The organism is Sphingomonas sp., assembly GCF_964263785.1.
Lineage (GTDB): Bacteria > Pseudomonadota > Alphaproteobacteria > Sphingomonadales > Sphingomonadaceae > Sphingomonas.
Genome location: NZ_CAXVWL010000050.1, coordinates 1 through 57,671 on the forward strand (window position 1 = coordinate 1; position 57,671 = coordinate 57,671).

Consider the following 57,671-nt stretch of genomic DNA (forward strand, 5'->3'; position numbering starts at 1 on the left):
GGGCTCGACCGCCACCAGCGCTTCACCTTCCACTTCACGCCGACGTCCTGCTCCTGGCTCAACGCCGTTGAAGGCTTCTTCGCCAGGCTCGCCCGGCGCCGGCTGAAGCGCGGCGCGTTCCACTCGCTCGTCGACCTCCAGCCCACCATCGACCGCTTCGTCGCCGAGCACAACGCCACCAACCCCCAGCCCTTCCAGTGGACCGCCGACCCCGATCGGATCATCGCCGCCGTCCGGCGTGGGCACCAAGCGTTGGAATCGATCCACTAGCTTGCTGCAAGCCTGGGGGTGCAAATGATCGCATTCGAAGATCTTAGCACGGACGAAATCTCGCTGCTCAGCGAGCACGATGATGATTTCTACGGCCTTTGGGAAGTTGACTGGCATTTTAATAGTCGTCGACCGGAATGGCCACATGAAGATCGCGTCGCGTTTGTTTCCACTATGGTAAAGCGAGGGCTTTTTGACGTGTTCTTCGGGCCATTGCAGACAGCGCGACCACCGCTTGAACTAAATGTGGCGTTTCCAACGGCATGGGCACCGCCTTTGGATGAGCAGGAAGTAGGCCATTACGTGACGATAAGCTCTGTCGGCATTGCCGCGCGACGGCTCGGTTCGTAACGTTCGCTTTCCAAAACGATCGGCGTTGATCAGCCTGTAGATTGAGCGGCATGAGCACAATCCGCAACATCGTTATCCTGACCGGCGCGGGTATCTCCGCAGAGTCCGGCATCGCTACGTTCCGCGGGCCGGGCGGATTGTGGGAGGGGCATCGGGTCGAGGACGTTTGCACCCCCGAGGCCTTGGCGCGCGATCCGGAGTTGGTGCACCGGTTCTACGATGCTCGGCGGGCGGCGCTTGGTAAGGTGACGCCCAATGCTGCGCATCTGGCTTTGGCGCGGCTCGATGCCGAATGGACGGGTGAGTTGCTGGTGGTGACGCAGAATGTCGATGACCTGCACGACCGCGCGGGGGCTCGGCGGTTGTTGCATATGCATGGCGAACTGAAATCGGCGCTGTGCGCGCGGTGTGGCGAGGCGGTTCGCTGGACCGGCGAGCTGCCGCCGGGAGCGGTGTGCGGGGCTTGCGGGGCGCGGGCGTTGCACCCGACATCGTGTTCTTTGGAGAAATGCCGTACCACATGGATGCGATCGAAGCGGCTCTGGCGCGGGCCGATCTGTTCGTTTCGATCGGGACTTCGGGTGCGGTGTATCCCGCGGCGGGGTTCGTTCGGGTGGCAGCGGAGGCTGGGGCGGCGACTTTGGAGATCAACCTGGAACCTTCCGCTGGGAGCGGGTGGTTTGGGGAGAGCCGGTTCGGGTTGGCGGGGGTGTTGGTGCCGGAATGGGTGGAGGAGGTGTTGGGAGGGTAGCGCGACCGGTTCTGGTTCATCCGTCACCCCGGACTTGTTCAGGGGTCCAGCGCGCGGCAGGCATTAAGGTCGAAGGCTTAAAGTTCTCGCCCGCGGAACCCTCGACCCCGGAACAAGTCCGGGGTGACGGAGTATGTGCGGCGACGTCTCGCGCCTGGGCGGGCTGTTCGTTACTCTTGCCCAGTGCCTCCACCCCGCAGCGGTGCCACCGCATCGCGGCCGAATTGCATGATGAGGTCGCCGATCTCCTTGGCCTGCGCCATCGAGCGGTTGCCCTGTTCGCGCAGGTAATCGCCCTGGATGCGCATCACGTCGGAGAGGTCTTTGGCGGCGGCGGCTTCGCGCATCGCGGTAAAGGCTTCGCGGGCGTTCTGTTCGGCCTGGTCGATCATCTTGACGCCGATGTTCGAGCCACCCTCGGCGATCTTCTGGCCCGAGGCCTTCATCGCCTCGCCCGCGCGTTGGGCGGGTTCGACGACCTTGTCCTGAAAGGTCTGGCGCGCGGTTTCGGCGCCGGCGCGCATCTTGTCGGCGGCGTCCTTGGCGACGTTTGCGGCGCGGTCGGTGGCGGACTTGGTCGCGTTGGCGGCCTGGTCGATGCCTTCGTGCGAGTCTTCGGCCATCATGCTGCTCCTTTGCTGCGCGCACGCACCTTAGCGGCGGGCGGGTTGTCGTTTTCCTCAACCGGCGGCGCGGCACTTGGTTTCACCGCCGCGGCCTTCATCTTCTCGAAGCTCGCGCTTAGCGCGGCTGCGTACGCCTCGGGATCGGGCATCATCGCCCGGTCGCAGGTGAAGGAGATCGCGATGGTGTCGCCGTAGCTGTAGACCGGGTTGATCAGCCCCATGCCGTCGAACACCGGGCCGGTGCCGTACATGCCGACCATTCGGGCACCCGCGAAATACATCGGTACGCGGCTGCCGGGGACGTTGGTGACGACGCAGTTGAAGACGGGCGCATGGGCGTTCGCCGCGCCGACGCGGGTGTAGAGCCTAGCTGCGAGCCCGGCGAGACCCGAGGGCATGAGTTGGCTGTAGTCGGCAAGCGTCTTGGCGCCGACCGCATGGGTCATCGCCTTGGAATTGACCGCTTCGTCGTGGACGAAGCGCAGGCGTTCGAGCGGGTCCTCGATCTGGGTGCCTAGCCCGACGACCATCGCCGAGACGAGGTTGCCGAGCGCAGCTTTCTCCCCCTCGGCGCGGACCGAGATCGGGGCCATCGCGGTCATCGTGTCCTTGGGCAGCTCGTCCTTGCCCTGGAGGTAGGCGCGCAAGGCCCCGCCGACGATCGACAGGACGACGTCGTTGACGGTCGCGCCGGGGACCGCATCCTTGATGGCACGAATGTCGGCGAGCTTGAAGGGCAAGGCATCCCAGACGCGGTGGCCCGAGACCTTGCCGTTGAAGCGCGTTTTCGGGGCCGGGCGCGCGTTGCGGATGCTGACGTCGCCCTTGCCGACTTGCGTCCCGAGGCGGGCGATGCCGGGGAGCGAGCGGCCGATCGTCTCCATGACGCGCATCGGCTGCACCAAGCTGTTGAAATAGCTGCGCGCGAGCAGGTCGGCGACCTTGGGCATGTGCTCGGGCGCCCAGTCGTCGTTGGCGGTCGGCGGGGTCATCGACGCGTCGAGATCGTGGACCGCGGCGGACATTTCCACGCCGCTCATGCCATCGATGGCGGCGTGATGGACCTTGCTGACCAGCGCGAAGCAGCCGGGGGGTAGCCCCTCCACGTTGTCGAGCCCCTCGACAATGGTGAACTCCCACAAGGGCTTGGTGAGGTCCATTGGGCGCGCATGGAGGCGCGCGACCTGAATACAAAGCTGACGCCAGTCGCCGGGCTTGGGCAAAGCGATGTGGCGGACGTGGAATTCGATGTCGAACTCGGGGTCCTCGATCCAATAGGGGTGATCGAGGTCGAAGGGGACGCGGACGAGACGCTGGCGGAAGCTGCGCGCGCCGGCCAGGCGGCTTTCGACGAAGCTCAGGATGTCCTTGAAGCGGACGAAGCCGCCAGGCGCGGTCGCGGGGTCGTAGATGCCGACCGAGCCGATGTGCATCGGGGTGTGCGGGGTCTCCAGATAGACGAACGACGCATCCTGTCCGCTCAACTGCTGCATGGGCCTCTCCTGCTGCGCCGTTGCGCTTGGGACCCATGCTGAACCGGTGAAGCCCGTTGCGCAAGCGCTCTTACGGTTGGAAGGTGAGGCTAAGGTGAGGCCAATGCGCGTTTTCGGAGATAGGACTTTCTGTTCTATGTCAACACGTTGGGGGCGAAACACGATATTCGTTCCAACATTGCAAGCCCCTATTTGCCGAAGCCGAATACATCCTGGTGGAAGCGGCCTTCCTCGATCATCGTGTTGAGCCATTCAGAGCTCTGCGCGTGCTCATCGCCCGCCTGCTGCATCCGGATGCGGATGAGCGTGTCGCGGACGGCGGGGGCCATGTGCTTGCCGTCGCCGCAGAGATAGACGTTCGCGCCTGCTTGGAGCGCAGCCCAGACCTTCTCCTGCTCGGCCCAGAGCGCGTCCTGGACGAAGCGCCAGGGGTGGGAGGGGACGGCGGAGAAGGCGAGGTACGGTTCGGCGATGCCTTCGCGCTGCCAGCGTTCCATGTCTTCGCGGCAGATCCAGTCGTGGTCGGGGTGGCGGCAACCGAAGAAGAGGAGCGACGTCGCCACCTCCTGCCCGTCTGCTTTCTGGCGCGCGCGTTCCTGAAGGAACCCGCGCAACGGCGCGAAGCCGGTGCCGGGGCCGATCAGGATCATCGGCGTGGTCGGGTCTTCGGGCGGCGCGAAGGGCGGGTTGGGGCGGCGGACGTAGCCGAACACCTGCGCGCCGGGCTCGACGCCGGCCATGTAGCCGCTGGCGAAGCCGCGGTGCTCGCCGAGGCCCGACCACGCCGGGGCGGCCATCGTGCCCACGATGAGGTCGGCGATCTGACTGTCGACAAGCGGGCTGGACGCGATCGAGTAGAATCGCGGGGCGATCGCGGCGGAGAGCTCGACGAGGCTGTCGAGCGAGAGTTCGGCGGCGGGATGGGCTTCGAGCAGGTCGAGGAGGGTCGTGCGTTTTGCGGTGAGGTCGTCGAACGCGGCGTCGTCGATCGTTTCCAGTCGCCGCTTGGTGTCGGGACAGCGGGTCTGGGCGGCGACCGCGGCGATGGCGCGGCGCGAGACGGGATCGGACAATTCGACGAAATCTCCGAGGAGTTGTGCGACCGTTACGGTGCGCCCGGTGGGCAGGTGGCGGAAGCGACCGCCCTGCCCTTCGACTTGGAGCAGCGCCGCGCCGTCTGCGTCGAGGCGAGCGAGCGCGCGGTCGACCAGTTCGGGGCGGTTGCGCGCGTAGACCGCAATGTGGTCGCCGGTGTGATAGCGTTGGCCCTCGGGGAGCCGCACCCGAATGAGGCGGGTCGAGGGGCGCGGGGGTTCGAGCGCGAAGTCCCACAGACCGTCGGCAGGCTTCACGAGTTCGTCGTTGGCGACGATCTCCAGCCGTTGCGCGTGCGCGGGTAGCGCTGCGGCGCGGGTGTCGGCGGCGTCGACGGGCACGAGGCTGAGCGTCGCCTGCGGTTCGGCGGGGGCGGCTTCGCTGCCGAGCGCGCTCCAGAGCGAGCGGACGAAGCCTGCGACCGCACCGTCGAAGTCGCCCTGCCCGTCGGCTTCGGCGCGGGGCACGAGGCGGGTTCCGCCGGCTTTCTCGATCACCGCGTCGATGCGCTTGGGGAAATGCTGGTAGTTCGGCCACTGGCTGTTGCCGATGCCGAGCACCGCGTAGCGCGCGCCCGACCAGTCCGCATCATCGAATGCGCCCGCGTCCAAAGCGCGTTCGACCTCGATCGCGGTGTCGGGGGCGCGACCGTTGTAGGTCGCGGTGACGATGACGACGACCTTGTCCTGTGGGCGCGCGCCGCCCTTCAAGCTGTCGTCCATCGATCGCGTCACGACGTCGAAGCCGTCGACGCGGGCGCGTTCGGCGATCTCCTCGGCGATGTCGCGGGCGGTGCCGAGCGACGAGCCGTAGAGGACGGCGAACGCCTGTCCCGTTCCCACGACCGATGCGACGGCGGTGTTCTGCGAGACCTCGGCTGGCGCGGCGGCGATCCGCTCGTGGGGCTGGCGCAGGCGGACGCGCATGTAAAAGTCGTCGGGCTTGATCGACAGCGTTTCCTTGATGCGGAGCCGGTAGTTGTGCGGGTCGCTGATCGCGAACGACCGCAGCATCATCGCCATCGCGATCTTGGCCTCGACCAAAGCGAACTGGCGGCCGATGCACGCGCGCTCACCGTTACCGAAGGGCTTGTAGGCATGGGGGTGGCGTGCGGCTTCGCGGTCGGGCAGCCAGCGGTCTATGTCGAACTCTTCGGGGTCGTCCCAGGCGGCATGGCTGCGGTGGAGGCCGGGGGCGAAGACGTTGACGGGGCGATCCTTGCGCATCGTCCATTTGCCGCCGATCACGGTGTCCTCGAACGGCGCGAGGCTGAACGATGGGGCGGTCGGCCACAGGCGGAGCGCTTCCTTGAGGATGCGCTCTATAACCTCCAGTTTGGCGACCTGCGCGTAGTCGGGGCGGCTGTCGCCGGGGAGGACGCGGTCGACCTCGGCATAGGCCTGCGCGAGGACGTGGGGGGTGCGCAGGAGGTGGTGGAAGGCGAAGGTCAGCATCCCCGAGGTGGTCTCGTGCCCGGCGATCAGGAAGGTCAGCACCTGGTAGCGGATGTTGACGTCGTCGAGCTTTTCGCCCGACTCCGGATCGACCGCGTCGATCATCAGGTTGAGCAGGTCGCGGCCATCCGTCGGGTTCACCCGGCGATCGGCGATGATGCCGTCGACCAGCGCGTTCATCTCGGCGATGTCGGCGTCGAACTGCGCCTCCGCGCGCTTGGCGAAGGGCTTCTGGAACGGCATCCGCGTCAGCTTGGCGAGCGACTCCTGCAACGCGCGGCCGAGCGCGAGGAGGAAGCTGTCGAGCTCCTCGCGCTCGAAGCTGTCGAAGCGGTGGCCGAACCCCGCGATCGCGATCGAATCGAGCGTCAGGCGAGTCATGTCGTCGGCGACAAGCACGTCGGTGCCGCTCGCTCGCGTCCATTTGGCGATCAGCTGGTCGCAGACCTCGACGATCATGTCGAAATAGCCGCGCATCGCGCGATTGGAGAAGGCGGGGAGCAGGATGCGGTGCGCCTTGCCCCAGTTCGGCTCCTCGCTGAACGCGGTGAACAGGCCGTCGCCGGCGAACTTGCGGACGACGCGCAAGCCGGGGCCGGGCATCTTGCGGAAGCGGGTCTCGTCCGAGAGTTCGGCGACGAGATCGGGATGGGTGACGAAGAGCGAGACGCGGCTGCCGAAACGGAGCTTGAAGATGCCGTCGGGATATTGGCGGCTGACCGCGAGGAGGTGGCCGACCAGCCCGGCGCGCGCGATCTGGTGGAGGTGGCCGACGACCGGCAGCCCCGGGGGCGCAGGCACGCTGTGCCGTTCGGGTGCCGTGGCCGCCATGCTCGTCCTCTCGCCGTTCCGCGCACCTCACCATAGCGGGCGTGGGGATGCAATGCGGGCACAAGCTCAACCTTTACCTCCCCGGAACGGGGAGGGGGACCAGCCGCAGGCTGGTGGAGGGGCAGCCACAGAGGATGCCGCTTTGGGCTGCCCCTCCACCACTCGCTTCGCGAGCGGTCCCCCTCCCCGTGCCGGGGAGGTATCAGGTTTCGCTTAGAACGAACGTCCCCCTTACCCCTTCGGCCTGGGCGGAGGGTGCGATCCACAGGTCGAAGCGGCCCGGCTCCACGGTGGATTTCAGATCCTGTCCGACGAACAGCAAGTCCGCGCGGCGCAGGGTGAACGTCACCTCCGCGCTCGCGCCGGGAGCGAGGGACACGCGCTTGAAGCCCTTCAGCTCGCGCACCGGCCGGGTGATGCTGGCGGCGACGTCGTGGATGTAGAGCTGGACGACCTCGACTGCGGCGGCGGTCCCCGAGTTGGTGACGGTCGCGCGGATCGTCAACGTGCCGTTCTGCGCCAGCGTTGCGGTGCCGAGGTCGAGGCCCGAATAGGCGATCCGGCCATAAGTGAGCCCATGGCCGAAGGGGAAGAGCGCGGCGTTGGGGGCTTCGCGGTAATGCGCCTTATATTCTGACAACGGTCCCGGCGGGTTGGGGCGCCCGGTGGATTTGTGGTCGTAATGATAGGGCTCCTGCCCGGTCGCGTGCGGGAAGCTGACCGGCAGGCGTGCCGACGGGCTCTCGACACCGAACAGGATGTCGGCGGTGGCGGGACCCGATTGCGAGCCGAGGAACCAAGTCGCCAGGATCGCGGGGGCGTTGAGCACCGCGCCTTCCAGCGCGAGTGCGCGGCCGTGGCGCAGGAGCACCACGACCGGCTTGCCCGTCGCCGCGATGGCTTCGGCGAGCGCCTGCTGAGCAGCGGGCACGACGATGGCGGTTCGCGACTGGGCTTCGCCGGACATGCCCTGGCTCTCGCCGATGGCGAGGACGACGACGTCGGCGGCCTTGGCAGCGGCGACCGCGGCGTCGATGCCGCTGGGGATCGGGGCATCGACTGCGGAGCCCGCCGTCACGCTGACCAGCGACGCGTCGGCGACGGCGGCGCGGACGCCGGTGGCGAGATCGACCGCCTCGGCATCGGTGCCGTAGACGTTCCACGGGCCGATCAGGTCGTGCTGGCCGCTGGCGAAGGGGCCGATCAGCGCGATGCGCTTGCCCGCGCGGGGGAGCGGCAGGAGGTCGCCGTCGTTTTTGAGCAGCACGATCGAGCGGCGCGCGGCTTCGCGCGCGAGTTTCAGGTTGGCGGTGGTGCGGATGCGGGTCTTTTCGCGCGCGGGCGAGATGCGGCGAAAGGGATCGTCGAAGAGCCCGAGCGCGACCTTGACCGCGAGCACCCGGCGCACCGCCTGGTCGAGGCGCTGCATCGGCACTTCGCCCTTCGCCACCAGATCGGGGAGGTGCGTGATGTAGAAGCCCGACTGCATGCTCATGTCGGTGCCTGCCAGGAAGGCGAGCTTGGTCGCCTCGCGTGCGTCAGCGGCGAAGCCGTGCGCGATCATCTCCTCGTCGCCGGTGTAGTCGGAGACGACCACGCCGCCGAAGCCCCATTCGCGGCGAAGGACGGTGTCGAGCAGCCAGCGGTTGCCGGTCGCGGGCACGCCCGACAGCTCGTTGAACGACGCCATCGCCGACAGCGCGCCGGCGTCGAACGCAGCCTGGAACGGCGGGAAATAGATTTCGCGCAGGGTGCGTTCGGAAACGTCGACGGTGTTGTAGTCGAGCCCCGCCTCCGCCGCGCCATAGGCCGCGAAATGCTTGGCGCAGGCCATCACCGCGTCGTCGGCGGCGAGCCCGCGCGTGCCCTGGAACCCCTTGACCCGCGCCGCGGCCATGGCGCGGCCGAGGAAGACGTCCTCCCCCGCCCCCTCGACCACCCGGCCCCAGCGCTGGTCGCGGCCGATGTCGACCATCGGTGCGAAGGTCCAGTCGATCCCCGCCGCTGCCGCCTCGGCGGCGGCGACGCGCGCGGTGCGCTGGGCGAGGTCGGGATCGAAGCTGCCCGCTTCGGCGATCGGCACGGGGAAGACGGTGCGGAAGCCGTGGATGACGTCGGCGGCGAAGATCAGCGGGATTTTCAGCCGTGAGTCGCGCATCGCCGCGGTCTGCATCTGCTTCGCCATCACCGCGCCGTTGCCGTTGAAGACGCCGGTCAGGCGCCCGGCGCGGACCTCGGCGAGTTGCGCGTCGAAGGTCGCCGCGGCGCCGGCCGGGTTGAGAGCGGTCGCGGCGCCGCCTGCCCAGGTGGCGGCGTTGAGGGTGAGCTGACCCGCCTTTTCCTCCGGCGTCATCTGCGCGAGCAGGGACTCGACCCGCGGCGGCAGTGCGGCGGTGCCCACCGTCTGGAGCAGCGCGCGCGCGGGACTGGTCGCCCAAGCCGCGGTCGCCGCCGCGCCGAGGATCGCCGCACGCCGCGTGATCTGCCGATCGTCCATCCGTCACCCTCTTCCGTTGCGCCCGATCTGCCCGCTGTAGCGGATGCCGTGCGGCCTTGAACCGGGTTTGTGGATGATGTAACCGGTTACATCAAGACGTGATCGACCGGGCATCGTGACCCGGGGCGAGGCGCAGGAGGGGACGACGACCGCGATGCCGAATGCCACCATCCGCGACGTGGCGCGCGAAGCGGCGGTGTCCGTCGCGTCGGTGTCCCGCGTGATGAACGGCCACGACAACGTCCGCGCGGCGCTCAGGACCCGAGTCGAGGCGGCGGCGGCGGCGCTCGGCTACGTCCCGCATGCGGGCGCGCGCAATCTCAGCCTGGCGCGTGCCAACGCGATCGGCATCGTCCTGCCCGACATCCACGGCGAGTTCTTTTCCGAATTCCTGCGCGGGATGGACCGGGAGGCTTCGAACCGCGGACTGCAACTTTTACTGTCGAACATGCACGCCGATGCCGCGCGCGCGGTGGAGGCGCTGCACACGATGCGTGGGCGGGTCGACGGGATGGTGGTGATGGCGCCGCACGTCGACCCCGACCTGCTGTTCGCGCAGCTGCCGCCCGGGCTGCCGGTGGTGCTGGTCAATTGCGCACGGCACCACGAGCAGCGGCCGGAAATCCGCATCGACAATGCCGCAGGCGCCGCGGCGATGGTCGACCATCTGGTGGCGGGCGGACGGCGGCGGATCGTCCACCTGTCGGGTCCCGACGGCAATATCGAGGCGCAGGAGCGCGCCGGAGGCTATCGCGCCGCGATCGACCGCCACGGGCTGCCCCCGCGGATCATCCCGGGCGACTTCATGGAGGAATCGGGCGCGGCGGCGGCGGCGGTGCTGCTGCGCGACCTCCCCGCGGTCGATGCGCTGTTCGCGGCCAACGACATGATGGCGATCGGCGCGCTGATGGCGCTGCGTCGCGCGGGCGTCGCGGTGCCCGGGCAGATCGCGGTGGCGGGGTTCGACGACATCCCGCTCGCACGCCTGGTCTCGCCCACGCTGACGACGATGCGTACCGGCATCGCCGGGATCGGCGCGCGCGCCATCGCGCGGCTGGCGGGGGCGATCGCGGGCGACACGGACCATGCCATCGAACAGGCGATGCCCGAATTGGTGCCGCGCGAGACGACGGCACACGCAGGATCAACAACAAGCCCGGATAGCGGGCCAAACAGGGGAATATTGTCATGAGGACGTACCAAACGCTTCGGCTGCTGCTGGCGAGCACCGCACTGGTCGCGGCGGCCACCGTGGCGATCACGCCGGCCGCGGCACAGACCACCACTGCCAGCGTGCGTGGGCAGGTGCGCGATGCGGCGGGAGCCGCGTCGGCGGGCGCCACCGTGGTCGCGGTGAGCGAAGCAACCAACCAGACGTTTCGCGCCACAGCGGATGCGAACGGCAATTACACGCTGAATGGCGTCCGTCCGGGCGGCTACACCGTCACCTTCACAGGGGCAAACGGCGAAACCTACAGCCAGGTCGTGACGGTCGGCGTGGCCCAGTCCGCGACCCTCGATGCAGACCTGGCGGCCCCGGGCGCGGAGGTCTCCGCGGCGACCGGGGCAGCGGGCAGCGGCACAGATATTGTGGTTACCGCCGGCCGCCTTGTCGAAACCCGCACGAGCGAGATCGCCACCAATGTCAGCCAGGCGCAGATCCGCAACCTGCCGCAGACCGATCGCAACTTCCTGAGCTTTGCCGCGCTGGCGCCGGGCGTCGTCTACGTCGACAGCGAGACCAACAAGGGCATCCAGTCGGGCGCTTCGACGCGCGCAGGGGTGAACGTTTTCATCGACGGCGTCAGCCTGAAGAACCAGGTGCTCGAAGGCGGCGTCGCCGGTCAGCAGGACAGCCGCGGCAATCCGTTCGGCCAGCTCGCAGTGGGCGAATTCCGCGTGCTGACCCAGAATTTCAAGGCCGAGTACGAACAGGCGGGTGCAGCGATCGTCACCGCCGTCACGAAATCGGGCACAAACGCATTGCACGGCGAAGCGTTCGGCCAGTATACCGGGCGCAGTCTGTCCGCCAAGTCGATCTTCGACAAGCGCAACGGGAACGCGGAGCCGGAGTTCAAGCGCAAGCAATATGGCGTGTCGCTCGGCGGGCCGATCATCAAGGACAAGCTGTTCTTCTTCGGTGCGTATGAAGGCAATGATCAGGACCGCGCGTTCACCGTCCGACTGGGCAACCGCACGCCCGACAATCTCGCCCGTTTCGGCCGATATGAAGGTTCGTTCGTCAGTCCATTCCGGGCGGACTTCTACTTCGGCAAACTGACCTTCACGCCCGACGACCGGCAGACGTTCGACATCAGCTATAGCCGCCGGTCGGAAAGCGATATCCAGGGCTTCGGCAACGGCTCGACCGCATTCGAAGCGGCCGAGAACAAGCTCAACAGCGTCGACAGCTATCTCGGCAAATGGACGTACACCGGCGACAGCTTCGTCAACGAGCTCAACCTGTCGTTCGTCAATTCCGATTTTAACCCCAGTGCGCTGAACCCGAACCTGCCGACCCAGGTGTATGACGGCGTCGTCACCTTCGGAGGCAAGGATTCAACCCGCCAATATGTCCAGCAGGTTTGGACCGGTCGCGACGACTTCACCTATTCGGGCGTGGATAATCACGTCCTCAAGGCGGGCGTTCGCCTGGGCGTGACCGACTTCACGATCAACCGCACCGACGCACCCGCCGGGCGCTACCTGTACCGGAACAGCAACAACAACACTCCTACCTTCGCCGGCGACGACACCGACTTCAGCTTTCCCGCCGAAGTGCGCCTGGGCCTCGGCAATCCGCGGGTCACCGCATCGGACACGCAGGTCGGCCTGTACCTCCAGGACGATTGGGACATAACCAGCACGGTTCAGCTCAACCTCGGCCTGCGCTGGGATTACGAGACGAACCCGTTCAACAACGATTATGTCACCGGAGGGAACGCCGCCGCCGCGCTGCGCGCCTTGCCCAAGACCTACTATTTCGATCCCGAAGATTACATCTCGACCGGCAACAACAGGAAGGCGTTCTGGAAGGCGTTCCAGCCACGCGTTGGGTTCTCCTGGGACATCAAGGACGATCAGTCGACGGTCTTCTTCGGCGGTGCCGGTCGCTATTACGACCGCAACGTCTTCAACCAGAGCCTCGACGAGACGTTCCGCAATCAATACCAAGCGGGAGTCTTCTACTTCTCGCGCGATGGCGGACGGCGCAATCCATCGGTGGACGCCAACGGCAACGTGATCGCCAACACCGGTCTGCCGACCGTGGTGTGGAACAACAGCTACCTCGATCCGACGAACCTGGCCGCGCTGCGCGCCAGTGCGCAAACCGGCCTGCCCGAGCTCTTTGCAAACCTGAACGATGCCAAGCTGCCGCGTACCGACCAGTTCAGCCTGGGCGTGCGGCAGAAGATCGGCATCTTCCAGGCGTCGGTTACCGGCTCGTACATCCGCGGCAAGAACGGCTATACCTATCTGTTCGCGACCCGCGCCAACAACGGGCTGGGCGGCTGCTGCAACACCGGGCCGCTGCAGCCGTTCGGATTTTCCAACGCGCTGATCGGGTATGACGGGCTCGATACCCGCTACAAGGCGATCTACGTCACTCTCGACAAGAATTACAGCCAAGCGTCGGGCTGGGGGTTCAACATCGCCTATACCCTGTCGAAGGGGGAGCAGAACGGCGGCGATCTGTTCAGCCTGGATGGCATCACCCCCGACGATTACGGCTGGCGTCCCCGTGCGGGCGATGAGCGTCACCGCGTCGTGCTATCGGGCCTGGTAGACCTGCCGCTAGGATTTCAGTTCTCGACCTTGTCCACCCTTGGCACCGGCCAGGCCTATCAGGTGTTCGACGCGACCGATCCGACAAAGGGCCGGGTGACCGCGCGCTACCCCGTCAAGAATTGCATCAAGGGCGTTTTCGCGTTCTGCGAGGTCAATCTGACGCTGCAGAATCACTTGCGTCTGTTCGACGAGCACGAAGTCACCTTCGCGGTCGATCTGTTCAATGCGTTCAACAACAAGAATTATTCGGGCTTCGACGGGTATTTCAACAACCAGATCAACCAGCAGACCGGTCAGGTGCAAGACCCCTTGCAGCGCGCCGACCTGACCAGCGCGTCAAGCCTGCTCACCTTGCCCCGCCGCGTTCAGTTCCGCGTCGGCTATCGCTTCTGAGTCTCCCCCTGACGGGCGGGCGGTGCTCCCAAGGCGCCGCCCGCCCGCTTTTTGCCTGACGAGGACCCACGGCCATGATCGACCGGCGCGACTTCATGAGAAGTTCGGGGCTTGCGGTCGCCGGGCTGGCGCTCGGCGGCGCGACACGCGGATCGCCCGACCCGATCCTCGACATCCAGCGGCGGACTTTCGACTTCTTTCGCGACACCACCGACACGCGCACGGGCCTGGCGCGTGACCGCTGGCCGACGCCGTCGTTCGCGTCGATCGCGGCGATGGGCTTTGCGCTCACCGCCTGGCCGATCGGCGTGGTCAACGGGTGGATGACGCGCGGCGAGGCGCGTGCGCGGACGCTGGCGTGCCTGGAGTTCCTGGCCGCAGCGCGGCAAGGGCCCGAGGCGACCGGAGTCAGCGGATACAAGGGCTTCTTCTACCATTTCCTCGACATGCAGACCGGGCTGCGGTTCGCGCGGACCGAGCTATCGACGATCGACACGACGCTGCTGCTGGGGGGCGTGCTGTTCGCGCAGACCTGGTTCGGCGACGACGACGCGCAGGAGCGACGCATCCGCGCGCTGGCGGAGGACCTGTACCGCGCGGTCGACTGGACGTGGATCGTGCCGCGCGGCACGTTCGTCGGCATGGGCTGGCATCCCGAAACCGGGTTCATCGCCAGCGACTGGGACACGTATAACGAGGCGATGCTGCTTTATGTCCTGGCGTTGGCGTCGCCGACGCATGCCGTGCCGCCCTCGGCGTGGACGGCGCTGACGCAGCGGTTCGATGCGAGCTGGACCGACCGCTACGGGCAGGCGTACCTGCATTTCCCGCCGCTGTTCGGGCACCAGTACAGCCACATGTTCGTCGATTTCCGCGGCATCCGCGACCCGTATATCGCCGGACGTGGCATCGACTATTTCGAGAACACCCGGCGCGCGACCTATGCGCAGCGCGGCTATGCGATCGCCAATGCCGGCGGGTTCGCAGGATATGGCGCGGACTGCTGGGGATTGACCGCGTGCGATGGGCCCGGCGACTTCACGATGGCGGTCGGCGGGCGCACGCGCGAGTTCTTCAGCTATTCGGCGCGTGGGCCCGGCGACCGCGATGACGGGACGATCGCGCCGACCGCCGCGCTGGGGTCGATCGCGTTCGCGCCCGAGATCGTGGTGCCCGCGGCCCGCGCGATGCAGGCGCGCTACGGGCGCGGCATCTACGCGCGCTATGGCTTTCGGGATTCGTTCAACCCGACGCTGACCGATCCGGCGGCGCCGCTGCGGCACGGGGCGATCGTGCCGGGGGTCGGCTGGGTCGACGGCGATCATCTGGGGATCGATCAGGGGCCGATCCTGGGCGGGATCGAGAATTGGCGCACTGGCCTCATCTGGAACACGATGCGGCGCAATCCGCATATCCGGCGCGGGCTGGTGCTCGCGGGGTTCGCCGGCGGGTGGCTGGCGTGATCGCGCTGCTGCTCGCGGTGCAGGCACCGGTTGCGCTCGACACGTTCGACCGGGTGGGGCCGTGGGTGGCCCAAGGATCCGATGGGGTAAAGGCGACCGCGGCGGCGAGCGACGGTGCGCTCACGCTCGCGTACGATTTCGGCAAGGTGTCGGGCTATGCCTTCGTCGCGCGGCCGATCGCGATCGACTGGGCTGCGGATTTCACGGTAACGCTGCGGGTGCGCGGCAGCGGCGGGGTGAACGACCTGCAGATCAAGTTCACCGACGCGAGCGGCGCAAATGTCTGGTGGTACCGCGTGCCGAACTTCCGCCCGGCGGCCGAATGGCGGACGCTGCGGATCCGTGCGCGCGACATCGAGTTCGCCTGGGGACCGGCGGCGGACAAGGTGTTGCGGCATACCGACCGCGCGGAGATCGTGGTGGTGCGCGGGCGCGACGGGGGCGCGGGGCGGATCGAGGTCGACGATTTGCGCTATGCGGTGCTGCCCCCGGCGCCTCCCCTGCCCACGCCGCGGGCGAGCGACGCGCGGGCAATCGACGGCGACGCCGCGAGCGCCTGGACGGGACGCGGTGGCCAGGCGCTGACGATCGATTTCGGCGGTGCGAAGGCGCTGGGCGGGGTGACGCTGCGGTGGCTGGGGGGGGCGCCGCGCTATGCGGTCGAGGCGTCGGACGATGGCCGCGTTTGGCGGACCTTGCGGACGGTCGAGCAGGGTGACGGCGGCGACGACCCGATCCTGCTCGCCGGGCTGGAAACGCGGTGGCTACGCGTGGCGTTGCCGAAGGGGGCGCCGGCCGCACGGCTGGCGGAGCTGACGGTCGAGCCGCCCGCATGGGGCACGACCCCGAACGCCTTTGTCGCCGGGCTGGCCAAAGCGGCGCCGCGCGGCACCTTCCCGCGTGGGTTCGCCGAGCAATCGTACTGGACGCTGGTCGGGCCCGACGGCGGCCCCGCCTCCGGGCTGATCGGCGAGGACGGCGCGGTCGAGGTCGCCAAGGGGGCGTTCTCGATCGAGCCGTTCGTCATTGCCGACGGCAATCGTTTCGGCTGGGCCGATGTGGCCGCGAGCCAGTCGCTGGAGGACGGCTATTTGCCCTTGCCGCATGTGCTGTGGCGCGCGAGCGGGTGGACGCTCGATACCGGGGTATTCGCCACACCCGAGCGGCTGCTGGCGAAGTGGCGGATGACCAACACGGGGACGGCGCGGCGCACGCTGCGGCTGATGCTGGCGGTGCGGCCGTTCCAGGTGAACCCGCCCGCGCAGTTCCTGAGCCAGATCGGCGGGGTCAGCCCGATCTCGCGGATCGCGTGGGACGGTGCGGCGCTGGCGGTGACTGGCCCGGGGGCGATCGAGGGCGATCCGGCGGTGACGCGCGAGGTACAGCCGCTGATGGCACCTTCGGCGGTCGACGTGCGCGCGTTCGACCGAGGTGCGCTGGTCCCGTCATCCCCGTCGGCGCCACAGCAGACGCGCGTGGACGACGCCACGGGGCTCGCCTCGGCCTACCTCGCCTACGACTTCGACCTCGCGCCCGGCGAGAGCGCCGACGTGCCGGTCGTCGTGCCTTTCGCACCGGCGCCGCCGATCGACCGCACCGCATTCGATCGCGCGCGCGCCGATACCGTCGCGTCGTGGCGCGAGACGCTCGGCGGGGTCGCGATCACGGTGCCGCCGGCCAGGCAAGCGATCGCCGATACGGTGCGCACCGCGCTCGCGCATGTGCTGATGAGCCGCGACGGGGCGGCGCTGAAGCCCGGCACGCGGTCGTACGACCGGAGCTGGATCCGCGACGGGGCGATGATGTCGGACACCTTGCTGCGGCTGGGGGTAAGCGCGCCTGCGCGAGCGTTCGCCGACTGGTATGGCGGCTATCTGTTCGACAGCGGCAAGGTGCCGTGCTGCGTCGATGCGCGCGGTTCCGATCCGGTGCCGGAAAACGATTCGCACGGCGAATACATCCATCTGGTGACGCAGCTCTACCGCTTCACCGGCGACCGCGCGGCACTGGCGCGCGACTGGCCGCGACTGGATGCGGCGCGGCGGTACATGGAGGGGTTGCGGCAATCGGAGCGGACCGCGGCCAATATCGGCAGCGTGCGCTACGGGCTGATGCCGCCGTCGATCAGCCATGAGGGCTATTCGGCCGCGGTGCAGTACAGCCTGTGGGATGATTTCTGGGCGCTGACCGGGTACAAGGATGCAGCCGATGTGGCACGGGTGCTGGGCAAGTCCGAGGCAGCGGCGATCGCTGGGCAGAGGGACCAGTTCGCCGGCGACGTGCACGCGGCGATCGGGGCGTCGGTGAAGCGGTTCGGGATCGACTTCATCCCCGGCGCGACGAGTCTCGGCGATTTCGACGCGACATCGACGACGATGGCGCTCGATCCGGCAGGCGAGCAGGCGCGGCTCGACCCGACGCTGCTGGCCAACACCTTTGCGCGGCAATGGGCGCGAGTGATCGCGCGGACTCAGCCGGGCGCGGACTGGAAGGACTATACGCCGTACGAGCTGCGCAACGTCTCGGCGTTCGTGCGGCTGGGCTGGCGGTCGCGCGCGAACGGGCTGCTGGATGCGTACATGGCAGACCGGCGACCGGCGGCGTGGAACGGCTGGGCGGAGGTGGTCGGGCGCGACCCGCGCGAGGTGCGCTTCATCGGCGACATGCCGCATGCGTGGGTCGCATCGGACTTCATCCGCGCCGCGCTCGACCTGTTCGCCTTCGAGCGCGACGGCGCGATCGTGCTCGGCGGCGGGCTCGATGCGGGGTGGCTGGTGGGGGCGGGATCGGCGATTCGGGGGTTGCGGACCACCGTCGGCATGGTCGATTTCGCGATGCGGCAGGAGGGCGGCGCGGTGGTTGCGACGATCGGTGGCAGCGCGCGGCCCGCAGGCGGCTTCGTGCTGCCGTGGCCGCTCGCGGGCAAGCCGGGCGCCGCGGCGGTGGACGGTCGCCCTGCGCAAGTCGCCGCCGACGGGCTCCATATGGTGGCGACGGGCAAGCCGGTGACGGTGCGCTGGCGCACACGTATGTAAGCGGATCGCCGCTTCCCCCGCCGCCGCGATCCTGCGTAGGGAGGGTGCGTGACGATCGATCCTGCGCCTTCACGCACCAACCGGCTCGAAGTCGCGGCGCTCGCCAAGTCGGTGCCGGGGCCGCCGGCGCTGTTCCGCGGGCTGGACCTTGTCGTAGGCGCAGGCGAGCTCGTCGCGATCATCGGCGAATCGGGGGTGGGCAAGTCGACGCTGCTCAACATCCTCGCCGGGCTCGACACCGCGGATGCGGGCGAGGTGCGGGTCGACGGCGTCGCGCTCGGGCCGCTCGACGAGGCGGCGCGGACGCGGGTGCGCCGCGAGCGTATCGGCTTCGTGTTCCAGGCGTTCCACATCCTGCCGTACCTGACGCTGCGCCAGAACGTGGCGCTACCGCTCGCGCTGGTGTCGCCCGACGCGCGGGCGGCGGGGGAACGGGCGGATGCGATGCTCGATGCGGTCGGGCTGGGGATGCGCGGCAGCGGCTATGCGCGCGACCTGTCGGGGGGCGAGCTGCAACGAGTGGCGATCGCGCGGGCGCTGGTCCACCGGCCTGCGCTGATCCTGGCGGACGAGCCGACCGGCAACCTCGATCCGGAAACCGCGGCGAAGGTGCTGGCGCTGTTCGCGGATGCAGTGCGGGAGGGCGGTGCGGCGGCGGTGCTGGTGACCCATTCGGATGCGACCGCGGCGATCGCGGACCGGGTGCTGACCCTGACCGCACAGGGGCTGGTGCCGCGTGGCTGAACCAGGGCTGGCGGCTTCGCGGCTGGCGCTGATCTGGCTGGTGTTGGGCGAGGCGCGGTCGCATCCGGCGCGTTTCGTCCTGACCGCGGTCGCGATCGCGGTCGGTGTCGCGCTGGGGTTTGCGGTGCATCTGGTCAACGGGTCGGCGCTGGCGTCGTTCGACGGCGCGGTGCGCGGGGTGAACGGCGCCGCCGAGCTGACGGTGCGCGCGACGACGCCGCTCGGGTTCGACGAATGGCTCTATCCACGGGTGATCGCGGCGGCGGGGGTGGCGGATGCGAGTCCGGTGGTCAGCGTCGATGCGCGGATCGGGGCGGTGCGGGTGACGATCCTGGGGCTCGACGTGATCCGCGCGGCGCAGGTGACGCCGGGGCTGATCGGCGCGCGGTCGCAGGGGCCGGACACCCGCGCCGATGGCGTGTTCGACGAGGCGGCGCTGTTCCTGTCACGCGCGGCGATGACGCGCGCGGGCGCACGGGTGGGCGAGCGGCTAACGGTGACCGGCAACGGACGGACGGTGCCGCTGACGGTTGCGGGAACGCTGCCCGGTGCAGGCGAGGCCGCGGTCGGGGTGATGGACATCGCCGCGGCGCAATGGCGGTTCGCGCGGCTGGGGCGGCTCGACCGGATCGACCTGGCGCTGGCCGACCGGACCGTCGCCGAGCGGGTGTTGGGGGGGGTCCTGCCAGCGGACGCGACGCTGTCGAGCGCGGATGCGCAGGCGGCGCAGGGCGATGCGCTGTCGCGGGCGTATCGGGTGAACCTCGACATGCTGGCGCTGGTCGCGCTGCTGACCGGAGGGTTTCTGGTGTTCTCGGCGCAGTCGCTGTCGGTGACCCGGCGGCTGCGGGCGTTCGCCTTGGTGCGGACGCTGGGGTTGCCGCGGCGCGGAGTCGTGGCGGCGGTGGCGATCGAGGGGTTCGCGATCGGGCTGGTGGGTGCGGGGATCGGACTGGCGGCGGGCTATGCGCTCGCGTGGGGCGCGTTGCGCTGGTTCGGGGGCGATCTGGGGGCGGGGTATTTCGCCGGCGGAGCCTCGCACGTGGTGTTCCAGCCTTGGGCGGCGGCGGGGTTCCTCGCGCTCGGCGTGGCGGCGGCGGTGCTGGGAAGCGCGCTGCCCGCACGGGCCGCGTCGCGTGCGGCACCTGCGGCGGCGCTGAAGAATGCGGGCGACCTGGTCGATCCGCGTGCGCGCGTCGCCTGGTGGCCCGCGCTGACGTTGCTCGTGGTGGGCGGTGCGGCGGGGGTGCTGCCTGCGGTCGCTGGGCTGCCGCTGTTCGGCTTCGCGGCGATGGCGTTGCTGCTGGCCGGCGGCGTGGCGGGGGTGCCGTGGCTGGCGCGGGCGTTGCTCTCCCCCCTGGCGGTGCGGGACAGCGCCAGCGTGCCGCGGCTGCTGGCGGTGCGGCATGTTCACGGCGCCCCGGGCGCAGCGGCGACCGCACTGTGCGGGATCGTCGCATCGACCGCGCTGATGATCGCGATGGCGACGATGGTAACCAGCTTCCGCGGCGCGGTCGATGCCTGGCTGGGGCAGGTGCTGGCGTCGGACCTGTACCTGCGCGTCAACGCGGGGGCGGCGTTCGACCCTGTTGCGCAGAAACGGCTGGCAGCGACCGCGGGGGTGCAGCGCATCGCGTTCAGCCGTCAGTTGCCGCTGACCCTGGCGCCGGATCGCCCGCCGGTCGTGCTGATCGCGCGGGCTGCGGAGGCCGGCCCGATGGTGCTGATCGCACGCGCCGAGGCGCTGCCAGCGGGCGCGACGCCGGTGTGGGTGTCGGAGCCTGCGCAGCGGCTGTACGGCTGGGATCCGGGCGAGGTCATCGCGCTGCCGGTCGCGGGCGGTGCGCGCTTCGCGGTGGCGGGGGTGTGGCGCGACTATGCGCGGCAAGCGGGCGCGGTGGCGATCGGTGCGCGCGATTATACGCGGCTGACCGGGGATGCGACGCGCGACGAGGCTTCGGTGACGCTGGCGCCCGGCGCGGACCCGGCGGCGGTGTCGCGGGAATTGCTGGCGCGGCTGCCGGCGGACCTGCGCGGGCAGGTCGAGACCGCGGAACCCGCCAAGCTGCGGCGGTTTGCGCTGGCGCTGTTCGATCGCAGTTTTGCGGTGACGTATCTGCTGGAGGCGGTGGCGATCCTGGTCGGGCTGGCAGGCGTTGCCGCGACGATGTCGGCGCAGACGGTGGCGCGGGCGCGCGAGTTCGGGATGTTGCGGCATCTGGGGGTGGCCGAGGCGCAGATCGTCGCGATGCTGGGGATGGAGGGGACGATCCTGGGGGCGATCGGGGGCGTCGCGGGCGTGGTGCTCGGCCTGGTGCTGGCGCAGGTGCTGATCCATGTCGTCAACCCGCAGTCGTTCAACTGGACCATGACGACGATCGTTCCCTGCACGACGCTGGCGGGCGTCGTAGCGGCGCTGGCGGGAGCGGCGGCGGGAACGGCAGTGCTGGCGGGGCGGCAGGCAACGGCGCGCGATGCGGTGCTGGCGGTCAGGGAGGATTGGTGATGCGCGCGCTGATTGCGATGCTGGCGGCGGGCGCGGTGGTGGCGCCCTACCCCGTCGTGCGGCCGGGGGTGGCTATCCGGTTTCCAGCGGACCACGGCGCGCATCCGGATTACCGGACCGAATGGTGGTATGTCACCGGCTGGCTGAAGACCGCGGACGGACGCGAGCGCGGGTTTCAGGTGACGTTCTTCCGGACGCGACCGCCGGTGGATGCAGGCAACCCCAGCCGTTTCGCGGCTCGCCAAGTGCTGTTCGCGCATGCGGCTCTGTCCGATCCGGCGGTCGGGCACCTGCTCCATGGCGACCGCGCTGCACGCGAAGGATTCGGCATCGCGCAAGCGAAGGTCGGCGACGGCGATGTCGCGATCCGCAACTGGCGGATGCGGCGCTTGCCCGACGGGCGCTGGTCGGCGCGGGTGACGACGCGCGACTTCGCGTTCGACCTGATGCTGACGCCGACCCAGCCGCCGATGCTGCAGGGGGTGGCGGGGTACAGCCGCAAGGGGCCGCTGCCCGAGCAGGCGAGCCGTTACTATTCGATGCCGCATCTGCGCGTTGCCGGCGTGCTGAACGGCGCACGGGTGACCGGCGAAGCGTGGCTCGACCGTGAGTGGTCGTCCGATTACCTGGCACCGCAGGCGCAGGGGTGGGACTGGACCGGCATCAACTTCGACGACGGTGCGGCGCTGATGGCGTTCCGTATCCGGCGCAAGGGCGGCGGGGTGCTGTGGGCCGGAGGGTCGCTGCGGCGCGCGAACGGGCAGGTCGTGCGGCTGGCGCCGGGCGACGTGATGTTCCGGCCGCTGAAGCAGTGGCGAAGCGCGGCGACGGGCGCGGTGTATCCGGTGGCGCAGGAGGTGCGCATCCGGCTGCCCGAAGGGGTTCGCGCCTTCGCGCTGACGCCGCTGTTCCCGGCGCAGGAGCTCGATGCGCGGCGGAGCGGATTGCCTGTCTACTGGGAGGGCGCGGTCAGGACGCTCGGCGGGCGCGGGTATCTGGAGCTGACCGGCTACGACCGCGCGCTGTCGCTCTGAGCCGGGCGTTGCGCCATCCTGGCGATGACTGCGGGCGCCTTGCCTCCGATGGCGGGCTGCCCGATCGGGCAGGTCAGGTGGTTGGTGGCGATGCCATCGGCTTCGGCGCGCGTGAGGCCAGGGCGGCGGCGACGAGGCGGTAGTCGAGCGCGTGATCGTGGGTCGGGACCGGCAGCACGGCCCCTTCCCCGACCTCGATAGCGCTCCGCACGTCGCGGCCCGCCTGCTGGGCGGCCAGGTGATGGGGGGCGTTGACCATGCCGGAGGCTCGTGGTGCTATGCTGCATGATCGGCCACCATGCCCGCGGCATACGGCGGTGTCGGCCCGATGACGCCTTGGAGCTCCGGCCGTTCGGCCAACACGAAAATCGCACCCTGCCCGCCCCTCCGGCCGACGAGCTGGAGGCCGAGCGGGAGCTTGCCGGGGCCGCGCAAGGGCACCGCGATGACGGGCAGGCCGAAGTGCGCGCGGGCGGGGACGCGTTCCGCCGTCGATGGTGACGTATGGGTCGGCGATGCGCGGGGCGGGCTCGCCGACGCAGGGGGCGATCAGGACATCGTAATCCGCAAACGCGGCTGCGACCGAGGCGCGAAAGGTTGCGCGGAAGCGGTGCGCGTCCAGGTGATGGCGGGCGGGCATCAGCGCGCCGGCGATGAGGTGGTCGCGGGTGGCGGGCTCGAAGTAGAGCGCGCGGGTGCGCAGGTCGGGGAGTTGGCGGGCGCCGCCCTCCCCCTGCCGTCATGATGTAGGCGGCGGAGCGGGCGCGGTCGACCTGCGGGACCGTGACGGACGGCAGGTGGCCGAAATGGCGGTCGATCCCGTCGGCGAGGTCGGCGGAGACGTTGCGCGCGACCCAGCCGCCGAGGCGGGCGACGCGGATCTCGCCCGCAGCCACGGCCTTGCCGCCGAGTACTTTCCAGACCACGTCGAGGTTTCAATCGTCGTCGCAAAGGGGCCGATGTCGTCGAAGCGGTCGACGACAGGAAACACGCTCTCCGTTGGCAGCGATCCGTGCGCGGGCTTCAGGCCATAGACGCCGCAGAGCGCCCGTGGGGACGCGGATCGAACCGTTGGTGTCGGAGCCCAGCGCAACCGGGAGCATGCCCGCCGCGACCGAGCCGCCCGACGACCCGCCCGGATCGCGGCCAGCGGCGACCTGCGGTTGACCGCCGCGGCGATGACGAGCGCGAGCACCGCCGCGGCAAGCGCGGCGACGCCGGCTTCGCGCGGGGGCGCGTCGATCGGCGCCTTCATTCCCACCCGCGCCGCGTTCGATAAGCCCTTTGCGCATCCGGCGCTGCGCCGATAGGCTGGGCCGTCATGATCCCCTTGCCGCTGCTCCTCTACCTCGGTCACAGCACCGACTTCATCGGGGTGAAGACGTCGCGCGGGCTCGCGACCTTCGCGCCGGAGAAATGCGTCGGCGAGTTCCGGCACGACGATTGCCCGTTCACGTTGGGGCTGCCGCGGATGGCGATGGTGGAGGCCGCGGCTGCGGGCGCGAAGACATTGGTGCTCGGCATTGCCAATTCGGGCGGGACGATGGAGCCCGCGCTGGTCGAGGATGCGCTGGCGGCGATCGAAGCGGGGATGAACGTAGCGGCGGGGCTGCATCAGCGGCTGCGCGATCAGCCGCGGTTGGCAGAGGCGGCGCGGGCGGCGGGGGTGACGCTGTTCGACGTGCGCGATGCGCCGGTCGACTTGCCGGTCGGCAACGGGCGCCCGCGCGCCGGGCGGCGGGTGCTGACGGTCGGCACCGATTGCTCGACGGGCAAGATGTACACCACGCTGGCGCTGACCCGTGCGCTGCGCGCGCGCGGGGTGGTCGCGGATTTCCGCGCGACCGGGCAGACGGGCATCCTGATCGCCGGCGAAGGCGTGCCGATCGACGCGGTCGTGGCGGACTTCATCTCGGGCGCGGTCGAGCGGCTTGCGCCCGCGCGCGACGACGGCGGCTGGGACGTGATCGAGGGCCAGGGATCGCTGTTTCACCCGTCGTTCGCGGGGGTGTCGACCGGGCTGCTTCACGGCGCACAGCCTGAGGCGATCGTGCTGTGCCACGATCCGGGCCGCGGGCACATGCGCGGGCTGCCGGGGCAGCCGCTGCCGGGCATCGCCGAGACGCTGGCGATGAATCTGGCGATCGCGCGGCTGACCAGCCCGGCAGTGCGCGCGGTGGGCATTTGCCTGAACACGTCCGCCTCGGACGAGTGCGAGGCACGGGCGCTGTGCGCGGCGACCGCGGACGAGCACGGGCTGCCCTGCACCGATCCGATGCGCTTCGGGTTGGACGCGATCGTCGACCGGCTGCTCGCGTGACCCGGACGCTGGCCGCGCAGCATCAGCGGTTCGCGCTGCACACGCCGTTCCGGATCTCCCGCGGGGTGAAAAGCGCAGCGGACGTGGTGACGGTGACGATCCGCGAGGGCGATGCAGTGGGGCGCGGCGAGGGTGTGCCTTACCCGCGCTATGGCGAGAGCGTGGAGGGTGTGCTGGCGCAGATCGCCGCAGTGGCGGGCTCCGTCGAAGGCGGCGCGGGTCGGCAGACGTTGCTGGCGCTGCTGCCGCCGGGCGCGGCGCGCAATGCGGTGGATTGCGCCTTGTGGGACCTGGAGGCGCGGCTGGGTGGGCGCAGCGTAGCGGCGATGCTGGACTCGCCCGCTCCGGGTCGGATCGCGAGCGCACTCACGATCGTGATCGACACGCCCGCGGCGATGGCGCGCGCGGCTGCTGCGGTCGCACGTGCGCCGCTGCTCAAGGTGAAGGTCGATGCGGTCGATCCGGCGACGCAAATCCGTGCGGTTCGCAGCGCAGCGCCCGACGCCGCGCTGATCGTCGATCCGAACGAGAGCTGGGATGAAGCGAGCGCGAGCGCAATGCGCGACGTGCTGGTCGAGGCGCGGGTCGCCTTGCTCGAACAACCTGCGTCGGCCGATGCGGACGGGTGGCTGGAAGGGTTCGATGCGGGTGTGCCGGTGTGTGCCGACGAATCGGTCCATGTCGCCGCCGATCTCGACGGGCTGGCCGGGCGCTACGACGTGGTGAACGTGAAGCTCGACAAGGCCGGCGGGTTGACCGCGGCGCTGGAGCTTGCGTCGGCGGCGCGGGCGCGGGGGATGGGGTTGATGACCGGGTGCATGGTGTCTTCGTCGCTGTCGATCGCGCCTGCGCTGCATGTTGCCGCGGTCAGCGACTTCGTCGATCTCGACGGGCCGTGGTGGCTGCGCGAGGACCGCGTGGGCGGGGTCCGTGACGACGGGGGCATGCTCCGACCCGCCGCCCGCGGCTTCTGGGGCGAACCTTGAGGGCGCTGATCGTTCTAGCCGCGCTGGCGACGCTCGGGGCAGCGCCCGAACGGGTCGATGTGCTGATCCGCGGCGGTACGGTCTTTACGGGGAGCGATGCGCCGTTCGTCGGCGACGTGGCGGTGACCGGCGACCGTATTCGTTACGTCGGACCGCATGCGACGCTGCGCGCGCGGCGGACGATCGAGGCGCGGGGGATGGTCGTCGCGCCGGGGTTCATCGACCCGCATACGCATGTCGAGGCGATGCTGGCGTCGCCGGATGCGCAGGAGCGGCTGGTGCTGCCGTTCCTGATGCAGGGGGTGACGACCGCCTTCGTCGGCAACGATGGCGGCGGCAAGCCCGACGTGGCGGCGACGCTGACCCCTGCGCATCCGGTCGGCATCAATTATGCGACTTATGTCGGCTTCGGTGCGATCCGCCGTGCGGTGATCGGCGAGGCACGGCGAGCGCCGACACCGACGGAACTGGCGACGATGCGCGGGATCGTCGCGCGTGCGATGTGCCAGGGCGCGCTGGGGCTGTCGACCGGCCTGTTCTACGCGCCGCAGAGTTTTGCGGCCACCGACGAAGTGGTGGCGCTGGCGCGTGAGGCGGGCGAGCGCGGCGGCACGTACGACACGCATATCCGCGACGAATCGAGCTACACCGTCGGGCTCGCGGCGGCGATCGACGAGGCCGTCGCGATCGGGCGCGCCGCGCGGATGCCGGTCCACATCAGCCATATCAAGGCTTTGGGCGTTGACGTGCAGGGCCAGGCGCCTGCGATCATCGCCAGGATCGCCGCTGCCCGGGCTCGCGGCGAGGCGGTGACCGCGGATCAATACCCGTGGAACGCGAGCGGCACGAGCCTGGTCGCGGCGCTGGTGCCGCTCTGGGCGCAGGACGGCGGGCGCGAGGCGCTGTTGCGGCGCTTCGCCGATCCTTCGCTGGCCGCGCGATTGCGCCCAGGCATGACCGAGAATTTGCGCAAGCGCGGTGGCGCCGCGGCGCTACTGGTCACCGAAGGGGCGGAGCGCGGCCATACGCTGGCCGACATCGCCGTCCGGCTGCGGACCGATGCGGTCGGCGCGGCAATCGCGACGATCCGGGTCCATGATCCGGCGGTCGCGTCGTTCAATCAGAGCGAGGCAGACATTGCCGCATTCATGCGCCAGCGGTGGGTGATGACCGGCTCCGACGCGTCGACCGGGCACCCGCGGGTGTACGGCACATTTGCGCGCAAATACGCCAAATACGTGCGCGCCGAGCATGTGCTGACGCTGCGCCAGTTCATCGAGCGGAGTTCGGCTCTGACTGCGGACACCTTCGGGCTGGCGGGGCGCGGGTATTTGCGCCGCGGTGGGTTCGCGGATGTCGTCGTGTTCGACCCGGCGATCTATGCCGCGCGCGCCACCTACCAGCAGCCGACGCTGTTCGCGACGGGCGTGCGGACGGTGCTGGTCAATGGCGCAGTCGTCGTCGACGGCGGCGTTGCGACCGGTCGTGCGGCGGGGCGGTCGCTGCCGCACACACCCCCGGGGCGCTGCGGTTGAGCTGGTGGTTCCGCACCGCGTTGTGGAAACGGGTGCTGGCGGGGTTGGCGCTGGGCCTCGCCTTCGCGCTCCTCTGGCCTCAAGGAACGCCATACGTGGCGTTCCTCGGCGACCTCTTCGTGCGCGCGATCCGCATGCTGGTGGCGCCTATCGTGCTGGTGACGATCGCGGCGGGGATCACGTCGCTTGGCGACCCGAAGCGGCTGGGGTCGCTGGGAGGCCGCACGATCGCGCTGTTCGCGGGGACGACCTTCGTTGCGGTGTCGGTCGGCATGGGCGTCGCCGCACTGATCCGGCCCGGCGTCGGTGCGGCGCTGGGCACGGCTGCGCCGCATGCGCTCGGGCCGCCGGTGACGCCGTACGACCAGCTGGTCGGCATCGTGCCGCTGAACATCGTCGAGGCGTTAACGAAGGGCGACATGCTCGCGCTGATCTTCGTCGCGATCCTGATCGGCGTCGGGACGGTGCTGGCGGGGGATGCGGGCAAGCCGTTCGCGGGATTGCTCCAGTCGCTGTCGGCGGTGCTGCTGCGCGTGGTCGGCATCGTCATGGAGGCGACGCCGTTCGGGGTGTTCGCGCTGATCGCAAATGCGGTCGCGGCGAACGGTGCGGCGGTGTTCGTCCATGTCGGCTGGCTGGCGCTGGCGGTCGTCATCGGATCGCTGATCCAGATCGTGGTGGTGCACAGCCTGCTGCTGCGGCTGGTCGCACGAGTGCCGGTGTGGCCGTTCTTTCGCGGCATCGTCGATGCGCTGGTCGTCGCCTTCTCGACCGCGTCGAGTTCGGCGACGCTGCCCGTGGCAATGCGGGTCGCGGGGGACAATCTGGGGGTCGGGCGGAACGTCTATTCGACCGTGCTGCCGCTGGGTGCCAGCATCGGCAAGGACGGCACCGCGATGTACGTAGGGCTGCTCAGCGTGTTCGCGCTGCAGGCGTTCGGGGTGGCGCTGACGCCGCAGGTCTATGCGACGGTGCTGCTGACCGGGGCGCTGGCAGCATTCGGGACCGCGCCGGTGCCGTCGGCGTCGCTGTTCATGCTGGCGGCGGTGCTGTCGGCGGTCGGGGTTGCGCCAGAGCAGACGGCGCTAGTGGTCGGCTTCGTGCTGCCGTTCGACCGGCTGCTCGACATGACGCGCACGGTGCCGAGCGCGAGCGCGAACCTGGCGGTGGCGACGACGGTGGCTCGGTGGGAGGGGGAACTGGACGGTGCGGCCTATCGGGCGCCGCCTCAGCGGTAGAAGCGCAGGTCTTCGAGCTGGAGCCAGGCGCGCGCGCCGGGCGTGCCGCTCAGGCGGAAGATCAACGCGCGTAGCTTGGCCAGGTCGAGTGCGCCGGATTCGTCGCTGGCGAACGCGTCGAACGGGATGCGGACTTCGCGCGGCGTGGCATCCGCATCGAACTGTGCCTCGAACCGCTCGCTCCGGCCATAGCTGTCGAACGCCAGCGCATAGCGCCCGCTGCCGCGCGCGGTGAAGGCGACGCCCGTGAAGCCCTTGGCATCGGCCAACTGGATACTGCCGCGGGTCAGCGGCACCACGAGCTGCGCATAGGGCCGCGGGGCCGATCCCATCCGCGCGACCGCGAACATCGCCTTGCCCGCGCGCGCCACGTCGAGCGTGCTGTGGTCTACGCCGGTTTCGGTCGTGTCCACGGCGAGCGTGTCGAGGTCGGTGCGCCCGTCCGCGCGCGCGCCGGTGTCGATCGGCCCGGTCATCCGGTGGACCGGCAGAGGCGACGGCGCATCGGAGTCGAGAAGGCGGCGGAGCGGTTTAAGCGCGACCTCCCGCCCCGCGACGAACACGCGGCGGACGTTGCGGAGATCGGCGATGGCCACGTCGGGCCGTCCGGCGACCAGCAGCAGGTCGGCGCGCTGACCCGCTGCGATGCGGCCGTGATCGGGCGAGCGCAGGATGCGCCCGCCGGTCGCGGTTGCGGCAGTCAGCGCCTCGGCGGGGGTGAGGCCGCAGGTGGTCAGCAGCGCGATTTCGCGGATCGTCGATGCGCCGTGGTAGACCCCCTCGATCCCCGCATCGGTGCCGACCCCGATCGCGACGCCCGCGGCGTGGAGGCGACGAACATTGGCCTGCATGATCGTCCAGCGGCGGGCTTCCAGTTCGGGGATCGCCTCGCGCGGGCGCGCCATCCGCTCGGCCTCCCGGGCGCGTTCGGGTGGGCGCAGCCCGCGCCACTCAAGCGGCGCGAAGGTGCGGTCCTGCTGCGGCTCGAAGACGGCCAGGGTCGGGATGTACGCGGTGCCGTGCGCACGCATCGACGTTATGAGGTCGTCGTCGACCGGCGCGTCGCCGACGCCGTGGCCGAGCGCGTCGACCCCGGCGGCGGCGGCGACCTTCGCGCCTTCGAGAGTGACGGTGTGGGTGATGACCGGCAGCCCGGCCGCGTGCGCGTCGGCGACGATGGCGCTCAGCGTCGCAACGTTCATGCTGTTGAGGTCCGCGGTGCGCCCGTAGCGCCAGCCGTCGGCGAACACCTTGATGACATCGGGGCGGTAGGCGAGTGCGCGGCGCATCGCGGCGTGGGCGGCACGCGGGGTGGCGGCCTCCAGCGTGAAGAAGCTGCCCCAGCCGAATTCGGTCCCGTGCCCGCCGGGGACGCCGAGCCGGACCGCCAGTTCGAGCCGCGGTGCCGCGATGGCGCCGGATGCGACCATCTCGCGGATGGGGGCGAGCATCTCTCCCGACAGGGAATAGTCGTTCACCCGCGTGACGCCGTTCACCAGATACGCGGCGTAGGCCTTGCCGAGGTCGTCGGGCGCTTCGAAGCCGGGCGCGCGCAGGTGGGTGTGGAGGTCGTGCAGGCCGGGCAGCAACGTCTGCCCGCGCGCGTCGACGATCCGGGAGCCGCGCGGCACCTTCAGGTGCGCAGCAACCGCCGCGATGCGGTCGCCGGTCAGCAGCACGTCCCGGACGGTCGCGGGCGCGCCGGTGCCGTCGAAGACACGCGCGCCGCGGATCAGGATGGACGGCTCGTCCGGCGGCGGCGCGACGCCGATCAACAGGGCGGCGAGGATCGCGAACGCGGTACGGATCATGCGGCCTGCCCCCCATCGCCAGCGAACGCCGGTGTTCTGCGATGGGCGGGGATTGGCGGCAACCCTCTATTGTGCCGGGCGGGCAGCGCGCTAATCGTGACGCATGGCGGCGACGTACATCCGGAGGGTTGCCCTGCTCTTGCTGGCGTGCGCCACGCCTGCGCTCGCCGACACGCCGCTGACCGAGCGGGTCGCGGCGGTCTTGCGCGCGCAGGGTCCGGGCACCCGGTTCGGCGTTGTCGTCGCCGACATGGAGGGACGCGAGATCGTCGGCATCGCGCCCGACGACCGCTTCGTGCCTGCGTCGAACACCAAGCTGTTCACCACCGCCGCCGCCTTTGCGTTGCTGGGCGACGTGACGCGGGACGATGCCGCAGGCGGCGCAGCGGTGCGGCTGGACGCGCGCGCGGGCGCGCCCGACGTGGTGCTGGAGGGTCGTGGCGACGCGCGGCTGTCGAGCGCGGCGGATTGCGTACGCGACTGCCTGGGCACGCTCGCCGATGCGGTCGCCGCGCGGGCGCGTGTCGTCCACGACGTCGTCGGCGACGACACGCTGTTCCCGGACGAACGGTGGAGCCCGGGGATGAGCTGGAACAACATCCCGACGCGGTCGGGCACCGGCATTTCCGCGCTGACCCTCGACGACAACGAGATCGCGGCGTGGGTCGAGCCGGGCGCGGCTGCGGGCACGCCCGCGACCATCGCGGCGCCCTATTACCGCATCGACAACCGGGTGACGACGGCCGGGCGGACGGCGCTCGGCTATGCGCGGATGCCGGGCAGCGACGTGCTGCGCATCGACGGGTCGGTCGCAGCGGATGGCGAGCGGCAGGCGCTGCGGGTCGGGGTGGACGATCCCGCCCGCTATGCCGCGTGGGTGCTGCGCGCCATGCTGATCGCGCGCGGGGTGCGGGTGACGGGCGCGGTCACCGTGCGGCACCGGCCGCTCGCGCCCGCCGACGATCCGGCGGTGCGCGGCGCAGTGCCCCCTGCCCGGCCGCCGCGGGCCGCTCCCCTGGCGCAGCTCGCCGCGTCGCCGTTGATCGAGGATCTGACGCTGACCAACAAGGTCAGCCAGAACGTGCATGCCGAACTGCTGCTGCGTCGCGTCGGGCTGGTCGCGGGGACCGGGTCGATCGCCGATGGGCAGGCGGCGGTGCGCGCGATGCTCGATACGGCCGAAGTGGAGCGCTGGCGCTACGACTTCGCCGATGGATCGGGGATGTCGAGCTATAACCGCGTCTCGCCGCGCGGGGTCGTGCGCTTCCTCCGTTGGACGCAACGACAGCCCTGGGGAGCAGCGTTCCGCGCGACGTTGCCGGTCGGCGGCGTCGACGGGTCGCTCAAGCAGCGGTTCGCGGGCACGCCCCTGGCGGGCAAGGTTTTCGCCAAGACGGGGACGCTCGCCGCCGCGTCCGCCCTCTCGGGGTTCCTGGTGGCGGCGAGCGGGCGGACGTTGGTGTTCGCGGCCTTTGCGGCCGACATGCCCGGCGATACCTCCGCGAGCGCGGCGATGGATGCCGCGCTGACCCTCATCGCTGCCCAGAACTGAACGCGGCGATCAGCGCGTCGCCGGTGGCTGGGCGGAGCGCGAAGATGCCGCTGTCGCGGTGGCGGGTCGGGTGGACGCGGTTGGTCAGCAGGGTCCAGGCGACGCCGCGCGCGAAGTCGATCCACAGCCCGGTGCCGGTGAAGCCGGTGTGGCCGATCGTCTCGTCCGAACACGCATCGCCGCCCGGCCAGCCGGGGAAGCGGCGCTCCCACCCTGCTGTGCGATGGCCGTTGGTGGTTTCGCGGATTGCGGCCAGCATCGCGCGCGACGCGCCGGTTCCGTCTAGCAACCCGCGAGCGAAACCGAGTACCCCGGCGACGGTGCCGAACACACCCGCATGGCCCGCGCAGCCGAGCGCGAAGGCGTTCTCGTCGTGAACCTCGCCCTTGAGCACCCGTCCGCGCCATGTGCAGGCTTCGGTGGCGACTGCGGGGCCTTGCGGCGCGAACGACAGGCCTGGCGGCAGCGGCCAGGCGTTTAGCCCGCCACCCGTAATCCGCTCGATCGCGATGCCGAGCAGGATGAAATTGATGTCCGAATAGACCGGCGGCCCCGCGTGCCATTCGCGCTGGAGGACGAAGGCGCGCAGGCGGGCTGGGTCGTCGCCGTAGGTATAGATCGGCTCCACCGCGGGCAGATGCGTCGCGTGGGTCAGGCAGTCGCGGAAGGTCAGCCGCCGCTCGCGCGCGCCGTCGATGTCGTACTGCCGCAGGTCGGGGATGGCGTCGGTCAACGGGCGGTCGAGGTCGAGACGACCTTCATCGGCGAGCCGCAGGATCATCGTCGTGGTGGCGATCACCTTGCTGACCGAAGCCAGGTCGAACCAGTGATGTGCGGTGAGCGGCTCGGGCTCCGGGACCAGCGCCGCCATGCCGGCGACGCGAATGGCGTTATCGCCGTTGCGGGTGACGACGCCGAGCGCCGCGCCGGGAATGCGCCCGTCCGCGACCGCAGCGGCGGCGGGCGCGAAGGCCGAATCGGCGACGTCCTCGATCACCGATCGTCCGCTCGCGGCCGGATGCGGGCGAGCGCGGGCAGGAAGGCGATTGCGGCGAGGCTTACCAAGCCAGATGCCAGGAAGAACAGGTCGAACCCCGCATAGCCCGCGCGGTCGAGCCGCTCGACGACGACGCCCCCTGCTCCCGACAGCAGGCGCGGGAGCAGGAACGCGAAGCCCGACAGGAACGCATATTGCGCGCCGGGATAGCGCGGGTTGACCAGCATCGACAGGTAGACGACGAAGACCGCCCCGGCCATGCCGTTGCCGAACTGGTCGGCGGCGGTCGCGACGTAGAGCATCGCCTCGCTTGGCGGCCGGTGCGCCAGCCAGACGAAGCCGAAATTGCCGATTGCCGCGAAGACCGCGCCGATCGCCAGCGTCCACGCTTGTGGCCAGCGAGTGACGATCCAGCCGCCCATGCCGACCCCGGCCATGCTCGCGACGAGCGCGACGAGGCTGTCGGCGCGACCGATCTGGGTAAGCGAGTAACCGAGCGCCTTGATCATCGGCTTCGACAGGTTGAGCGCCAGCACATCGCCCATCCGGTAGATCGAGACAAACGCCATCAGCACCAGCGCGCCGCGACCGTATCGCCAGAAGAAATCGACATACGGCCCGATTGCGGTCGACGTGCGCAGCCGCGAGTGCGGCGCCGCGCGCTTGATCCTTGGCAGGGCAGCGGCCATCGCCAAGAACGGGACGAGGCAGATCGCCAGGACGTAAGGGGTGACGTTCGCGCCGCCGTCGATGCCCAAGCGCGCCGCGACTGCCAGCACGACGCTGCCGATTGCGGCCACCAGCGTCGCAGCCGCCAGCAGAATGGCCGCACTCGCGAGCAAGCCGGTCGCCAGCGCCAACGCCCTGCCCCGCTCGCGATCCTGTTCGGGGCGCATCGCCGCCAGCACCGGGAACGGCGCGAACGCCGCCGCGGCGATCAGCCAATAGGCGGCGCTCCACCCGGCGGCATCGGCAACCAGCAGCGCGCCGCTGCCCGCCGCCACCATCGCGCTGCGATAGCCCCACAGGTTTGCGGCAACGATCGGCCCCTGCAGGTCCTGGGTCGGCGCGACGTCGATCCGCCAGGCGTCGGCGGCGACCTCCAGCGTCGTCGTCCAGAAGGCGAGCAGTACCGCAAACAGCGCGGTGACGCCGAGGCTCCGGTCGCTCGCGGTCAGCGCCATTGCCGCAGTGGAGGTGACGATGCCGAGCTGCGCGAGCATGATCCACCCGCGCCGCTTGCCCCAGAAGCGCGCAAAGCCGGGCACGTCGTAGCGGTCGAGCAGCGGCGCCCAGGCGAATTTGAAGGTCGGCAGCAACTGCACCCAGGCGAAGAAGCCGATCACCGCCAGCGCGACGCCATGCTCCGCCAACCGCAGCGTCAGCACGGTGGAGAACATGTAGAACGGCAGCCCGGCGGAGAAGCCGAGCAGCCCGAACACCGCCAGCCGTCCGGCGCCGTGCAAGGCCGCCGGCGGTGCTTCGTCGAACGTCGATGCGGCGGTCATGCGGTCTCCGGCTTCGGCACGGCCAGCGTCGGGCGCGGGCGTCGTCACGTCAACTGCACGTCTACTGCATATTTTTGCGCCGCCGCGACGGATTGCCCCTAGCGCTCCATGACACTTTCGTTGCTAATTGTAACCCTCGCCTGGGGAGGCGAGCCAAGGGGGGTTCTACGATGCGCACATCCATGTCCGTGCTGCGGTTTCTGGTTTCGGGAACGGCGATCGCCGTTCTCGCTTGCGGAACGGCGGCGGCGCAGAACCCGCCGACCGGCGACCAGACGACGCAGAACGCCGAGACGCCGACCGGCGCCGCGACCCCGGTGACCAGCGCCGCGGAAAGCGACGCGCCGACTTCGAACGACATCCTGGTGACGGGATCGCGGATCAAGCAGGATCCGAACAATTCGGCGTTGCCGCTGCAGATCGTTACCACGCAGGACTTTGCGCGCGAGGGGATCAACAGCCCCGAACAGCTCATTTCCTTCCTCAGCACCAACGGCAACGGAGCGGACAATCTGGCGTCGAACGGCGACGTGACCAGCGGCGCGCAGCGCGGCACCAACGGCCTGTCGGCAGCGAATCTGCGCGGGCAAGGCGCATCCTCCACGCTGGTGCTGCTCAACGGCCGCCGCGTCGCAGCGCATGGCCTCACCGGCTCTGCGGTAGACGTGAACCAGATCCCCTTCGCCGCGCTCGACAGGGTCGAGGTGCTCAAGGACGGCGCTTCGGCCATCTATGGCACCGACGCGATCGGCGGCGTCATCAACTTCATTACCAAGAAGAATTTCCGGGGGCTGTCGCTCGCCGGGTTCACCGACATCACCGAGCAGGGCGACAGCCCGATCTACCGGCTGTCGGCGACCGCGGGCTACGGCGATCTGACCGAGCAAGGCTTCAACATCATGGGCGCGGTCAGCAAGAGCTGGAGTGGCGTGCTCTACGGCCGCGACCGCAGCTTCGTCAACACCAACCAGCCCAACCGCGGCCTGTCCGCCGACACCCGCGGCACGCCGATCGCCACCGCCTTCCCGATCAACCCGACCGCGGCGAACGTCGGCATCACCCAAGGCGGCACGCTGCTCGGCGGCGCGGCGGGCACGGCGACCGCGCTCCCCGGACTGCTCATCCCCGGCACGACGATCCGCGCCGATCAGGGGATCAACGTGCTCGACCTGCCCGGTGGCGCGGGGTGCGATTCGGTGCCGCTGGGCTTTGCCTACGACGAGCAGCTGTGGGGCATACCCGGCGCGCGCTATGCCTGCGCCTATGACACCGGGCGGGTCGCGGTGCTGCAGCAGCCGCTCCAGACGCTGACCTATTACGGTCGCGGGACGCTGCGCCTCGGCAGCCACGAGCTGTTCGCCGAGGTGACCGGATCGGATGCGGATTCCGCCAAGCGCTTCTCGGAGAACCAGTACACCGCCAACAACAGCTCGCTGCCGATCGCCTATCCGCTCAACGTGCTGACCGCGGCGACGTACAACGACATCTACGGCCGCATCGCCGCGGTCTTTCCGGCGATCGCGGCCAATTACGGCAAGCCGATCAGCTTCCGCTTTCGCTGCCTGGCCTGCGGCGTGCGCGACTACACCACCAACACCAAGACGTTCCGCGGCGCGGCGGGCGGGGAAGGTCCGCTGTTCGCCGGATGGGACTATCGCGCCGGCGGGTCCTATGCCCGCAGCGAATCGTCGTCGGTGCTCGGCGGCGGGTATCAGTACAGCGGCGTCCTGCGCACCGCGCCGCAGGTGGCGGCGTCGGGCATCGCGGGCGCGGCGATCGGCGTGGCCGATCCGCGCGCGCCGACCGCGCCCGGCGCGACCGCACCGGGCATCGTCGGCCTGTTCAACAGCGGCATCCTGAACCCGTTCTCGACGACGCAGAGCGCGCAGGCGCTCGCCGGGCTCGATGCGGTGTCGGCGCGCGGCGCGACGCTGTACGGCGGCCGGTACGAGGTGACGCAGTTCGACGGATCGGTATCGGGGCGGCTGTTCGCGCTGCCCGGTGGCACGGTGCAAGTCGCGCTGGGCGTCGATTACCGGCGCGAGACCTACACCTTCAACGGTTCGACATCGGGCGCCAACAACGCGCCCGACATCTTCCAAGCCGCGTTCGACAACATCAACGCGCTGCCCAGGGCCAGCCGGACGGTGAAGGCGGCCTATGCCGAAATCGCGATCCCGATCTTCAAGCCGCTGGAGATCACGTTCGCCGGGCGCATCGACGATTACACGGGGTTCGGCACGACGACCAACCCCAAGGTGACGGCCAAGTTCAGGCCCGTCGACTGGCTGCTGTTCCGCGGATCGTACAACACCGGTTTTCGCGTGCCGACGTTCAACCAGATCTTCAATGGCTTCACCCAGTCCCCCAATCCCGGCAACGCGCGGACCGACCCGACGACCTGCCCTGCGGGCGGCACGCCGAACGTGACGCCAGGTTGCACCGTCATCACCCCCGATTCGGTGACCGGGGGCAACCTGAACCTGGAACCCGAGACGTCGAAGCAGTTCAGCGGCGGCGTGGTCTTCCAGCCGACATCACGTTTCAGCGCGTCGGTCGATTTCTGGCACATCGCGGTCGACAACACGATCGGCGCGCTGTCGATCGACCAATTGCTCGCGAACTATCAGTATTTCCCCGACCGCTTCCTCCGCACCAACGGCGTCATCACGCTGCTCGACCTGCGAAACGACAACATCGGTTCGCGGCGTACGGAGGGGCTGGAGATCACGCTGCGCGGCGGCATCGACGCGTTCGGTGGCCAGTTCACCGCCGGGCTGGACGGCACGCGCCTGCTCAAGAAACGCGAGAAGTTCCTGCCGACGCAGCCTTACGGCGGCAGCCTGATCAACCTGTTCACGTTGACCGGCGACCTGGGCCTGAAGTGGAAGCACAATGCGTTCGTGACCTGGTCGAACGACGCGGTGACGCTGAGCCTCTCGCAGATCTACCGCAACGGGTACAAGAACTTCGCGCTGCCCAACTCCGCCACGCGGCCGGACTATAACCCGCGGGTGGGATCGTACACGCTCTACAATCTGTCGGCGGGCGTGCGCATCCAGCAGGGCCTGCAACTGACGTTCGGCGTCCGCAACCTGCTCGACACCGATCCGCCGTTCGCGATCACCTACGATAGCAACTCGGGCGCCGGCAGCTCGTGGGAGCCGCGCGTGGCCGATCCGCGCGGGCGCTCGTTCACCGTCGCTGTGGAGGCCAAGTTCTGATCGCGCTCGCGCTGCTGGCGGCGGCGCAGCCCGCGGCGGCGGTGCGGGTGGCGTTCGACCGGCGCGGGGTGACCGCGGTGGCGGCGTCGGGCTTCGCCGATGTCGCCGCGCGTCGGGCGGTGACCGCGGACGATCCGGTGCGGGTCGCGTCGATCTCCAAGCTGGTGGTCGCGATCGCGGTGATGCGGCTGGTCGAGCAGCGGCGGATCGACCTCGATGCCGACGTGTCGGTGCTGCTCGGCTGGCGGCTGCGTAACCCGGCGTTTCCCGACGCGCCGGTCACGCTCCGGCTGCTGCTGTCGCATCGGTCGAGCCTGGTCGACGGTATCGATTATGTCTTGCCGCTCGAAGCGAGCCTGCGCGAGGCGCTGGCGGAACCGAAGGTGTGGGATGCCGGCCACGCGCCGGGCACCTACTTCCGCTACGCCAACGTCGGCTTCCCCGTGATCGCCAGCGTGCTGGAGCGCGCGACAGGCGAGCGGTTCGACCGGTTGATGCAGCGGCTGGTGCTCGGGCCGCTGAAGCTCGACGCGTGCTACAATTGGGCGGCGTGTTCGGAGGCGGCGGCGGCACGCGCGGTGGTGCTGTACCGCGACGGGGTGGCGGTGCGCGACGACCATCGTGGCGGCGCGCCGCTTTGCCCCGTCCAGCCAGCGCGCGATGGCGGCTGCGACCTGACCATGTGGCGCGCGGGGGCGAACGGGGCGATCTTCTCGCCGCAAGGGGGCCTGCGCATCTCGGCGCGGGGGCTGGCGACGATCGGGCGGCTGCTGCTCGGGCGCGGGCGGGTCGATGGGGTGCGGCTGCTGACGCCGCGATCGGTGGCGGAGCTGGTGCGGCCGTTGTGGACCTTGGACGGCGCGAACGGCGATAGCGAGGGTGGCTTCTACTGCCGGTACGGGCTGGCGGTCACGTTTCTCGCGACGAATGCACCGGGGTGCCGCGACGACCCGTTCGGCGACGGGCGCGCGCGGATTGGCCACGCGGGTGAGGCTTACGGCCTGCGATCGGGGCTTTGGATCGACCGGGCACGTGGCACCGGGGTCGCTTACTTTGCCACCGACGTGCCCGACGCGCGCGGCCACTCCGCCTTTACCGCAACCGAGGAGCGGCTGGCGCGCTGATCGCGTTCGGCGGCGAGTTGCTCGAAGGCGATGCGCTGGAGCGCGGTGGCGACCGCGGGGGCGATGCCGAGGTCTTCGGCGGCGCGCTCGCGAGCGCCCAGGGTGCGCGGATCGATGCCGGTGACCTTGGCGAAAACGACGAGCGCTTCGAGATAATAGCCGTGGGTGCTCGCATGATATTGGTCGTGCGCCCAAAGATCGACCTGGCCGAACGCGATGCCGTCATAGGGATTCGGGTCCGCGATGCGCTGCGCGAAGGCGCGGTTCCAGGCCGCGCCGACCGGGATCACGCCGTCGATCGCGCGCGATCCGCCGCGTGCCGACCGCGCCGCCGCGTCCAGGTCCGATGCCATGGCGGTCACCGGCCGGCCCGACCACGGGCTGCCCGGCCGGTAAGTGAGATCGGCGCGGGTCCAGGTGGCCATCAGCTCGACTTGGACTGCGGGGTTGGCGCGGGTGAACATCCGCGCCAGCCGCATCGCGTCGCGGCGGTAGGCGGTGGCGTCGCCCGGTCGCGCGGCATCGAGGGTGCTGTATTCCTGGAGTACGACGACGTCCCAGGCCCGGTCGATGAACGCGCGGCGCTGGTCGTAGTGGAAGCCCAGCGACTGCCCCCCTTGCGTCTCCAGGCTGACCGCATAGGACAGCCCCGCCTCCTCCGTGAAGGTCTTGAACACCGCGGGTACCCCGCCCTGCCGTTCCCCGCCCAGGTCGGTCACCGCATCGGCGCGGTAGCGGCGGACGGGCGAGAGCGCGCCCTGGGTGAAGCTGTTGCCGACGAACAGGATCGTGCGCGGGCGCTGGCTCTGCGCTGCGGCGGGCACCGACAAGGCGATCAGGAGGATGGCGAGCAGGGTCTTCATTGCGGCGGATGTTCCCGGACGCGCGGCCATCGTCAAGCCTGACAAGCGCTGCTTCACGCATTACACCGCGGCGATGACGTTTTTCGAAAGCCTGCTCGCGCTGCTGCTCGCCGCGGTCGCCTTGCTCCAGGTGTCGCGGCGGCTGGGACTGCCGTACCCGGCGATGCTGGCGACCGCGGGGGTCGTCGTTGCGCTGGTGCCGGGGACGCCGACGATCGTGATCGACCCGCAGACCGCGCTGGCGCTGTTCATCGCGCCGGTGCTGATGGACGCGGCATTCGACTTCCCGGTCAGCGCGGCATGGAAGCTGTGGCGGCCGCTGGTCGTGCTCGCCGTGGTCGCGGTGCTGGTGACCGCGGCGGCGGTCGCGTGGGTCGGATGGGCGTTCGCAGGGCTGCCGATCGCCGCCGCGGTGGTGCTCGGCGCGATCGTCGCGCCGCCCGATGCCGCCGCGGCGACCGCGGTACTCGGCACGGTCTCGCTGCCCCGCAGGACAATGGCGGTGCTGAAGGGCGAGAGCCTGTTCAACGACGCCAGCGCGCTGCTGCTGTTCGCGCAAGCCCTCGCGTTTCAGGCGAGCGGCGGGATCGACGCGGCCGCGGGGCTGCGCCTGGCGATGGCGGTGCCGGGCGGGATCCTGCTCGGCGTTGCGCTCGCCTTCTTCATGCGCAAGATCAATCCGCTGGTGACGGGGACGCTGGGGGGCAATCTGCTCCAGTTCCTGGCGGCGTTCCTGGTGTGGATCGTCGCCGAACACCTGCACCTGTCGGCGGTGCTGGCGGTGGTCGCGTTTGCGATGACGCTGGCGCGATCGGCGGGGATCCGCGGCGGCACGCGGATGCGGGTCCACTCCTACGCGGTGTGGGCGACCGTGGTGTTCGTGCTCAACGTCCTCGCGTTCCTGCTCATGGGCATGCAGGTGAAGATCATCGTCGCGCGGATGCCGTGGGAGCGGATGCAGCATGCCGCGGCGTTTGCCGGACTGGTAGTGATCGCGGTCGTGGTCGCGCGGTTCGTGGTGGTGCTGGCGTGGAACCTGATCGCCCGCCACCTGGCGGCGGCGCGCGGCGACCTGCCGCCGCCGACATACGCGCAAGGCGTGCTGGTCGGCTGGAGCGGGATGCGCGGGCTGATCACGCTGGCGACCGCCTTTGCGCTGCCCGCCGACTTTCCGCAGCGCGACATCGTGGTGCTGACCGCGTTTGGGGTCGTGCTGGTGACGCTGGTGGTGCAGGGACTGACGCTGACGCCGCTGATCCGCTGGTTGAAGCTCGACCAGGTGGAAGACCCGGAGCGGGAGCGTGCCGAGGCGCGGCGCAAGCTGATCGAGGCGGCGGCAGGCGCGTTGGAGGGCAAGGAAGGCCGAGAGGCGGATGCGCTGCGCTACAGCTATTCATTGGAGCATGACGAGGGCGGCGGCTGGTCGCGCTACCGCCGGCTGGGGCTGGCGGCGATCGCCGCAGAACGCGAAGCGCTGCAGGCGATGCACGAGCGGCACGCGGTGGGGCAGGACGAATATTACGCGCTGCAGGAGGCGATCGACTGGCGCGAGTTGACGCTCCTGTCGGAGGACGACCGGCAGATCGAGGAGGCTTAGCTCGACCGCGACAGCAAGGCCGTGCGCAAGCATTCGCAGACGATCTGGTCGCGCTGGTTGAGGAGGCGGTGGCGGAAGGTGACGAGGCCTGCGGTGGGGCGCGAGCGGCTGTCGCGGAGCTCCACCACCTCGGTCTCGCAGCGTAGCGTGTCGCCGATGAAGACCGGGTTGGGGTGGACGAGCTTGTCATAGCCAAGATTGGCGATGAGCGTTCCGAGCGTCGTGTCGCCGACCGACAGGCCGACCATCAGCGCGAAGGTGAAGGTGCCGTTGACAAGGATGCGGCCGAACTCGCTGGCCGCCGCGGCTTCGGCGTCGAGGTGGAGCGGCTGCGGGTTGTGGGTCATCACCGAGAACAGCAGGTTGTCGGTTTCCGTGACGGTGCGGCGGATGTCGTGGGTGATCCGGTCACCGACGGTCCATTGGTCGTAGTGGCGTCCGGCCATGGAATGCTCCCGAAGGTAACGAAGTTCACGTGGTTGCGGGTGTTTTGTTGCTTGTGGGTTGGTCGTGTTTGGTGAGTCGGACGTTCTTGGTATGTGGCAGGTGTGTAGGACAGCCCTCGCCTTCTTCGTCATCCCGGGCTTGACCCGGGGTCCCGCTTCTTCTTGATCGTCGCCGAGAAGAAGAAGCGGGGCCCCGGCTCAAGGCCGGGGCGACGGGGGTGTGGCGGCGTCGCGCTCTATCCGCACGAGGATGGTACCCTCGGTCACCTGCCCGCCTTCGCTGGCGTTCAGATCGGCCACGGTGCCGTCGAAGGGCGCGGTGAGCGCGTGTTCCATCTTCATCGCTTCTAGGGTGACGAGCTTTTGCCCCTTGGCGACGCGGTCCCCCGCGGAGACGTCCACCGCGATGACGCGGCCGGGCATGGGGGCGAGGATGGCGCCGTCGGCAGAGGTTCCGGCGGCCTGAGCATGCCAACGGTCACCAAACTCGAACAGCTGCGACGCCCCGCCTTCGAACACGCGAACCGACCCTTCGAAGGGGTAGGTAGGCATTGGACCATAGGTTGTAGGTAAGGTGCCCGGTCCGTCGAAGTCGGTTCGGCCATCGATTGAGATTGCCCAATGCCAATCGTCTTCGTCCGTGGGTTGAAGAGTGACGAGAGTGGGCGAGCCGTCAATACGCACCGGGATTTTCGCTGGGCATGACGCGCTGTTCAGGCGAAAGCCGAACAGCCCCTTCGGATTGGGCGCCCAAGGAGTGGCGCCCTCCTTACTAAACTCGGCGTCCATGAACTCTTCGGCTCGCCACCCAATGGCGGCGAGCGTAGGAGCATCGGTGAATTTGGTTGCAGTCAGGCCAGCGATGTTGGCGGCGATCAATCCAGTCGTGGGATTTCCCGAGAGAAATTCTGGAAGTTCGGTGCAGCGGACCAGAAACGCCGCGTTCGTGTGGATTGGAGCGACCTCGACATGCGAACAGGCGTCGGCGATCCGCGCGATCGCTTGCGTCCGATCCGGCCCGTGAACGACTAGCTTGGCGATCATGGGATCGTAGAACGGACTGACCTCGCCACCCTGCGTCACGCCGGTCTCGATACGAATACCGGCAGGCAGCACGAAATGGTCCAGCGGTCCCGTCGACGGCAGGAACCCTGTTACGGGGTTCTCCGCATAGAGCCGCGCTTCCATCGCCCAGCCGTCGATGCTGAGTTCGTCCTGCCGCTTGGGCAGTGGCTCGCCGCTCGCCACACGCAACTGCCATTCTACCAAATCCTGCCCAGTGATCTCCTCGGTAACCGGGTGCTCGACCTGGAGGCGGGTGTTCATTTCCATGAACCAGATGCGGTCGGCGCGGAGGCCTTCCGACGCATCAGCGATGAATTCGATCGTGCCGGCGCCGACGTAGTCGACCGCCGTGGCCGCGCGGACGGCGGCGCCGCAGACCGCCTCGCGGGTCGCCTGGTCCATGCCGGGAGCGGGGGCTTCCTCGATCACCTTCTGGTGGCGGCGCTGGAGGCTGCAATCGCGTTCGAACAGGTGGACGACGTTGCCGTGGGTGTCGCCGAAGACCTGCACCTCGATGTGGCGGGGCGAGAGGATGTATTTCTCGATCAGCACGCGGTCGTCGCCGAAGCTGGATGCGGCTTCGCGGCGGCAGGACTGGAGCGCGTCGGCGAAGTCGGCGGCGGCGTCGACGCGGCGCATGCCCTTGCCGCCGCCGCCCGCGACCGCCTTGATGAGAACGGGGTAGCCGATCGCATCGGCCTCCGTTTGGAGGCGCTCGGGGCTCTGGTCCTCGCCGAGGTAGCCGGGGGTGACGGGGACGCCGGCGGCTATCATGCGGCTCTTGGCGGCGTCCTTCAGGCCCATCGCCCGGATGCTGTCGGGGCGCGGGCCGACCCAGATCAGGTCGGCGTCGATCACGGCCTGCGCGAAGTCGGCGTTTTCGCTCAAGAAACCGTAGCCGGGGTGGATCGCTTCAGCGCCGGTTTGTTTGGCGGCGGCGATGATGCGGTCGCCGACGAGGTAGCTTTCGCGCGCGGGGGACGCGCCGATGTGGACCGCTTCGTCGGCTTGGCGGACGTGGAGCGCTTGGGCGTCGGCGTCGGAATAGACGGCGACGGTGCGGATGCCGAGCTTGCGCGCGGTGCGGATGATCCGGCACGCGATCTCGCCGCGATTGGCGATGAGGAGGGATTGGATCATACTTCTTCCTGTACCTCCCCCGGACGGGGAGGGGTACCGCGACGCGCAGCGTCGTGGTGGAGGGGCAGCCGCGGGCGGGCCGTTTCGACGATAAGTGTGACGACCGCGTCGAGATTGCGGAAGACGTATTTCGCGGTCACTCGCAACGTTTCGATCTCGTGCAGGCGCAACCACCTATCGCGCTCGTGATCGAACGCCGGCTGGTCGCCGGGGTCGTGCGTTTCGCCATCCACCTCCACGCACAGCTTCGCCGCTGCGCAGAAGAAATCGAGGGCGAAGACTCCTGCGGGATGCTGCTTGCGAAACTTGAGCCCGCCGGGACGTTGCCTAAGCGCGAGCCAGAGGCGCAACTCGGCTGGCGAGAGTTCCTTGCGCAGCCCGCGTGCGCGGCGGACGGTTGCGGCTGGTGATGTCAGCACGGGACGTCTCGCCTGTGGCTGCCCCTCCACCACGCTTCGCGCGGTCCCCCTCCCCGTTCCGGGGAGGTATGTGCAATTACACCCCTCACATCCGGAACACGCCGAACCGCGGCGTCTCCGGGATCGGGGCTTCGAGCGTTGCCGCCAAGGCCAAGCCGAGGACGTCGCGGGTCTGGGCGGGGTCGACGATGCCGTCGTCCCACAGGCGGGCGGTAGCGTAATACGGGTTGCCTTCGTCCTCGTACTTCTGGCGGACGGGTGCCTTGAAGGCTTCGGCCTCGTCCGGGGTCCAGGTTTCGGCATCGCGGTGCACCGTTGCCAGGACGCTTGCGGCCTGTTCGCCGCCCATCACGCTGATGCGGGCATTGGGCCAGGTGAACAGGAAACGGGGCGAGTAGGCTCGCCCGCACATGCCGTAGTTGCCGGCGCCGAAGCTGCCGCCGATCAGGACGGTGATCTTGGGGACGCTGGCGGTGGCGACCGCAGTGACGAGCTTGGCGCCATGTTTCGCAATGCCTTCCGCCTCATACTTGCCGCCGACCATGAAGCCCGAGATGTTCTGGAGGAACAGCAGCGGGATGCGGCGTTGGCAGGCCAGTTCGATGAAATGCGCGCCCTTCTGCGCGGACTCGCTGAACAGCACGCCGTTGTTGGCGAGAATCGCGACCGGCATGCCCCAGATGTGCGCGAAGCCGCAGACGAGCGATGCGCCGTACAGCGCCTTGAACTCGTGGAACTCGGACCCGTCGACCAAGCGCGCGATCACTTCGTGGACGTCGTAGGGGGCGCGGACGTCTTGCGGCACGATGCCGTAGAGGTCTTCCGCGGCGAACTTCGGCGGGCGGGGGGTGCGAAGGTTGACCTCGGCCTTCGTCGCGGGCGCCAGCGTCGAGACGATGTCGCGGACGATGGTCAGGGCATGTTCGTCGTTCTCGGCGACGTGATCGACGACGCCGGACTTGCGCCCGTGGGTGTCGGCGCCGCCGAGCTCCTCGGCGCTGATGACCTCTCCCGTCGCGGCCTTGACCAACGGAGGGCCGGCGAGGAAGATGGTGCCCTGCCCGCGGACAATGATCGTCTCGTCGCTCATCGCGGGAACGTAGGCGCCGCCCGCGGTGCAGCTGCCCATGACGCACGCGATCTGCGGGATGCCGAGCGCGGACATGTTGGCCTGGTTGAAGAAGATGCGGCCGAAATGGTCGCGGTCGGGGAAGACCTCCGACTGGTGGGGCAGGTTCGCGCCGCCGCTGTCGACCAGGTAGATGCAGGGAAGCCGGTTCTCCTGCGCGATCGCCTGTGCGCGCAGGTGCTTCTTGACGGTCAGCGGGTAGTAGGTGCCGCCCTTCACCGTCGCGTCGTTGCACACGATCATGCACTGACGGCCGGAGACGCGGCCGATACCGGCGATGATCCCTGCGCCGGGGACTTCATCGTCGTAGAGGCCGTTGGCGGCGAGCTGGCCGATTTCGAGGAAGGGGCTGCCGGGGTCGAGCAGGCGTTCGACGCGGTCTCGGGGGAGCAGCTTGTTGCGAGAGGTGTGGCGATCGCGGGACTTGTCGTTGCCGCCGAGCGCTGCGGTGGCGACGCGGGTGCGCAGGTCTTCGGCAAGCGCGCGGTTGTGGGCGGCGTTGGCCTTGAACGCGTCGCTCTCAGGCTGAACCTTGGTGTCTAGGACGGGGGCGCTCACTGGGCGACGCGCTCCCCTGCGCCGACCAACTCGCGGCCGATGAGCATGCGGCGGACCTCGTTGGTGCCGGCGCCGATGTCCAGCAGCTTGGCGTCGCGCAGGTAGCGTTCGACCGGCCAGTCTTTGGTATAGCCTGCCCCGCCCAGGGCCTGAATCGCTTCGAGCGCGACCTTCACCGCATTCTCGCTCGCCAGCAGGATCGCGCCCGCCGCATCGAAGCGGGTCGTGCGCCCTGCGTCGCAGCTGCGCGCGACCGCGTAGACGTAGGCGCGCGCCGAATTGAGGGCGACGTACATGTCCGCGACCTTGGCCTGCATGAGCTGAAAGCTGCCGACCGGCTGACCGAACTGGCGGCGCTCGCGGATGTAGGGGAGGACGACGTCGAGGCAGGCCTGCATGAGCCCAAGCTGGATGCCCGCCAAGACGGCGCGCTCATAGTCCAGCCCGCTCATCAACACGCCGACGCCGCCGTTGAGCGGGCCCATCACCTGCGCCTCGGACACGTGGCAGTCGTCGAACACGAGCTCGGCGGTGGGCGAGCCGCGCATGCCCATCTTGTCGATCTTCTGGCCGATCGAGAAGCCGGGCATGCCCGACTCGATCAGGAAAGCGGTGATGCCGCGGCTCCCCTCGCCCGTCTTGGCATAGACGACCAGCGTGTCGGCGTAAGCCGCGTTCGTGATCCAGAATTTGGTACCGTTGAGGACGTAGCCGTCGGCGGTGGCGTCGGCGCGCAGCTTCATCGAAACGACGTCGGAGCCTGCTCCCGCTTCGGACATGGCGAGGCTGCCGACGTGTTCGCCGGAGATCAGCTTGGGGAGGTATTTGGCCTTCTGCTCGGGGCTCGCCCAGCGCGCGATCTGGTTGACGCACAGGTTGGAGTGGGCGCCGTAGCTGAGGCCCACCGACGCCGAGGCGCGGCTGACCTCCTCGATCGCGACGACATGGTCGAGATAGCCGAGGCCGAGGCCGCCATCCTCCTCGGCGACGGTGATGCCGTGGAGGCCGAGCGCGCCCATCTCGGGCCACAGCTCTTGCGGAAATCGGTCTTGCGCGTCGATGGCTTGCGCGAGCGGAGCGATCCGCTCGGTGGCAAAGCGTCGCGTGGTGTCGCGGATCATGTCCGCGGTCTCTCCCAGCGCAAAATCGAAATCGTTCATGGGGCTCCGATCCTCTCGGGGCCGCGTGTCGCCGCTCCGGCGCCAGTGCGCAAGGGGGTATCGGGGCCACGCGTGGGCGCCGCCCCGTATCCGTGCGTCAGTCCTTGGCTGTGCCGGGCTCCGCCATGTGGCGATGCCGCTCGGCAAGAACCGCGTTGGGCGTAATATTCGCGACCGCGGCCTGAATCTTGTTCTTCCAGCCCGAGACGATCGATGCCTTGCCCGCCATCAGCGCGTCCCAGCCATCCTTGGCGACATCGGCAGGATCGCTCTTCTTCGGATCGGTGCCGACGGAGGTGTCCAGCATGTCCCCGCGTGCGAAGAATTCGGTTTCGACCGGACCCGGCATCAGATTGGTCAGGGTAACGCCGTTCGAGTCCTTGATCTCGTTCTGGATCGCGGCGACGAAGCTGTCCACGAACGCCTTGGTGCCGTTGTAGACCGCCTGGAAGCTGCCGGGGATGTAGCCCGCGATCGATCCGGTCACGAGCACCTTGCCACTGTTGCGGGCAACCATCTGCTTGAGGACCTTCTGGAGCGTATAGGCGGTGCCGACGACATTGAGGTCGACGACCTTGCGCCAAGCGGCGAGATCCTGGTCGAGGAACGCGTGGCCGAGGCCGTGGCCGGCGTTGGCGCACAGGACGTCGATCTGCCGCCCACCGGCTGCCGCCAGCAGCTGGTCGACGCCTTCGATGGTCGAGAGGTCGGCCTGCACCGACTGGACGTCGGTGCCGAACTGCTTGAAGTCGTCCGCCGCGGCGTCGATCAGCGGTTCGTCGGCGACGACCAGGATGTCGTAGCCGGCCTTGGCGGCCAGTGTCGCCAGCTCGAAGCCGATGCCGGTCGAAGCACCGGTGATGATCGCGAATTTGTCAGCCATCGTTGTTCTCCTTACAGGCCCGAGCCGGGCTTCAGCACGATCTTGGTGTATTCGTTCTGGTGATCCTTGAACATCTTGTAGGCATGCGGCGCCTTCTCCAGGTCCATGCGGTGCGAAATGAGGAAGGTCGTGTCGATCTTGCCTTCCAGGATCGCGTTGAGCAGCGCGGGCATGTAATGCTGGACGTGGGTCTGCCCGGTTTTCAGCGTCAGCCCTTTCTCCATGAAGGCGCCCAGCGGGAACTTGTCGACGAAGCCGCCGTACACTGCGGGCATCGACACGCGGCCGCCCTTGCGGCAGGCGACGATCGCCTGGCGGATCGAATGGATGCGATCGGTGCCGAGAAAGGTCGATGCCTTGATCTGGTCGACGACATTGTCGACGAACAGGCCGTGCGCCTCCAGCCCGACCGCGTCGATCACCGCATCGGGGCCGATGCCGCCGGTCATGAGCATGAGGGCTTCGTAGGTATCGGTCTCCTCGAAGTTGATCGTCTCCGCGCCGAACTTGGCCGCGAGCGCGAGGCGGGCGGGGAAATGGTCGATCGCGATCACGCGCTCGGCGCCCATGAGGAATGCCGACTGGACCGCGAACAGGCCGACCGGACCGCATCCCCAGACCGCGACGGTGTCGCCGAGCTCGATCTGCGCATATTCCGCCGCCTGCCAGCCGGTGGGCAGGATGTCGGAGAGGAACAGCACCTTGTCGTCCTCGACCCCGTCGGGGATCACGATAGGCCCGACGTCGCTGAACGGCACGCGGACATATTCCGCCTGGCCGCCGGCATAGCCGCCGGTCATGTGGCTATAGCCGAACAGGCCCGACATCGGCTGTCCGTATGCCTCCTGTGCGATGTCCTGATTGTCGGCGGGCAGGCCGTTGTCGCAGGCCGAATATTGGTGCTTGGTACAGTAATAGCAGCTGCCGCACGAAATGGTGAAGGGCACGACGACGCGCTGGCCCTTCTCGAGCGTCGACTTCGCACCGACCTCGACCACCTCGCCCATGAATTCATGGCCGAGCACATCGCCCGCCTGCATCGTCGGGATGTAATGGTCGTAGAGGTGGAGATCGGAGCCGCAGATCGCGGTCGACGTGACCTTGATGATGCAATCGCGCGGATTGACGATTTCGGGATCGGGCACCGTGTCCATGCGGACGTCGTGCTTGCCGTGCCAGGCCAGGGCGCGCATCAATTGTCCTCCTTCTGGTGCTGGGCGGGATTCATCGCCGCGGTGGCGATCTCGCCGGTCTCGAGCAGCTGCTTGAAGCGGCGCAGGTCGCGGCGCGCCTGGATTGCGGGTTCGCGCTGGAACATCTTGGCGACGATCTTGCCGACAATGCCCGCGGGCGGATCGTAGGCGATCGTCGCGGTGACGACGGTGCCGCGCGCGCCCGCGTCGCGAAACTCGACGCGACCGGAATTGGGCACGTCGGCGCCCTCTTCCGAGGTCCAGGCGATCAGTTTGCCCGGCTGCTCATCGGTCACCCGCGCATCCCATTCGACGGTCTTGCCGGCGGGCGCCTTGACGACCCAGTGCGAGCGCTTGTCGTCGAGCACGTCGATACGCACGACGTTCTCCATGAAGGCCGGCAGATTGGCGAAATCGCGGAACTGCGCATAGACGTCCGCTGCCGGGCGATTGATGGTGACCGCGCGCGCGACCCCGGCATCCTTGCCGTGCTTGGACGTGGTCGGCGGGGCGTCGTCTGTCTGGACCTGTTCGGCCATCGACATTTCTCCGTTCGTGAAAAAACGGCGCCGCGGCGCGGCACGGTGGCCGAGCCGCGGCGCACCCGGTCACATGGTCTTGAGCATCGCGATGTGGCTCTCGACCACGGGCACGATCTTGGTCGCCGCGGCCTTGAGCGGCGGCGACGTGCCTTCCATCGAATAGGCCTTCTGCACCGCCAGCGCCTGACCGTGCGAGGCGCGCTGCTGGGCGATGTAGGTGGCGTCGCGCGCCGGGCCGGTCTCGCTGCGAAGCTGCGCGATCTGCTCCTGCTGGGCGGGCATCAGCATCGGCGGCGGCGCGGGCACCCGCGCCTTCGCCGCGGCGGCCTTCACGTCCGCAGTGCTCTTCGTATGTTGCTTGATCATCATGTTCGCGAACGAACGGACCTTGGGATCGGCGGTGGTTTCGAGCACCGTGCGGCTGGACGTGATCTCGTAGAGATCGCTGGCGCCGGCGGTCTTCACATATTCGGCGGGCGCCATCACCTGCGCGGCAACGGGGGTCGCCATGACGGCGGCGGCAAGTGCGAGTGTGATACGGGTCTTCATGGGGTCTCTCCTCGAGAAAGAAATTGCACGCCGGTTACATGCCGAAGGCGGTCTTGAGCCGGGTCACGGCGTAGTTCTCGGCATCGTACGCGCCGCGAACGACCTTCCCCATGCCGAAGAATTCATGGGTTACGCCGGGAAAGGTCCGGCGCTCGACGCGGTCGCCCGCGCCGCGCATCGCGGCCTCCAGCGTCTCGCCGTCCGAACGCAGCGGATCGATCTGCGCATTGACGATCGTCGTCGGCGGCAGCCCGCGCAGGTTCGCCTTCACCAAGTTGATCCGCGGGTCCATCTGATCGGCCTTGGTGCGCGAATAATAATAGCCGAACCAGTCGAGCATCGCGGCGTTCAGCGGCCGGGCATTGGCCGAATCCATCCGCGAAGGCAGCATCTTGTCGCTGTTCGCGATCGGGTAGACCGAGAGGACGTGGACCGGCGCGGTCAGGCGGTTGTCGCGGGCGTAGATCGCGGTCGCGACCGCAAGGTTGCCGCCCGCGCTCTCACCCGCCAGCGCGATCTTTGCGGGATCGCCGCCCCAGGCCGCCGCGTTCTGGAGCACCCAGCGATAGGCCATCGCAGCGTCGTCGTGCTGTGCGGGAAACTTCGCCTCGGGTGCGTGGCGGTATTCGACCGACACCACGATCGCGTTGAGCTGTTTCGACAGGAAGCGCGGCGTCGAGTCGTACGTGTTGACGTCGGCGATCACCCAGCCGCCGCCGTGGTAATAAACGATCACCGGCAACGGTCCTGCACCGGTCGCGGCCAGCGGCTTGTACACGCGGGCGTATTGCATCGCGTCGCTGCCATAGGCGATATCCTGCGTGGCGACGGCGGGATCGGGGGCGACCGATGTCCCCTGCCTGCGCATCACCGCCTTCGCGCCGTCGGCGGCGGAGGGTTGCAGGCGTGCCTTGACCGGGGTCAGCGTCTCGATCGGCTTGACACCGAGCGACATCTGCGCGTCGAGCACCGCCTGCATGTCGGGGGCGGGCTGTGCGGGGACACTCGCCATCGGCGGCGGCGGCGGTGGTGGCGGCGCGTTGACCGACGGCGGCGATTGCGCCAGCGCGGCGGTGGACACGCTCAGCATCAGTCCAGCAACACCCAAGATTTTGCTCTTCATCGTATTTTGGTCCCTGTCAGCTTGCCCACCACTCACAGGCGCCCAACAAGGCGAGCATGCGCGAGTTCCCTTCATGCGAAGTAACTTAATCCAGATAAACCATGTTCTAAAGTCGGCCGCCGCGGCAGGTAGGCGTGGTGCCCATCGTACCGGTCGTGAACAGATCGCGCGATGAACCGCACCCTACTCACCCCGCGTGCGGCCATCCTCGTCGAACGGCATCGCAGCGAGCGCCAGCCGGTGATCGTCATCGACGACATGCTGGCCGATCCGGCACGCTGGCCCGATCTGGCCGGGCGATCGGCGCCGATCTATCGCAGCCACGCGCTCCACTGTGCGCGGATCGCGCCGGGCATTCCCCTGCCCGCCGATCCGCGGACGGGACGGCCGGTCGGCAGGCAGCTTGCCCTTCGATCCGCCACGCTGAAACTCACCTCGGCCGATTCCACGCGAGCACCCGGCCGCGCGCGCGGCCGTATTCGAGCAGGCAGCGCATGTAGCGCGGGTGGAATTCGGTCGGCTTGGCGAGATTGTCCACCGCGGTCCAGTCGCGGCACGACTTGCCGTCGAAGACGAAATCCTGCGGTTCGACCGCGCCGGGCAGGTTCTGATTGGAGATGAAAGCCATCTTCACGGTGCCGTTGCCCGAGGCGATGCGGGTGACGTTCTCGACCGAAAAGCGATAGACCTGGTTCTCCAGGATATCGACCGCGCGCAGGCCGAGGGTGAGCGACGACCATTCGGTGCGAGGCTCGCCTGCCTTGTCGAGCCACGGCTTGCCGTAGAGCGCGCCGTTGACGATCAGCGTGACCTCGGGGTCCATGGTGCCCGCCAGCACGTCGCCGAGCTGGCTCCAGAAGACGCCGAAACGCGCGCCGCCGTCGATGTAGAGGTGGCGGGTCGTCGTGCCGTCGTCGGCGCGCGCCTCCAGCGTCACCGGGGATGCGGCGAGCGGCACCGAGGACGAGGCGATCAGCGCGTCGACGTAGCAGTCGCGGACCGACGCATAGGGTTGCGCGCCGCGGACGAGGCGGTTGGCGAGCTCGGTCAGGTCGATCGCATAGCCCGCGCCGTCGTTGACGTCGGTTACCCCGACCAGCAGCCTGCGCCCCTCGTGCGGGTCGGCGCGGTAGGTGGCGCCGACCGCGCGCAGCGTCTCGGGCGACAGCAGCCCATGCAGCACGCGGCGCAGCGGTGCGAAATCGGCGATGGAGCCGCGCACGACGCCACCGATCTGCCCGAAGCCGCCTACGTCGAGCAGATCGCCCTCGCGCTCGATCGAGTAAGCAAGCGCGAGATCGCCGGTGTTGGTGTGCGGGGTGCCTGCGGCGTCGTGAAAATAGGCGGGATAGATCCGGTCGCTGGGGACGGGTTGGTTGGCGAGGAAGAGGAAGGTGCTTTGCAACGCGCCGGTGCTGACCGCGGTGACCAATTTGTACTCCGGGATTTGCGGCATGCCCGCGAAGAAGCCCGCGCCGAACGCGCCGTGCTGGCTACCGCCGCTGAGGATCAGCACCGACGGCCGCGTGGTGCCGACCAGCCCGGCTCGGGTGGGCGCGGGCGCGGACATCGAGGCATTCAGCACCGATTCGAAGTCGCGACTGCTCGCCACAAGCCCTTGGCTGGTGTCGACCCGCAAAGGATAAGCGGTAAAGGCGCAGCCTGATGTCGGCGACGATGCCTTGTGGGCGCAACCACCTAGTAGGAGGAGGCACAGGAGGAACGCGAGTCTCGTCATGGCTGACCCCCGGTGGTGTCGTATTTGTCCAATTTTGTGCACGCAGCTGCTCTACCGAAGAAGCAGGTTCTCGGTCTCGAGGCCGATAAGCCGTGGATTACGCAACTAGACTGGTCTTTGCCCGTCCGCAGCATATCTTAGTTTGCAAGATGTCGGCAAGACCTATTGCCGAATAGCGCTACGCTGATAGTATCGCGTTTCTGCTCTACGCGCTCGGGGAGGGCTGCGATGACGGTTCGAGGACGGGCTACGCGCGCATCGGGGTTGCTGCTGATCGGGGCGACGGCGCTATTCGCTGGCGACGTTGCGGGTGGCGTGGCGCCCGCCGCGACGCCGAAGGTGCCCCGCTATGCCGCGCCGTTGCGCTCGGTGTGGCTCGACCAGGGCTGGGACGACGCGGCGCGCGATTGGTACCACCACGCTTCGCAGGGAACCGACACGCTGCCGATCCCGTACAGCTGGTTCGTCGCGTTGGAGCGGCCGGTGCCGTCGCTGACCTCGCCGGGGCTGTTCAGCGATCCCGCGTATCTGGACCGCTTCGGCTTCATTCCCAGCCCCAGGAGCGATGCGAACCCCGCCGGTCTGCCGATCGGCTTCGCGCGGACGTCCGCGATCGATCCGACCAACGGGCAGCCGTTCGATCAATTGGGCTTCACCTGCGCCGCCTGCCACACCGGGCGGATCGAATATGGCGGCACGACGATCCTGATCGACGGCGGCCCGGCGATGACCGACGTCAACAAGTTCCGCGGTGCGCTCGGCTTTGCACTGGGGCTGACCAAGCTGTCGCCGCCGCGCTTCCTGCGCTTCGCCGCGCGGGTGCTGGGGCCGGGGCGAACGTCGGTGCAGGTCGCGCGGTTGAAGGTGCAGCTCGATACGCTGGTCATCAAGGCCAAGCTGCTGCAATTCTCCGAGCCACATCAGCAGGGCAATGTCGAGGAGGGATACGGCCGTCTCGACGCGCTCAACCGCATCGGCAACGAGGTGTTCGGATCGCAACTGGGCGATCCGCGCAACTTCGCCGCGACGAGCGCACCGGTCGCCTATCCGCACATCTGGGACACCGCCTGGTTCGACTGGGTGCAGTACAACAGCTCGATCGAACAGCCGATGGTGCGCAACGCGGGCGAGGCGATGGGGGTGCGCGCGCTGGTGAATTACGACGGGCGCGCGGCGCCGCGGTTCACCTCGACGATCCCGATCGACCGGCTCCATGCGATCGAGACGATGCTCGCCGGAACCACGCAGCCGACCGAGTCGCGGCGTTTCACGGGCCTGCGTGCCCCGGTGTGGCCCGAGGGCATCCTGCCGCGCATCGACCGCACCCTCGCGGTGCAAGGCGCGGCGCTGTATACGCAGCATTGCTCGGGGTGCCACCTGCCCGCGGTCGGCAGCGATGCGTTCTGGAAGAGCCCGGCCTGGCTCCCGGCCAATGCGGCGGGGCAGCGATACCTGCGCCCGGTCGTCGTTACCGCGGAGGCGATCGGCACCGATCCGGCGCAGGCGGTCGACATGAAGACCCGCGACGTGCGCGCGCCGCTGGCGTTCGGCTTCACCGGCGCCAAGCGGGTGGAGGGCACCAACGGCGTGTACGCCTTCGGCCCGGCGCTGGGGCAGATCGTCGAGAAGGTCGTGTATCGCTGGTACGACGATCACAAGGTCGCGCCGGCCGATCGCGACGCGATGAACGGCCACCGCGCCAACGGCATTCGCGACGGGCTGCCCGGCCCCGATGGTACGCGCGCGGCGTACAAGGCGCGGCCGCTCGACGGCATCTGGGCGACCGCGCCGTACCTGCACAACGGCGCGGTGCCGACGCTGTACGACCTACTGTCCCCCTTTGCGGAGCGGCCCAAGGCGTTCTGGCTGGGCAATCGCGGGTTCGATCCGGTCAAGGTGGGCTATGTCACGGCGCCGCTGAACGGCGGCTTCCTGCTGCGCACGGTGGATGCGAAGGGCGCGACCGTCCGCGGCAACGGCAATGGCGGGCATCTGTTCGAGACTCCCCTGCCCGGCCAGGCGCCGCGCAAGGGCACGATCGGTCGGACGCTGTCGCCCTCTGAGCGCGCGGCGCTGGTCGAGTATCTGAAGACGTTGTGAACGGCCGGAAACACGGCCGATCTGTGGGCGCTTAGTGATGGAGGCGAACTGCGCGGAAGCCTGAGTAGCGGCGACCGCGCCGACCGACCAGAATTCAGGAAGGGGTGGACGATGGCGATACGGACATCTGCAGGCTTCGCGCTGCTGGCGACTTCGGCGCTCGCGCTGACGGTGGCGGCGTGCCGGCACGGGACCGGCGCAAAACCGGTGCAGGACGAGGCGGTGCAGGCCGGGGTCGGCGACGACCGCTTCGTCCATGCGGGCGAGGATTATTTCCACGACATGGACGGCGCGGTCGCGCTCTCGCCCGACGAGATCAAGGGCCGCAACATGTGGAACGTCTGGACGGGGGGCAACGATCGCTTCTGGGACCGGATGGGCACGCCGACACTGGGTTCGTTCGACCTGCTCAAGATCGTCGCGCCGCCGCCCGACAGCCCGCTGCGCCGTGCGACCCGCTGGCAATGGCTCGGCGCGGTCAACGAGCCGTGCTTTTCGGCGGCCAACACGCCGGATGCCAACCGCTTCGGGCTGCTGTTCGACGTGCGCGACCCCGCCTGCCCGGCCGATCCGTTCGCCGACGAGCGCAAATATCCCGGCGTCAAGATCGGCGCGCGCGGCACCACCTATGCCGACGGCAAGTCGCTGCCGGTCGGCTCCTATTACGGCTATCCGAGCGGCGTCTTGGGCTTGCGGCTGTTTCCCAACCCCGCCTTCGATGCGACGGCGGAGAAACGGTGGGACGCCAAGCGCTATTACACCGATCCCGATTACTACACCGACCCGCATCTGGTGCGCCCGTACCGCGTCGGCATGAGCTGCGGCTTCTGCCATATCGGCCCGAGCCCGACCAATCCGCCCGCCGATCCCGAGAACCCGAAGTGGGCGAACCTCAGCTCCACGGTCGGCGCGCAATATCTGTGGTCGGACCGGCTGTTCTTCTGGAAGCCCAACGAGCAGAATTTCGTCTATCAATGGGTCCACACCTTTCGGCCCGGCGCGATCGACACGTCGCTGGTGTCGACCGACAACATCAACAATCCGCGGACGCAAAATGCGGTGTACGAGCTCGGCGCACGGCTGCGCGCGGCCAAATGGGGGGGCAAGGAGACGCTGGCCGGGGGCGGGCTGAACAACAAGCAGTTCAACGACTTCGTCGACAAGGGGCCGCTGACCGAATTCTACAAGGCACCGGCGACGGTGTGGACCCCGCACGTCCTCAAGGACGGCGCGGATTCGGTCGGCGCGCTGGGGGCGCTCAACCGAGTCCACCTGAACATCGGGCTGTTCAGCGAGGAATGGCTGCGGCACTTCAATCCGGTGATGGGGGGCAAGCGGGTGTCGCCGATCGCGATCGCGGACGGGGTGAAGAACTCCGCCTATTGGCGCGCGACCGAGCGGGGCACGCCCAACATCGCCTTGTTCTTCCTCAAGGCGGCGCGGCCCCACCGGCTCGCCGACGCGCCGGGCGGCGCGGCGATGATGAGCGCACCGCCGCAGCAGGTGGCGCGCGGGGCGGACGTGTTCGCGGCGACCTGCGCCCGGTGCCATTCGAGCAAGCAGCCAGGCGGCATGCCGCAGGGCGCCGCGGTCGAGCAGGGTCCGAACTATCTCGCGACGTTCCGCCGCTGGTGGAGCTGGACTCAGACGAACGACTTCAAGACGAAGATGACCGCGATCGTCCGCAGGCCCGATTTCCTGGCGGACAATTACCTGTCCACCGACCGGCGCATCCCCGTCACCCTGCTGCGCACCAACCTGTGCAGCCCGCTGGCGACCAATGCGATCGCGGGCAACATCTGGGACAATTTCTCGAGCGCATCGTACAAGGCCCTGCCCTCCGTGGGCACGGTCCACTTCGCCGATCCGTTCGACGGCCATCCGACCGCGTACCGGATGCCCGCAGGCGGGCGCGGCTATACGCGGGTGCCGAGCCTGATCTCGCTGTGGTCGACCGCGCCGTTCCTGCTCAACAACACCGTCGGGCCGCTCGACCAGAGTGCGTCGGTGGCGGGGCGGATGGGATCGTACAAGGCGTCGATCGGGCAGATGCTGTGGCCCGAGCGGCGGCAGGTCGACAGCGAACTCGGCACGCGCGCGGGCGGGCTGATCGATCGGACGACGCAGCGCACGTATCTGTTCGTGCCGCGCAGCTTCCTCAACGGCATCGGCGAGGGGCTGACCGACAGCGACCGCGGGCTGCTGCGCCAGTTGATCGACGACCAGGGCAACATCCGGCTGGGACCGATCCCGCAGGGAATGCCGATCAACCTGCTCGCCAGCCTCCAGCCGCTGGCCGAGAGCAACCGGGTGGGCGACATCCGCGCGCATTACCACGACGTGCTGACCGCGCTGGTCCAGCTCAAGAAGACGCTGCTGCAGATCAAGGGCAAGTCGATGACCGACCCCGAACTGCGCCAGGCGTTCGCGCCGCTGCGCACGCCGCTGATGCGCCTGAGCAAATGCCCCGACTTCGTCGTCAACCGGGGCCATTATTTCGGCACCGCGCAGTTCAACCAGGGGCTGACCGCGGACGAGC

Annotated in this window: 42 protein-coding genes and 3 pseudogenes (1 of these 45 running past the window's edge); 23 read left to right on the forward strand and 22 right to left on the reverse strand. The window is 69.0% G+C overall.

Annotated features, from left to right (window positions below):
• From ACE5C1_RS06290 to ACE5C1_RS06300, 3 genes and pseudogenes are all read left to right on the forward strand, one after another.
• Nucleotides 1–270: pseudogene (locus ACE5C1_RS06290) on the forward strand (IS630 family transposase); the annotation flags it as partial.
• A gap of 24 nt (nucleotides 271–294) precedes the next feature.
• Nucleotides 295–621 (forward strand): hypothetical protein, encoded by a 327-nt coding sequence (locus ACE5C1_RS06295; RefSeq protein WP_374943207.1) that lies wholly within the window; start codon nucleotides 295–297, stop codon nucleotides 619–621.
• A 50-nt stretch (nucleotides 622–671) separates the two neighbouring features.
• Nucleotides 672–1,372, forward strand: a pseudogene (locus tag ACE5C1_RS06300) (NAD-dependent deacylase).
• 170 nt (nucleotides 1,373–1,542) lie between these two features.
• On the opposite strand, the gene ACE5C1_RS06305 reads toward ACE5C1_RS06300, so the two are convergent.
• The 4 genes from ACE5C1_RS06305 to bglX all read right to left on the reverse strand — a co-directional run bounded on the left by ACE5C1_RS06305 (nucleotide 1,543) and on the right by bglX (nucleotide 9,368).
• On the reverse strand, nucleotides 1,543–1,995 hold the full coding sequence (locus tag ACE5C1_RS06305) for a phasin family protein (RefSeq protein WP_374943208.1): 453 nt from the start codon (nucleotides 1,993–1,995) through the stop codon (nucleotides 1,543–1,545).
• On the reverse strand, nucleotides 1,995–3,491 hold the full coding sequence (locus ACE5C1_RS06310; RefSeq protein ID WP_374943209.1) for a wax ester/triacylglycerol synthase family O-acyltransferase: 1,497 nt from the start codon (nucleotides 3,489–3,491) through the stop codon (nucleotides 1,995–1,997). The genes ACE5C1_RS06305 and ACE5C1_RS06310 overlap by 1 nt, the downstream gene beginning before the upstream one ends.
• Nucleotides 3,492–3,679: 188 nt before the next feature.
• A complete protein-coding gene (locus ACE5C1_RS06315; RefSeq protein ID WP_374943210.1) occupies nucleotides 3,680–6,871 on the reverse strand; it encodes a bifunctional cytochrome P450/NADPH--P450 reductase in 3,192 nt (1,063 codons plus the stop codon).
• Between the two features lie 202 nt (nucleotides 6,872–7,073).
• Nucleotides 7,074–9,368, reverse strand: coding sequence for a beta-glucosidase BglX (bglX, locus tag ACE5C1_RS06320; RefSeq protein ID WP_374943211.1), 2,295 nt, complete (start codon nucleotides 9,366–9,368; stop codon nucleotides 7,074–7,076).
• Between the two features lie 154 nt (nucleotides 9,369–9,522).
• On the opposite strand from bglX, the gene ACE5C1_RS06325 reads away from it, so the two are divergent.
• The 7 genes from ACE5C1_RS06325 (at nucleotide 9,523) to ACE5C1_RS06355 (ending at nucleotide 22,332) form a co-directional block, all read left to right on the forward strand.
• Entirely contained in the window at nucleotides 9,523–10,560 is a 1,038-nt protein-coding gene (locus ACE5C1_RS06325) for a LacI family DNA-binding transcriptional regulator (RefSeq protein WP_374943354.1), read from the forward strand.
• Nucleotides 10,557–13,550 carry a carboxypeptidase regulatory-like domain-containing protein gene (locus ACE5C1_RS06330; RefSeq protein WP_374943212.1) on the forward strand — a complete coding sequence of 998 codons (2,994 nt, stop codon included), beginning with the start codon at nucleotides 10,557–10,559 and terminating at the stop codon, nucleotides 13,548–13,550. The genes ACE5C1_RS06325 and ACE5C1_RS06330 overlap by 4 nt, the downstream gene beginning before the upstream one ends.
• A gap of 74 nt (nucleotides 13,551–13,624) precedes the next feature.
• Nucleotides 13,625–15,013, forward strand: a complete 1,389-nt coding sequence (locus ACE5C1_RS06335) for a glucoamylase family protein (RefSeq protein ID WP_374943213.1) — start codon at nucleotides 13,625–13,627, stop codon at nucleotides 15,011–15,013.
• On the forward strand, nucleotides 15,010–18,048 hold the full coding sequence (locus ACE5C1_RS06340; RefSeq protein ID WP_374943214.1) for a discoidin domain-containing protein: 3,039 nt from the start codon (nucleotides 15,010–15,012) through the stop codon (nucleotides 18,046–18,048). Before ACE5C1_RS06335 ends, ACE5C1_RS06340 begins: the two co-directional genes overlap by 4 nt.
• 48 nt (nucleotides 18,049–18,096) lie before the next feature.
• Nucleotides 18,097–18,792, forward strand: a complete 696-nt coding sequence (locus ACE5C1_RS06345; RefSeq protein ID WP_374943215.1) for an ABC transporter ATP-binding protein — start codon at nucleotides 18,097–18,099, stop codon at nucleotides 18,790–18,792.
• Complete coding sequence (locus tag ACE5C1_RS06350) at nucleotides 18,785–21,298, forward strand: FtsX-like permease family protein (protein WP_374943216.1); 2,514 nt, start codon at nucleotides 18,785–18,787, stop codon at nucleotides 21,296–21,298. Before ACE5C1_RS06345 ends, ACE5C1_RS06350 begins: the two co-directional genes overlap by 8 nt.
• The gene (locus ACE5C1_RS06355; protein WP_374943217.1) at nucleotides 21,298–22,332 is read left to right on the forward strand and encodes a lipocalin-like domain-containing protein; all 1,035 of its coding nucleotides are present in this window, start codon (nucleotides 21,298–21,300) and stop codon (nucleotides 22,330–22,332) included. Before ACE5C1_RS06350 ends, ACE5C1_RS06355 begins: the two co-directional genes overlap by 1 nt.
• Before the next feature lie 73 nt (nucleotides 22,333–22,405).
• Here ACE5C1_RS06355 and ACE5C1_RS06360 read toward each other — a convergent pair whose 3' ends face one another.
• Nucleotides 22,406–22,591 carry a hypothetical protein gene (locus tag ACE5C1_RS06360; protein ID WP_374943218.1) on the reverse strand — a complete coding sequence of 62 codons (186 nt, stop codon included), beginning with the start codon at nucleotides 22,589–22,591 and terminating at the stop codon, nucleotides 22,406–22,408.
• A gap of 186 nt (nucleotides 22,592–22,777) precedes the next feature.
• Here ACE5C1_RS06360 and ACE5C1_RS06365 point away from each other — a divergent pair, with 186 nt between their 5' ends.
• Nucleotides 22,778–23,077 carry a hypothetical protein gene (locus tag ACE5C1_RS06365; RefSeq protein ID WP_374943219.1) on the forward strand — a complete coding sequence of 100 codons (300 nt, stop codon included), beginning with the start codon at nucleotides 22,778–22,780 and terminating at the stop codon, nucleotides 23,075–23,077.
• Between the two features lie 61 nt (nucleotides 23,078–23,138).
• Entirely contained in the window at nucleotides 23,139–23,366 is a 228-nt protein-coding gene (locus ACE5C1_RS06370) for a hypothetical protein (protein WP_374943363.1), read from the forward strand.
• 27 nt (nucleotides 23,367–23,393) lie between these two features.
• Here ACE5C1_RS06370 and ACE5C1_RS06375 read toward each other — a convergent pair.
• A pseudogene (locus tag ACE5C1_RS06375) lies at nucleotides 23,394–23,468 on the reverse strand (hypothetical protein); the annotation flags it as partial.
• Nucleotides 23,469–23,510: 42 nt separating this feature from the next.
• Here ACE5C1_RS06375 and ACE5C1_RS06380 point away from each other — a divergent pair.
• Genes ACE5C1_RS06380 through ACE5C1_RS06400 form a run of 5 tightly spaced genes read left to right on the forward strand, consistent with a single transcriptional unit; the run spans nucleotide 23,511 to nucleotide 28,411 of the window.
• Nucleotides 23,511–23,642, forward strand: a complete 132-nt coding sequence (locus ACE5C1_RS06380) for a hypothetical protein (RefSeq protein ID WP_374943364.1) — start codon at nucleotides 23,511–23,513, stop codon at nucleotides 23,640–23,642.
• A gap of 11 nt (nucleotides 23,643–23,653) precedes the next feature.
• Nucleotides 23,654–24,652: an N-acetyltransferase DgcN gene (dgcN, locus tag ACE5C1_RS06385; RefSeq protein WP_374943220.1), complete on the forward strand. Its 999-nt coding sequence runs from the start codon at nucleotides 23,654–23,656 to the stop codon at nucleotides 24,650–24,652.
• On the forward strand, nucleotides 24,649–25,638 hold the full coding sequence (gene dgcA, locus ACE5C1_RS06390; RefSeq protein WP_374943221.1) for an N-acetyl-D-Glu racemase DgcA: 990 nt from the start codon (nucleotides 24,649–24,651) through the stop codon (nucleotides 25,636–25,638). Before dgcN ends, dgcA begins: the two co-directional genes overlap by 4 nt.
• Nucleotides 25,635–27,173: an amidohydrolase family protein gene (locus ACE5C1_RS06395; RefSeq protein WP_374943222.1), complete on the forward strand. Its 1,539-nt coding sequence runs from the start codon at nucleotides 25,635–25,637 to the stop codon at nucleotides 27,171–27,173. Before dgcA ends, ACE5C1_RS06395 begins: the two co-directional genes overlap by 4 nt.
• The gene (locus ACE5C1_RS06400) at nucleotides 27,170–28,411 is read left to right on the forward strand and encodes a dicarboxylate/amino acid:cation symporter (protein WP_374943223.1); all 1,242 of its coding nucleotides are present in this window, start codon (nucleotides 27,170–27,172) and stop codon (nucleotides 28,409–28,411) included. Before ACE5C1_RS06395 ends, ACE5C1_RS06400 begins: the two co-directional genes overlap by 4 nt.
• On the opposite strand, the gene ACE5C1_RS06405 is transcribed toward ACE5C1_RS06400, so the two are convergent.
• On the reverse strand, nucleotides 28,402–30,222 hold the full coding sequence (locus ACE5C1_RS06405; protein WP_374943224.1) for an amidohydrolase family protein: 1,821 nt from the start codon (nucleotides 30,220–30,222) through the stop codon (nucleotides 28,402–28,404). The two genes, ACE5C1_RS06400 and ACE5C1_RS06405, sit on opposite strands and share 10 nt — an antisense overlap.
• A gap of 103 nt (nucleotides 30,223–30,325) precedes the next feature.
• Here ACE5C1_RS06405 and dacB point away from each other — a divergent pair, with 103 nt between their 5' ends.
• On the forward strand, nucleotides 30,326–31,774 hold the full coding sequence (gene dacB, locus ACE5C1_RS06410) for a D-alanyl-D-alanine carboxypeptidase/D-alanyl-D-alanine-endopeptidase (protein WP_374943225.1): 1,449 nt from the start codon (nucleotides 30,326–30,328) through the stop codon (nucleotides 31,772–31,774).
• Here dacB and ACE5C1_RS06415 read toward each other — a convergent pair.
• Both ACE5C1_RS06415 and ACE5C1_RS06420 read right to left on the reverse strand, forming a co-directional pair.
• Nucleotides 31,755–32,771: a serine hydrolase domain-containing protein gene (locus ACE5C1_RS06415; protein WP_374943226.1), complete on the reverse strand. Its 1,017-nt coding sequence runs from the start codon at nucleotides 32,769–32,771 to the stop codon at nucleotides 31,755–31,757. The two genes, dacB and ACE5C1_RS06415, sit on opposite strands and share 20 nt — an antisense overlap.
• Nucleotides 32,768–34,279: a permease gene (locus ACE5C1_RS06420; RefSeq protein ID WP_374943227.1), complete on the reverse strand. Its 1,512-nt coding sequence runs from the start codon at nucleotides 34,277–34,279 to the stop codon at nucleotides 32,768–32,770. Before ACE5C1_RS06420 ends, ACE5C1_RS06415 begins: the two co-directional genes overlap by 4 nt.
• Before the next feature lie 182 nt (nucleotides 34,280–34,461).
• Between ACE5C1_RS06420 and ACE5C1_RS06425 the strand changes: the two genes are divergently transcribed.
• Entirely contained in the window at nucleotides 34,462–37,503 is a 3,042-nt protein-coding gene (locus ACE5C1_RS06425; protein WP_374943228.1) for a TonB-dependent receptor domain-containing protein, read from the forward strand.
• Entirely contained in the window at nucleotides 37,437–38,627 is a 1,191-nt protein-coding gene (locus tag ACE5C1_RS06430) for a serine hydrolase domain-containing protein (protein WP_374943229.1), read from the forward strand. The genes ACE5C1_RS06425 and ACE5C1_RS06430 overlap by 67 nt, the downstream gene beginning before the upstream one ends.
• Here the strand turns inward: ACE5C1_RS06430 and ACE5C1_RS06435 are convergent.
• Complete coding sequence (locus ACE5C1_RS06435; RefSeq protein ID WP_374943230.1) at nucleotides 38,552–39,490, reverse strand: DUF4886 domain-containing protein; 939 nt, start codon at nucleotides 39,488–39,490, stop codon at nucleotides 38,552–38,554. The genes ACE5C1_RS06430 and ACE5C1_RS06435 overlap by 76 nt on opposite strands.
• On the opposite strand from ACE5C1_RS06435, the gene ACE5C1_RS06440 reads away from it, so the two are divergent.
• Nucleotides 39,471–41,087 (forward strand): cation:proton antiporter, encoded by a 1,617-nt coding sequence (locus tag ACE5C1_RS06440; protein WP_374943231.1) that lies wholly within the window; start codon nucleotides 39,471–39,473, stop codon nucleotides 41,085–41,087. The genes ACE5C1_RS06435 and ACE5C1_RS06440 overlap by 20 nt on opposite strands.
• Here the strand turns inward: ACE5C1_RS06440 and ACE5C1_RS06445 are convergent.
• The 12 genes from ACE5C1_RS06445 to ACE5C1_RS06500 all read right to left on the reverse strand — a co-directional run bounded on the left by ACE5C1_RS06445 (nucleotide 41,084) and on the right by ACE5C1_RS06500 (nucleotide 52,906).
• Complete coding sequence (locus tag ACE5C1_RS06445; RefSeq protein ID WP_374943232.1) at nucleotides 41,084–41,533, reverse strand: MaoC family dehydratase; 450 nt, start codon at nucleotides 41,531–41,533, stop codon at nucleotides 41,084–41,086. The two genes, ACE5C1_RS06440 and ACE5C1_RS06445, sit on opposite strands and share 4 nt — an antisense overlap.
• Nucleotides 41,534–41,731: 198 nt before the next feature.
• On the reverse strand, nucleotides 41,732–43,738 hold the full coding sequence (locus ACE5C1_RS06450; RefSeq protein ID WP_374943233.1) for an acetyl/propionyl/methylcrotonyl-CoA carboxylase subunit alpha: 2,007 nt from the start codon (nucleotides 43,736–43,738) through the stop codon (nucleotides 41,732–41,734).
• A complete protein-coding gene (locus ACE5C1_RS06455) occupies nucleotides 43,735–44,190 on the reverse strand; it encodes an endonuclease domain-containing protein (protein WP_374943234.1) in 456 nt (151 codons plus the stop codon). Before ACE5C1_RS06455 ends, ACE5C1_RS06450 begins: the two co-directional genes overlap by 4 nt.
• A gap of 52 nt (nucleotides 44,191–44,242) precedes the next feature.
• Nucleotides 44,243–45,844, reverse strand: a complete 1,602-nt coding sequence (locus ACE5C1_RS06460; RefSeq protein WP_374943235.1) for a carboxyl transferase domain-containing protein — start codon at nucleotides 45,842–45,844, stop codon at nucleotides 44,243–44,245.
• Nucleotides 45,841–47,004, reverse strand: coding sequence for an isovaleryl-CoA dehydrogenase (locus ACE5C1_RS06465; protein WP_374943236.1), 1,164 nt, complete (start codon nucleotides 47,002–47,004; stop codon nucleotides 45,841–45,843). The genes ACE5C1_RS06460 and ACE5C1_RS06465 overlap by 4 nt, the downstream gene beginning before the upstream one ends.
• A gap of 97 nt (nucleotides 47,005–47,101) precedes the next feature.
• Nucleotides 47,102–47,887, reverse strand: coding sequence for an SDR family NAD(P)-dependent oxidoreductase (locus ACE5C1_RS06470; RefSeq protein ID WP_374943237.1), 786 nt, complete (start codon nucleotides 47,885–47,887; stop codon nucleotides 47,102–47,104).
• Nucleotides 47,888–47,898: 11 nt separating this feature from the next.
• Nucleotides 47,899–49,080 carry a zinc-dependent alcohol dehydrogenase gene (locus ACE5C1_RS06475; protein WP_374943238.1) on the reverse strand — a complete coding sequence of 394 codons (1,182 nt, stop codon included), beginning with the start codon at nucleotides 49,078–49,080 and terminating at the stop codon, nucleotides 47,899–47,901.
• Nucleotides 49,080–49,619 (reverse strand): SRPBCC family protein, encoded by a 540-nt coding sequence (locus tag ACE5C1_RS06480; protein WP_374943239.1) that lies wholly within the window; start codon nucleotides 49,617–49,619, stop codon nucleotides 49,080–49,082. The genes ACE5C1_RS06475 and ACE5C1_RS06480 overlap by 1 nt, the downstream gene beginning before the upstream one ends.
• A gap of 69 nt (nucleotides 49,620–49,688) precedes the next feature.
• On the reverse strand, nucleotides 49,689–50,171 hold the full coding sequence (locus ACE5C1_RS06485; protein ID WP_374943240.1) for a DUF4142 domain-containing protein: 483 nt from the start codon (nucleotides 50,169–50,171) through the stop codon (nucleotides 49,689–49,691).
• A gap of 34 nt (nucleotides 50,172–50,205) precedes the next feature.
• A complete protein-coding gene (locus ACE5C1_RS06490) occupies nucleotides 50,206–51,294 on the reverse strand; it encodes an alpha/beta hydrolase (RefSeq protein WP_374943241.1) in 1,089 nt (362 codons plus the stop codon).
• A gap of 183 nt (nucleotides 51,295–51,477) precedes the next feature.
• Nucleotides 51,478–51,618, reverse strand: a complete 141-nt coding sequence (locus ACE5C1_RS06495; RefSeq protein WP_374943242.1) for a hypothetical protein — start codon at nucleotides 51,616–51,618, stop codon at nucleotides 51,478–51,480.
• A 106-nt stretch (nucleotides 51,619–51,724) separates the two neighbouring features.
• Nucleotides 51,725–52,906, reverse strand: coding sequence for a patatin-like phospholipase family protein (locus tag ACE5C1_RS06500; protein WP_374943243.1), 1,182 nt, complete (start codon nucleotides 52,904–52,906; stop codon nucleotides 51,725–51,727).
• A gap of 354 nt (nucleotides 52,907–53,260) precedes the next feature.
• On the opposite strand from ACE5C1_RS06500, the gene ACE5C1_RS06505 reads away from it, so the two are divergent.
• Together ACE5C1_RS06505 and ACE5C1_RS06510 are read left to right on the forward strand one after the other, a co-directional pair.
• A complete protein-coding gene (locus ACE5C1_RS06505; RefSeq protein ID WP_374943244.1) occupies nucleotides 53,261–55,132 on the forward strand; it encodes a di-heme-cytochrome C peroxidase in 1,872 nt (623 codons plus the stop codon).
• A 111-nt stretch (nucleotides 55,133–55,243) separates the two neighbouring features.
• Nucleotides 55,244–57,671: the 5' portion of a hypothetical protein gene (locus ACE5C1_RS06510; protein WP_374943245.1), read on the forward strand. Its footprint extends 74 nt past the window's final position; the window shows 2,428 of its 2,502 coding nt (coding positions 1–2,428); its start codon is at nucleotides 55,244–55,246; the stop codon falls past the right edge of the window.

What these genes read in the sequence shown, in the direction of transcription:
- ACE5C1_RS06295 (WP_374943207.1), top strand. Translation starts at nt 295, where the DNA reads ATGATCGCATTCGAAGATCTTAGCACGGACGAAATCTCGCTGCTCAGC.
- ACE5C1_RS06305 (WP_374943208.1), bottom strand. Translation starts at nt 1,995, where the DNA reads ATGGCCGAAGACTCGCACGAAGGCATCGACCAGGCCGCCAACGCGACC.
- ACE5C1_RS06310 (WP_374943209.1), bottom strand. Translation starts at nt 3,491, where the DNA reads ATGCAGCAGTTGAGCGGACAGGATGCGTCGTTCGTCTATCTGGAGACC.
- ACE5C1_RS06315 (WP_374943210.1), bottom strand. Translation starts at nt 6,871, where the DNA reads ATGGCGGCCACGGCACCCGAACGGCACAGCGTGCCTGCGCCCCCGGGG.
- bglX (WP_374943211.1), bottom strand. Translation starts at nt 9,368, where the DNA reads ATGGACGATCGGCAGATCACGCGGCGTGCGGCGATCCTCGGCGCGGCG.
- ACE5C1_RS06325 (WP_374943354.1), top strand. Translation starts at nt 9,523, where the DNA reads ATGCCGAATGCCACCATCCGCGACGTGGCGCGCGAAGCGGCGGTGTCC.
- ACE5C1_RS06330 (WP_374943212.1), top strand. Translation starts at nt 10,557, where the DNA reads ATGAGGACGTACCAAACGCTTCGGCTGCTGCTGGCGAGCACCGCACTG.
- ACE5C1_RS06335 (WP_374943213.1), top strand. Translation starts at nt 13,625, where the DNA reads ATGATCGACCGGCGCGACTTCATGAGAAGTTCGGGGCTTGCGGTCGCC.
- ACE5C1_RS06355 (WP_374943217.1), top strand. Translation starts at nt 21,298, where the DNA reads ATGCGCGCGCTGATTGCGATGCTGGCGGCGGGCGCGGTGGTGGCGCCC.
- ACE5C1_RS06360 (WP_374943218.1), bottom strand. Translation starts at nt 22,591, where the DNA reads ATGGTCAACGCCCCCCATCACCTGGCCGCCCAGCAGGCGGGCCGCGAC.
- ACE5C1_RS06365 (WP_374943219.1), top strand. Translation starts at nt 22,778, where the DNA reads ATGACGGGCAGGCCGAAGTGCGCGCGGGCGGGGACGCGTTCCGCCGTC.
- ACE5C1_RS06370 (WP_374943363.1), top strand. Translation starts at nt 23,139, where the DNA reads ATGGCGGTCGATCCCGTCGGCGAGGTCGGCGGAGACGTTGCGCGCGAC.
- ACE5C1_RS06380 (WP_374943364.1), top strand. Translation starts at nt 23,511, where the DNA reads ATGACGAGCGCGAGCACCGCCGCGGCAAGCGCGGCGACGCCGGCTTCG.
- dgcN (WP_374943220.1), top strand. Translation starts at nt 23,654, where the DNA reads ATGATCCCCTTGCCGCTGCTCCTCTACCTCGGTCACAGCACCGACTTC.
- ACE5C1_RS06405 (WP_374943224.1), bottom strand. Translation starts at nt 30,222, where the DNA reads ATGATCCGTACCGCGTTCGCGATCCTCGCCGCCCTGTTGATCGGCGTC.
- dacB (WP_374943225.1), top strand. Translation starts at nt 30,326, where the DNA reads ATGGCGGCGACGTACATCCGGAGGGTTGCCCTGCTCTTGCTGGCGTGC.
- ACE5C1_RS06420 (WP_374943227.1), bottom strand. Translation starts at nt 34,279, where the DNA reads ATGACCGCCGCATCGACGTTCGACGAAGCACCGCCGGCGGCCTTGCAC.
- ACE5C1_RS06425 (WP_374943228.1), top strand. Translation starts at nt 34,462, where the DNA reads ATGTCCGTGCTGCGGTTTCTGGTTTCGGGAACGGCGATCGCCGTTCTC.
- ACE5C1_RS06440 (WP_374943231.1), top strand. Translation starts at nt 39,471, where the DNA reads ATGGCGAGCAGGGTCTTCATTGCGGCGGATGTTCCCGGACGCGCGGCC.
- ACE5C1_RS06435 (WP_374943230.1), bottom strand. Translation starts at nt 39,490, where the DNA reads ATGAAGACCCTGCTCGCCATCCTCCTGATCGCCTTGTCGGTGCCCGCC.
- ACE5C1_RS06445 (WP_374943232.1), bottom strand. Translation starts at nt 41,533, where the DNA reads ATGGCCGGACGCCACTACGACCAATGGACCGTCGGTGACCGGATCACC.
- ACE5C1_RS06450 (WP_374943233.1), bottom strand. Translation starts at nt 43,738, where the DNA reads ATGATCCAATCCCTCCTCATCGCCAATCGCGGCGAGATCGCGTGCCGG.
- ACE5C1_RS06465 (WP_374943236.1), bottom strand. Translation starts at nt 47,004, where the DNA reads ATGAACGATTTCGATTTTGCGCTGGGAGAGACCGCGGACATGATCCGC.
- ACE5C1_RS06470 (WP_374943237.1), bottom strand. Translation starts at nt 47,887, where the DNA reads ATGGCTGACAAATTCGCGATCATCACCGGTGCTTCGACCGGCATCGGC.
- ACE5C1_RS06475 (WP_374943238.1), bottom strand. Translation starts at nt 49,080, where the DNA reads ATGCGCGCCCTGGCCTGGCACGGCAAGCACGACGTCCGCATGGACACG.
- ACE5C1_RS06480 (WP_374943239.1), bottom strand. Translation starts at nt 49,619, where the DNA reads ATGGCCGAACAGGTCCAGACAGACGACGCCCCGCCGACCACGTCCAAG.
- ACE5C1_RS06485 (WP_374943240.1), bottom strand. Translation starts at nt 50,171, where the DNA reads ATGAAGACCCGTATCACACTCGCACTTGCCGCCGCCGTCATGGCGACC.
- ACE5C1_RS06490 (WP_374943241.1), bottom strand. Translation starts at nt 51,294, where the DNA reads ATGAAGAGCAAAATCTTGGGTGTTGCTGGACTGATGCTGAGCGTGTCC.
- ACE5C1_RS06505 (WP_374943244.1), top strand. Translation starts at nt 53,261, where the DNA reads ATGACGGTTCGAGGACGGGCTACGCGCGCATCGGGGTTGCTGCTGATC.